Here is a 54,816-nt window from a genome sequence, read left to right on the forward strand (position 1 = left end):
GGTGGGGGGGGCCCGCGGGGGGTGGCACGGGGGTTGGGCGTCCGGCCGGCGCGAGCCCGCGCCGGCCGGCTCCACGAGTCCCGGGCCCACGCGACGACGCGTCGCCGCACACCGAGCCGCGGACGCGGCAGTCGTCGCCGTGACCGGTGCTCCCGGCCGGCGCGCCGCACCGCCGCACGATCGCGGCCGGGGTGAACGGGCCGTCACCGCGGTGAAAGGCCCCCGTCACCGCCGAGGCGACCTGCCCGGTCGTGCGGTGGGCCGCGTCGCCCCTGCCGACGGCCGGCCGGCGCGGGCGGCTTGATCCCGTCGTGACGCGCCCGGGCCCCGCCCGCGAGGATGGCCGGGCGCACACCCGCCCCCTGCGCGAGCATGGCGGGGCGCACCCGCCCCCGGAATGGAGTACGCCCATGTCCTCGCCGGCCGCCGAAGAACTCGTCGTCTCGCGGGCCACCCTCGAGGACTGGCCCGTGATCAGCGGTTGGGCGGCGGACGAGGGCTGGAATCCCGGACTGTCCGACGGCCCGGCCTTCTTCGCCCAGGACCCCGAGGGCTTCTTCCTGGGCCGGATCGGTGGCGAGCCCGTCTCGGCGGTCTCCGTGGTCAACTACGGCCCGGCCTTCGCCTTCCTGGGCTGCTACCTGGTCCGCCCGGACATGCGCGGCCGCGGCCACGGACTCGCGACCTGGAAGACCGCCCTGGGCCACGCGGGACACCGCACCATCGGCCTCGACGGCGTCGTGGCCCAGCAGGGCAACTACCGCCGGTCCGGCTTCGAACTCGCCCACCGCACCGTACGGTTCACCGGCCCGGCGCCCGCCGCCGGAGCCGCGCCGGGCGTCCGTCCGGTCCGGCCTGAGGATCGGGACGCCGTCGCCGCCTACGACGCCGCCTGCTTCCCGGCCGACCGTCCCCGGTTCCTGGCCCACTGGCTGACCGCACCGGGACACCACGCCGTCGTACGCCGGGCCGGGCCGCGGATCGCGGGTTACGCCGTCATCCGCCCCGCCCGTGACGGCGCGCGGATCGGCCCGCTGTTCGCCGACACCGCCGAGGACGCCCGTGCCCTCTTCTCCGCGCTGACCGCCCGTGCCGGGGGACGCGACGTCGCCATCGACGTGCCCGAGACCAATGCGGAGGGCATCGCCCTGGCCGAGGAGGCCGGCCTCACACCGTCCTTCGAGACGGCCCGCATGTACACGGGACCGGTGCGGCGTCACGCACGGGAACGGGTCTTCGGGGTGACGACCCTCGAACTCGGTTAGCCGAGACGTACGCCCCGGGACCGGCGGGCGTGACGCACCGAAGCGTGGCTCGGCACGGAACCGTGTCCGCGGGGGCGGCCCCTGCGAACCCGGGCAGGGGCGCACCCCGTCCCGCGGGCGCCCGCCCCGTAATTGTGTTGCGCCCCGGCCGCGCCCTGCGCTGGAGTGACCGCATGGATCACGCCGCGGTGCTCGCCCTCCACGACCGGGACCTGCGCGAAGAAGCCAGGCCGGACGGCCCGGGCGTCCGGGTGGAGCGGGCGGGGCGCGTGGTGCGCCAGGTCGGCTCCGCCGACGACTGGAACGGCGTGCTCTGGTCGGACCTCGACGCCGCCGGGGCGAACGCCGCGATCGCCGAGCAGATCGCTTACTTCGGCGGGCTCGGCCTCTCCTTCGAGTGGAAGCTCTACGGCCACGACCGGCCCGTGGACCTCGGACGGCGGCTCGAGGACGCGGGATTCGTCCCCGCGCCCGAGGAGACGCTCATGATCGCCGAGGCGGGGCAGTTGGTCCTCGACGCCGAACCGCCCGGGGGCGTCCGGTTCCTCACCGTCACCGACAGGGCCGGCGTCGACCTCTGGGTCGACGTGCACGAGAAGGCGTTCGGCGTGGACGGCTCCCCTCTGCGGCACCGGCTGCTCACCCACCTCGCCTCCGATCCTGACACCCTCGTCGCCGTCGTCGCCCTCGCCGGCGACGTCCCGGTGAGCGCGGCCCGCATGGAAATGGTGCCCGGGACGGGCTTCGCCGGTCTGTGGGGCGGCGGTACCGTCGAGGGCTGGCGGGGCCGCGGCATCTACCGGGCCCTGGTCGCCCACCGTGCCCGCCTCGCCGCCGAGCGCGGCTACGGCTACCTCCAGGTCGACGCCTCCTCCCTCAGCCGCCCCGTCCTCGAACGCCTCGGCTTCACCCCACTCACCACGACGACGCCGTACCTGTACGAGATCTAGGGTGCGTATCGAGTCGTGATCGAACTGCCCTGCCGCAGAAGTCGGTGGCGGCCGCCTGCGGCGACTCGGGTGAGATCATCCGTCCATGAGCAGCGATCTGGAAGTCAGTGCTCTGGCGATCAATGTCGCGATCCCGCAGGCGCTCCGCTGGACGGACACTCGACGCGGTGAAGCGTTCACGCTGACCACACTCAACGTCCGGCTCCTGCCCGACGGTCACCTCGCCGTGAAGGCCTATGGCAGGCCAGTCGGTGGCGGCCGGGGCGCATACGTCTCGTTTCCTGTCCCCGATAGGCCCGAACTGGCGGCCCTGGTCTCCGACGCTGCCAGCCGTGCCGGGGCGTTGTGGGCCGCCCATCGCGGACTCGGCTGATCTTGGGGCCCCTATTGAGCCGTGATCAATCCGCGGGAAGCGCGGCGGCGGGGCCCTGACCGTTAGATCTTCTTGCGTGACGCGAGCGCAACTGACGGACCAGAAACGGGAGTTCACCGATCCGTACCTGCCGGCCGGAGAGTACGGCCCGCACCCAGAGCGGCGGGACAGCAGTTCGAGGGCGTGATCCGGCGGTCAGGGTTCATGATCTTGCCAATGTCCGGGCGGACGCCGACGGGTCCTTGGTGGTTCCGCGAGGCGCATACGTGGTGCCGCGTCGGTGGTGAGGCGAACGGCCGGAGGGCCGACAGCGCCGTCCTCGCAGGCGGCTGACGATGCTGTCCCTCTCGGGCCGGTGGCCTCCGGCCGGGTGCTTCGGCGAATCCCGGGCGCGTACCGGGTGGCGTAACCCTCCGCCCAGGGGGCGACACCCGACTGGGGGCCGAACGCCTCCGTGCGGGCGGGGCCGCGGCTCGGATGGGTCAACTGCGGACGCGCCCGCTGATCCCCGAGGCCAGCATGGGCAGCATGACAGAACCTGGCGAGCGGCGGCGCCGTACGGCCGCCACCCCCACGCGCAGGCGTCCGGTGCGCGGTGCGCAGGACGCCGCCCAGTGCGCCGCGGACGGCCTGGCCCAACTCGTCCGGCACCGCCAAGAAGGCGTTTCCGCGGTGTCCAGGAGCGAGGACGACGGCTGGATCGTCAACGTCGACGTGCTGGAACTCGCGCGCATCCCCGACACCACCAGCCTGCTCGCCACCTACGAGGTCGAGGTCGACTCGGCGGGTGAGCTGCTGCAGTACCGCCGGATAGCCCGCTACCGGCGCGGTGCCCAGGATCAGTGACCCGCCCGCCGGTCCGCCTCCGGAAGGACACGCTGCATGATCACCTATGACGACGAGGTCATCTGCACCCCGCGCGCCGGGACCCTCTACGACGTCCTCGAGCTCATCCTCGATCGCGGCATGGTGATCGACGTCTTCGCGCGCGTCTCACTGGTCGGCATCGAGATCCTCAAGGTGGACGCGCGGATCGTGGTCGCCAGCGTCGACACCTACCTGCGCTTCGCCGAGGCCTGCAACCGCCTCGACCTGGAACGCGACGTGCGCTCCAAGACCGTGCCGGAACTCTTCGGCGGCTCGGCCACCCGGTCGGTGGCCAAGGCGGGCGCCAAGCGCACGGCCCGCTCGCTGACCGCGAAGGTGCGGGACTTCCTCAGCCCGGAGGAGGAGGCGGAGGAGGACACCGAGGAGGAGGACGGGGAGGAGGAGCCCGTCCGCAGCCGGCGCGAGCCGGAGCGGGAGCCGCCGCGCCGCCGCCCCGCGGAGGAACGCAGCCGTCCCGCCGGTGCCCGCCCCGGTGAACACGGCCCACACGGCGCACACGGCGCACCAGCAGAACACGGCGAGCACGGAGAAGAGGACCGCCCGCGTCCACGCAAACGCCGCTCCGCCGGAGAGGAATGACCGTGACGGCCACCGCCACCACCCCACCCCAGACCCTGTACGTCTACGGCATCGCTCCCGCCGGCGTCCGGCCCCCGCGCACCCCCGGGGTGGGCGGCGCCCCCGTCCGGCTGCTGACCGAGTCGGGGCTGTCCGCCGCGGTCTCCGACGCGCCCGAGCGGCTCCGCGCACGGCGCCGCGACCTTACGGCTCACCAGGCGGTGCTCGACGAACTCGCGGCGCAGGGTCCCGTCCTCCCCATGCGGTTCGCGGTCGTGAGCCCGGACCCGGCCGGACTGCGGGAACAGCTGCGCGCCGACGGCCGCCGTCTGGCGGCGCAACTCGACACGGTCCGGGGCTGCGTGGAGATGAACGTGAAGGGCACGACCGTGCCCGGCTGCTTCGCCGACCTCGTGCGCCGCGACGACAAGCTGCTCGTCCTGGCCCGCCGGACCCGTCGCCGGCCCGACTACGAGGCCAACGTGCGGCTGGGCGAGGCACTCGCCCGGGGCGTCCGGCGCGAGGCGCAGCGCGCGGCACAGGCGGTCCTGGCCCGCCTGACCCCGCTGGCCGTGCGCGTCGTGCAGGGACCGCTCGACGACGAGCGGGTGCTGAGCGCGTCGTTCCTGGTGCGTGCCCCCGACGAGGACCGGTTCCGGCAGGCGGTCGCCGACCAGGCCCGCGCCCTGGGGGACCGGCTGGCGCTCAGCCTGACCGGGCCGCTGCCCTGCTACAGCTTTGTCGAGACGCGTCCCGTCGCCCGGGCCGGGCGGTGACGGGCCGTGGGTCTCGTGAGCGGACTCCTGCTGCTGCCCCTCGCCCCGCTGCGCGGCACGCTCTGGGTCGCCGACCATCTGGTCCAGGAGGCCGAGCGCCAGACGTGCGACCCGGCGGTGGTGCAGGCCCGCCTGACCGCGCTGAACCGGGCCCTGGACGAGGGCGCCATCGACGAAGTGACCTTCGAGCGGGAGGAGGAGCGGCTGCTCGACCTCCTCGACGACCCCGTCCGCCGGCTGGGCCGCCCGTCGGCGGCCGCGGGCACACCGAAGGGGAGGTACGTATGAGCGACCGCAGGACGGCCCCGGCGGCATTCGCGGCCGTCGGCTGCCTCCGGCGCCTGCGCGGGGCACCGAAGGCGGAGCCGGCTCTTCCCGGCGGCTTCCGTCCCGCCGGACGGCGTCCCGGTGCCCCGCCGCGACGGCCCCCGGCCGGGAGGCCCGGCGGACCGCGGACCTTCCGGCTGCCCGAGCCGCCCAAGCTGCCCGAGCTATCCGAGTCGTCCGAGCTGCCCAAGCTGTCCGGGCTGCCCAAGCTGTTCGAGCTGTCCCAGCCGTCCGGGGGTGGCGGATGACGGACGTCGCCCCCTGGGACGAGACGGCGGTCCCCCCGTCCTACGGACCGGCCGACGGCAGTCTCGCCGACCTCCTCGAACGAGTCCTCGACAAGGGCATCGTGATCGCGGGGGACATCAAGATCGACCTGCTCGACATCGAGCTGCTCACCATCCGTCTGCGTCTGTTCATCGCCTCGGTGGACACCGCCCGGAAGGCGGGCATCGACTGGTGGGAGACGGACCCCGCCCTGTCCTCGCGGGCCGCCAGGGAAGCCCTGGCGGAGGAGAACGCCCAGCTGCGCGCGCAGCTCGACAGTCTGCGGCACGCCGTCACCGACGCCCTGGACGAGACGGAGGACGCCGGCCGCGGAAGCGAGGCCGGGGACGCGGCGCCGGAGCGGGTCCGGTGAACGCGACCCCGGCGGTGCGGCCCCCTCGCGGCGGCCCGGACACGGCGCTGCCCCCCACGCTCACCTACGCGTTCGCGGTGACCCGCACTCCGCCGCCCGCCGGCGTGCTCGCCGCGACCGCCGGCCACGACGGCGGCGGACCGCTGCGTGTCCTGCGCGCGGGAGCCGTGTGGGTGGTCGTCCAGGACGTGCCCGCGCCCGCCTTCGACGAGACCGCGCTCGCGGCCCGGCTCAACCGGCCGGACGAGCTGGAACGCTGTGTCCGCGCGCACCACCGCGGCGTCGGGACGGCCGCGCGGCGGGGAGCCGTCGTCCCGCTGCCGATGGCGACCCTGTATCGCGGCGACGCCAACGCGGTCGAGGCCGTCACCGCCCGGGAAACGGCGCTGTGCGCCCTGCTCGACCGGCTCCGGGACCGCACCGAGTGGGCGGTGAAGGTGCACGCCGCCGAACCCGGCACGGCCTCGCCGGACGCGCCCGGCACCGGGCACGGCGGCGAAGGGGGCGGACGGGCCTACCTCAGCCGGGTCAGCGCCCGCCGCCGCACCCGCCAGGAGGCACAGGAGCGGGCACGGGCCGAGGCGGCCGCCGCCGACCGGGAACTGCGCCGGTACGCCGTCGCCGCGACGAGGCACCGGCCGCAGAGCGAGCAGCTGACGGGCCGGGGCACTCCGCAGCTGCTCAACGCCGCCTATCTGGTCGACGAGGGGGAGCGGGCCGGCTTCATCGGGGCGCTGGACCGGCTCACCGCGGGCCGCGGCCTCGCCCACGTGCGGATCGTCGCCTCGGGACCCTGGATCCCGTACTCCTTCGCCCGGCCGGACGAGGAGTGGAACGACGTCGGAGGGGAGGTCCGCGCATGACCGCACCGGTCCTTCGCGAGCCCGATGGCACGGGGGTGCCGTGGGACGGGCCGCAGCCCTACGCGCCGGCCGGGGTGCCCCTGGTCGACCTGCTCGACCGGGTGCTGGCGACCGGGGTCGTGATCAGCGGCGATCTGGTCCTGGCCGTCGCCGACGTGCCGTTGGTGCGGATCTCCCTGCACGCCCTGCTGGCGTCGGTCAGCGACCGGGTCCCGGCGCCCTGGGCGGACAGTGGGCCGCTGTGACCGGACCGCGCCCCCACACCCTGGACCTGGACCCGGAAGAGGTCGTCGACGACCTGGCCGCGCTGGTGCTGACCGTCGTGGAGCTGCTGCGCCAGCTGATGGAGCGGCAGGCGGTGCGCCGTTTCGACGAGGGGACGCTCACCGCCGAGCAGGAGGACCGTCTCGGCACCGCCCTCATGCTGCTCGACCGGCGGATGGACGAGCTGTGTGCGCAGCACGGGTTGCGCCGCAGCGACCTGAACCTCGACCTCGGTCCGCTCGGCCCCCTCCTGGCCGACCCGGGGCCCTGAGGGCCTGTCCGGTACGGCGGGCACGGTTTCGGCGGCTCGGCGCGGCCGGTCGCCGGCCTGCCTGCTCGCCGCCCGGGCCTGAGTGGTCTTTGGGGCGTCTGGTCTGCCGCGCGGCGCGCTTCTGCGGCGGCCGCGCAGGACGACGCATCGGTGCTGCATCGAATATGAGTGCGGGATGAGCTCGTCCGTGCGACGGCGCGTGCGGTGACGCCGGGACGCCGGCCCGGTTCAGGCCGCGGCACCCGTCGCCGGGTCTGCCCGAAGGCGGCGGCGGAGCTGGTGCAGGCCCCGGCGCGCGTGGCTCTTGACCGTGCCCAGCGGCCAGCCCGTGCGCTCCGCGATCTGCGTCTGGGTCAGGTCCTCATAGAAGGCCAGGCGCAGCACCCGCTGCTGGGCGGCGGGGAGCTGCTCGAGCTCGTGCCGGACGAGCACCCGGTCCAGGGCGGCCTCGGGGCGCCCGGCGGAGGGATCGCGCAGTCCGAGGGCCGATCCGGCGGCCGCGACCAGTTCGCCCCGCCGGGTCCGCGCGGACAGCGCGTCGGCGATCTTGCGCCGGGTGATCCCGACGATCCATCCGGCGAGCGGCCCGCGTTCGGGGCGATAGCCGTGGCGGCCGCGCCACACCCCCAGGAACACCTGCTGGGTGACGTCCTCCGCCTCCCTGGCGTCGCCCAGCGAGCGCCAGGCCAGCGTGTGCACCAGGGCGGACCAGCGGTGGTAGGCGGCGGCGAGGCATGCGTCGTCGCCCGCGACCAGGCCCCGCGCGAGTTCTTCGTCGCCCGGCGGCTCCTCGGCCGGCACCCATCGGGGGGCTTGGTCGTCGCGGACCGGCCGCAGGGATTCGGCGGTGTGTGACCGGCCACCGGACTGGGACGGGACGCCGGCTGTGGACGGAAGGCCGGTGGTGCACGGGAGGTCCGTGGTGGGGGGTAGGTCGGTGGTGGATGCGAGGTCCGTGGTGGGGGGCAGGCCGGTGGTGCACGGGAGCTCCGTGGTCGAGTGCAGGCCGGTGGTGAATGGGAGGTCGGTGGCGGGCGGGAGGTCGGTGGTTGTCGTGGACGGAAGGTCGGTCGCGGTGGCGGTCGGACATGGGGTCATGACGGCGGCTCCTCGCGTCGGGGCGGATCCGCCCCGGCCGCCGGGGGTCCGGCGAACCCCGCCGGTCAGGCGGTGGAGAGCGGTCTCCGGGGCGCGCCCCAGTGACTTCATGCTCCGAGCCGCCGAACCGGTGCGCCAAGTCGCATCGCTTGTGCGTCGTATAGTCGGCGTATGACGGAAACCGATGCGGCGGTGGACGCGCCGGAGGGCCGGCCCGCGCCGGTCCCACCGCCGGCCGGGACCGGTCTGACGACCGGCGCTCTGGCCCGCAGGCTCGGCGTGTCGCCGACCACGCTGCGTTCCTGGGACCGCCGCTACGGCATAGGGCCCGCGGTGCGCGGTGACGGGCGCCACCGCCGCTGGTCGCCGCGGGACGTGGCGATGCTGGAGACGATGTGCCGCCTGACGTCCGCCGGTGTGCCGCCCGCCGAAGCGGCCCGCGCCGCGCAGCGGGGCGCCGTCGGTGAGAGCGCGGCTTCCGAACGCGTCGCCGATCGGCGCGTGGTGCGGGAGGACACGGGGGGCGGGCCCGTTGTCCCGCCGACGGCCTCCGCGCCGTCCGCGGGCGGCAGCGGCTCCGCCCGGCCCGCGTCGAAGCCGCCGGCGCGTGAGCCTGAGGCCGGGCTGGAGCCGTCCGCCCGTCGGCCGTCGCGTGCGGCCGGCACGCTGCCGCTGGGCGACGTACGGCAGGAGTGCCGGGGTCTGGCCCGCGCGGCGGTGCGACTGGACGCTCCCGCCGTCGAGGAGCGACTCACCGCGGCCGTGGAGGAGTACGGCCTCACCGTCGCCTGGCAGGAGGTGATGGTGCCGACCCTGCACGCCGTGGGACGCAAGTGGGCCTCGTCCGGGGACCGTTACGTCGAGGTGGAGCACCTGCTGTCCTGGCACGTCTCCACCGCACTGCGCCGGTTCACCCGGCCCGTCGTCGCTCCCGGCGACCCGTCCGCCCCGGGGCCCGTGCTGCTGGCCTGCGTCCCCGGGGAACAGCACACCCTCCCGCTGGAGGCCCTGAACGCCGGGCTCGGCGAGGCGCGGGTGCCCACGCGCATGTTCGGCGCGGCCGTGCCCGCTGAGGCGCTGGCGGCCGCGGTGCAGCGCATGGGGCCGTCGGCCGTGGTCCTGTGGGCGCAGGCACGCTCCACCGCCAGCCTGCCGCTGGCCCGGCACGTCGCCGCCACGCAGTGGGGGGTCAAGGGCGCACGACGGCAGCCGCTGGTCCTGCTCGGCGGACCCGGGTGGGCCGGGCGGCCGGCTCGGGGCATGCCCCGGCCCAGCGGCCTGCGCGAGGCGCTCGACACGCTCTGCGGTCTGTACCGGGCAGGAGTGACCGGCGAACGGCGGTGAGGCGTACGGCGCCCCGTCGTGGGTGGGTCGGGGCCGCGCCGGGGGGTGTCCGTCCTCGGACCGGCGCGGGCGCTGTCGGTCACCGGCGCACCGGGGGCGACGCGCCGGCCGCTGCGGGCGGACACCCCCCGACACGGCCCCTTCCGCGCGTGGGCGGCCGCGGATGCGGTCGGAGCGGATGCCCTGCGTGGCCGTCTGCCGTCCGGGGCGATTGCCCGCGCGCTTCTGGGGCGGCAGGCGAACGGCGCTCGGACCCGCCAACGCTGCTGGGGCACGTGACGGCGCAGAGGCACGCCGACGCTGGGGGCATGGGGGCATGGGGGCATGGGGGCATGGGGGCATGGGGGCATGTGGGCGTGTGGACGGCGCTGGAGCGCGCCAACGCTGGCGGGGCACGTGGACGCGCCCGCGACGGTCCGACGGTCGGCAGGTACGCCCGCCGGAGTCCTCCGGTGGGCAGCGTAGTCCGGCGTCCCACTCCGTCGGCGCATCCGGGCAGCCGTCGGGAGGGGAAGGAATGAGCGGGGCGTGCGGCACCGCAGCCCGCCCGTGAGAGCAGTCCGAGGGGCGCGCCGGACGGCGCGGCCGCTTCCGCTGACCGGCGCACGGCCCGCACCGAACCGGGGTCCGGACGTGCGTGCCGCGCCGGCCCGACCCGCGAAAGGGTGGTCACGTGCCCGCGACCCCGTCCCCCACGGACGTCCTGGTGATCGGCGCGGGTGTCGCCGGACTCGCCTGTGCCCGGGATCTGCTCGGGGCCGGACTGGACGTACGCGTCCTGGAGGCCTCCGACGGGGTCGGTGGCCGAATGCGCTCCGACCGCGTCGACGGGTTCGTCGTCGACCGGGGCTTCCAGGTCTTCAACACCTCGTACCCGCAGGTCCGGCGGCGTCTGGCGCTGCGGGACCTGCGCCTGCGGCCGTTCACTCCGGGCGCACTGATCCACACCGGCCGCGGTTGGCTTCTCTTCACCGATCCGACCCGCTCCGCGCGCACCCTGCCCGACCTCCTGTCCGGCCGCCTCGCCGGGCCGGGTGACCTGGCGGCCCTGGCGCTGATGTCGGGCCGGGACGTGCTGGCCCCGGCGGCGTGGGTGAAGCGGTCGGAGGACCGCACCACACGGACCGCGCTCGCGGCGGCCGGCTTCTCCGACGCCTTCGTCGAGCGCTTCTTCCGGCCGTTCCTGTCGGGCATCTTCCTGGAGGACCGGCTGGAGACCTCCAGCCGGTTCTTCCACCTCGTGTGGCGCAGCATGCTCCGCGGCACCCTCTGCCTGCCCGCGGACGGCATGGGGGCGGTGCCGCGCGCGCTGGCCGCCGCCCTGCCCGCCGACGCGGTGCGTCTTGAGACGCCGGTCGAACGGCTCACCGACGACGGCGTGGAGACGGCCGCCGGTGACGCTTTGCCCGCCCGGGCCGTGGTGGTGGCCACCGGATCCGGCGCCGCCACCGCTCTGCTGCCCGGCCTGGACGTCCCGCCGAGCCGGGTGGTGACGACGTACTACCACGTCGCCCCCCGGTCGCCACTGCCCGAGCCGACCCTGCTGATCGACGAGCGGCGGCGGGTGCTGAACACCTGCGTCCTCAGCGAGGTCGTGCCCGGCTACGCACCGGCCGGTTCCGCCCTCGTCGCCACCTCGGTGCTCGGCGCGGACGCCGGAGGCCGCGAGGACGCGGTGCGCCGGGCACTGTCGGAGCTGTACGGCGCGGACACCGGCGACTGGGACCTGCTGACGGTCCGTACGATCACCGAGGCGCTGCCCGCGATGCCGCCGCCGCAGTCGCTGCTGCGCACCTCCCGCGTGGCACCCGGCCGCTACGTGTGCGGGGACCACCGGGCCACCGGCTCGGTGCAGGGGGCCATGGCCTCCGGCGCGCGGGCGGCCCGGGAGGTGCTGCGCGACCTCGCGCGGTGATCGGTCTCAGTCGCGGGCGCGGGCCCGCCTGAAGCGGGCCAGCCCGTCGGAGAGGGTCACGATCGGATCCGGGTAGTCGAGCGCGGCCCGCTCCGCGCCCTGGATCTTCCACGGCTCGTGCACCAGGGGGCCGTCGATCCCGGCGAGTTCGGGCACCCAGCGCCGTACGTAGCCGCCGTCCGGGTCGTACCGCTTGGCCTGCGCCAGCGGGTTGAGCACCCGGTTGGGCCGGCTGTCGGTGCCCGTGCCCGCCACCCACTGCCAGTTGAGCTGGTTGTTGGCGAGGTCGCCGTCCACCAGGAGGTCCAGGAAGTGGCGGGCGCCGACGCGCCAGTCGACGTAGAGGGTCTTGGTGAGGAAGCTCGCCGTCAGCAGGCGGCCGCGGTTGTGCATCCAGCCCTCGTGGCGCAGCTGGCGCATCGCCGCGTCCACCACCGGATAGCCGGTACGGCCCTCGCGCCACGCCTCGACGTCCGCCCGGGCGACGCGCGCGGACCGCCAGCGGTCGTGCTTCGTGCGGTAGTCGGCGGAGGCGGCCTGCGGGCGGGCGGCCAGGAGCTGCCGGTGGAAGTCCCGCCACGCCAGCTGCCGGACGAAGGCGTCCGCGCCCGGGCCGCCCGTCCTGCGTGCCCGGTGGACCAGTTCGACGGGGGAGAGGGTGCCGAAGTGCAGGTGCGCGGAGAGGCGGGAGGTGCCGTCCTGGGCCAGGTCGTCGTGGCGGTCCTCGTACGCGGCCACGCCGCCGCGCAGCCAGGCCGCGGCCCGCCTGCGGCCCTCCGCCTCGCCGCCCGCGGCCAGGTCCTCGGACACTCCCGCCGGACCGGAGCGCGAGGGCAGGCTCTCGGAACCGATCCCGTCGGGGACCCGCACCCTGCGGGGCGCGCCGACGGCGTCGCGCAGCCGCGCCGCCGACCACTGCCGGAAGTACGGCGTGAAGACGGCGAAGTGGTCCGAGGAGGCCGGCGCCACCGCCCCGGGCGCCAGGGCCGTGGTCACCGTGTCGTGGACGTGCAGGCGCCGCCCGTCCGCCTCCAGGGCGCGCCGCAGCCGCTCCTCGCGGCGGTGGGCGTAGCCGCTGACGTCGGCCGCCATGTGCACCTCGTCGGCGTCCGCCTCGGCGACCACCCTGCACACCTCCTCGACGACGTCACCGGAGCGCAGGATGAGCCGCCCGCCGCGTTCGCGCAGGCCCGCGTCCAGGTCCCGCAGGCAGTCGGCGAGGAACGCCAGCCGGTTGGGCACGGCGAACCCGGCCCGGTCCACTCCCCGGTCGCGCACGAACAGGGGCACCACCTCGCGTCCGCCCTCCATCGCGGCCCACAGCGGCGGATGGTCGTGCAGACGCAGGTCGGAGGTGAACAGGACGACCGAGACGTTCATGACGCGGCTCCGGGGACAAGACGGTTGGACGGTCAGCTGTTTCCGGCCCGGCTCGCACGGCGGATGCGCGGTGTCAGCGGGCGGGCTCCCGTTCCCTCGTGCGGGTGAGCGGCGCCCTGGCGGCCGCCCGCGCGATGTTGCGGGCCATGCCGCCGAACACGACGGCGTGGAACGGCGACACGGCCCACCAGTAGGTGTGGCCGAGGAGGCCGTGCGGGTGGAACAGGGCGCGCTGGCGGTAGCGCGTACGGCCGCCGTCGTGCGGCGTCGCGCTGCCGGTCCCGTCGTGCTCCACGCACAGCTCCAGCCAGGCCAGGCCCGGCAGGCGCATCTCGGCGCGCAGCCGCAGCAGACGGCCCGGCTCGATCTCCTCGACCCGCCAGAAGTCCAGCGAGTCGCCGACCAGCAGCCGCTGCGCGTCGCGCCGTCCCCGGCGCAGACCCACTCCGCCCACCAGCCGGTCCAGCAGGCCGCGCAGCGACCAGGCGAGTGGGAAGGAGTACCAGCCGTTCTCGCCGCCGATGCCCTCGATGACCTGCCACAGGGCCTCGGGCGGGGCGTCGACCGCCTTTTCGCGCTCGTCCGTGTAGAGGCTGCCGCCCGCCCAGTCGGGGTCGGTGGGCAGGGGATCGCTGGGGGCCCCGGGCACCGAGGCGGACGACCAGCGGGTCGTGACCCGGGCGTCACGGACGCGTTGCAGGGCCAGCCGCACCGACTCGTCAAAGCCCAGCGGGTGCCCCGGGGGGTGGGGCACGTACCGGGCGATGTCGTGCTCGCGGCACACCACCTCGTGCCGCAGCGACTCGGTGAGCGGGCGGGCGATGGACGCGGGCACCGGCGTGACGAGGCCCACCCAGTGACTGGACAGCCCCGGCGTGAGCACGGGGACGGGGAGGATGACCCGGCGCGGCAGGCCCGCCACCGCCGCGTAGCGGACCATCATGTCCCGGTACGTCAGCACCTCCGGCCCGCCGATGTCGAACGTCCGGTTCACCTCGGACGGCATACGGGCGCTGCCGACCAGCAGGCGCAGCACGTCGCGCACGGCGATCGGCTGGATGCGGGTGCGCACCCAGCTCGGGGTGACCATCACGGGCAGGCGCTCGGTGAGGTAGCGCAGCATCTCGAAGGAGGCGGAGCCGGACCCGATGATGACCGCCGCGCGCAGGACGGTGGCCGGCACTCCGCAGCCCAGCAGGATGCGGCCGACCTCGGCCCGGGACCGCAGGTGCGGCGACAGGTCCCGCTCCGGCACGCCCTCGGGGGTCAGTCCGCCGAGGTAGACGATGCGCCGCACCCCCGCCGCCCGGGCCTGCTCGCCGAAGATCCGGGCGGCCCTGCGGTCGGTCTCCTCGAAGTCCTTGCCGGTGCCGAGGGCGTGCACCAGGTAGTACGCGACGTCGACGTCCCGCATCGCCCCGGCGACCGACACGGCGTCGGTGACGTCGCCGCGCACCACCTCCACGTCGCGCTGCCAGGTCTGGTCGCGCAGTCTGCCCGGCGAGCGGGCCAGGCAGCGCACCCGGTGGCCCGCGTCGAGCAGCTCCGGGACCAGCCGGCCGCCGATGTACCCCGTGGCGCCCGTGACCAGGCAGCGCAGTCCGTCCCGCGCCTCCGGCCGCGCGGCGTCCTCCCGTGCGTTCACCGTCCGTCGCCCTCGATCCCTGGGGTTGCCGTCGTCTCCTGTGCTCCTTCCATGCTCGCGCCGTCCGCGGATGCGGCCAGCCGGGCGAGCCGCGCGGGGGCCTTCGGACGTCCAGGCGCCGGCCGCCATCCTCGACGCCGGCGAGCCGATGACTCCGGCCGGCTGCGCGTCCACCTGATGGTGCCCGCCCTGGTGCGCGACATCGGCGCCGTGTCCTGTGGCCGGGGCGCCTGAGCAGGCACCGCGAAGCGGAACGCGCCGGGCGCTGAGGCACCCGGTCCGCCGTGCCGTCGACGCGGCACGGCGGACCGGACCCGCACGGGTTTTCGCGCCCGGTGACATGTTCGGCCCGGCAGGGGGCAGGCGAATTGCACGCAACGCGTGGTCCGCTCACGTCGATGGTCGATTACGGAGGTGTCTGCCGGTATGGACGCGAAGGTGTTGGAGAGTTTTCCCGCGGGGGCGCCGCGCGGATCGTGGCCGGCCGAGGAGTACGCGGCGCAGCGCAGGGCCGAGGGTCAGCAGGCCACCGTGGTCATGGACATCAAGGACGACGCCTTCCTCGTCGTGGTGCCCACGGCCGACAGCGACTGACCGGACCCGCCCGGCGGCGCCCCGTCCCCGGCCCCCGCGTGCGACGCGGGGGCCTTGCCGTCGCGGCGGTGAGGCGCCGGGTGACGGACCGGCGCGCCGCGGACTCCGTGGGGTGCGCGAGCGCCCGCCACCACGCTCGCGGGCCGAATTTCCCGCCGCGTAGGGCGAGGCGTCCCTCCGCGGGCACGTCCTTCGTGTAGGAGGCGAGGGAACCCCCCGCTTCGCCCAGGAGGACGTGATGAAGTACTACCTGCTCAGCGTGATCCAGCCGAGTGAGGGCGAGCCGCCCTCGACCGAGGCCCTCGCCTCCATCAGCCGCAACCTCGACCTCTTCCACAAGGCGCTGCGGGAGGCCGGTGCCTGGGTGTTCGCCGGCGGACTGGACGGCCCCGAGACGGCCACCGTGCTGCGGCCGCGGGACGGGGACGTGGTGACGTCCGACGGCCCGTACGCGGAGGGCAAGGAGTATCTGGGCGGGCTGTGCCTGATCAGGGCTTCCGACGACGAGGCGGCGCTCGACTGGGGGCGCAAGGCCGCCTGGGCCACCACACTGCCCATCGAGGTCCGCCCGTTCGTGCACCCCGCCGAGCACTGACCCCTCGCCCCCGTCAAGAACGTCACGGCGGAGATGGACTGGTCATACCGCTGGATGGAGAAGCGCGAGGTGCGCTACTCGCGGGACGGGGCCTGACCACCGCGCGAAGAGCCCCGACCGCACGGGCGGTCGGGGCTCTTCTCTCCGTCTTCGCGGGACGGGGAGCCTCTACGGCTGTGTTCGATTGTGTGCTCGCCTAGTTCGATGTGCATGATCGGCCGAATAGAACCTCGGGCCTGTGCAGGTCCTGGTTCGGGATGCTTGTCGCCAGGTCGGGGTTTGGCCGCCGAACGATGTTCGTGCAGACATCTGGGGGCATCGCTGCTCTGCCCAGACGTGCAGGGGTGCTCGCCAAAGAGGGAGAACGGTATGGAGTCGTCACAACTCCGCCGCGCAGTCGAGGCAGGACGGGCGGCCGCTTCGAAGCTGGGCCTTCAGGCCGACGATGCGATCGTCATCCACAACTCGGACCGCGTCGCGCTGCGCCTGCTCCCTTGCGATGTTCTGGCTCGGGTCGCACCTTCGGGGCATCTGGCTGATTCCAGGTTCGAAGTAGAGGTTGCTCGCCGTCTGGCCGACGTCGACGCTCCGGTGGCTGAGCTCGAGCCTCGCGTCGAGCCCCGGGTTCATGTGCGTGATGCCTTCGCCATCTCGCTCTGGACCTACTACGAACAGGTGGGATCAGAGGTCGCCCCGGCCGACTACGCAGACGTGCTCATGCGGCACCATGCCGCCCTGCGCCTGATCGATCTGGACGCACCGCATGTCACCGATCGAGTCGCCGTGGCGCTGAGAGTGGTGAACGACCGGGACCAGTCCCCCGAACTGCCCGATTCCGACCGGGAACTCCTCAGCGACACACTCAGCGGACTGAGCACCGCGATCGGCATCGGCGAAGTCGGCGACCAGCTGCTGCATGGCGAGCCACATCCGGGCAACCTCCTGAACACGAGGAGAGGTCCGCTCTTCGTGGACCTCGCCACGTGCTGCCGTGGGCCGGTCGAGTTCGACCTCGCCCATGGGCCCGAAGACGTGGCGAAGCACTACGCGGGTGCTGACCAAGACCTGATTCACCGGTGTCGCGCCCTGAACTGGGCGATGTTCTCTTCCTGGCGCTGGCGCCGGGACGACCACATGCCTGACCGGGGCCACTGGAGAGTGGCCGGCCTCAACCAGGTTCGTACCGCGCTCGATCGCTGCGGAATGGGCTGAACCCGAGCCGGAGGGGCTGCTAAGCGGCTTCGACCCGCTGCGCCGTGTGCGGCATCCACTCACGGTGCAGCGGTCGAACCCGGACGGCTTGAGAGGACATCTCATCCCCTCGCCCCGGCGCCCACGTCAACGACCCCCCAAACACACGGTGACGCGAGGCCCTCCTGCCGGAAGACCGTTTGAAACGGCAGGCCGCAACCGGCCGTTGACCGATACGCGCCCTCTCCCGCTGATGCCCCCTCGTGGGCCATGGTGTCATGCACCTGACTATCGGACCACGAAGGGCACACCGCATGCGCACCCCCCACGCCCTCCTCGCCACGGCCGCCGCGCTGGCCGCCTCCGTCGTGGCACCCTCTTCGGCCGGCGCCGCGACGGCCGTTCCGGCGGCCGGAGCCTACTACCTGCAGAGCGCGACGACCGGCCTCAACGCGGCCGCCGTCCAGGGCACCGTGGAACAGCACCGCCCCAAGGGTGACGAGGACCACCAGCGCTGGACCCTCCGGGCGAGCGGTTCGTCATACGTCCTGGAGAGCGCCGACACGGCGGGGAGTTGCCTCGGCCACGCGGGCGACCAGGCCCGCACCGTCGCCTGCGGCGCCCCCGACGCGGCCTGGGAGATCCGCCCGTCCGGATCCGACGGCTACACGCTCGCCGTCCCGGGAACCGACCGCCACCTGACCGTCGCCGCCAAGCCCTCCGGCGGCAACTACCCCGCACAACTGGCCGTCGGCGCCGGGGGCGCGCTCGCCACCTGGTACCTGACCCCGGTGACGCCGGCGACGTCCCCCATGCCGCCGGCGGACCAGCGCACCCTCGACCAGGTCACGTTCCTCACCACCCACAACTCCTACGCCAACGGCGTCGACGGCGGCTTCGCCCCGCCGTTCGTCAACCTCGCCCCGAACCAGGCGCGCGGCATCGACGAGCAACTCGCCGAGGGGGTACGGGGCTTCATGCTGGACCTGCACCAGACCCCGGACGGCGCGATCCTCTGCCACAACAGCTGCACCCTGGTCAGCCGTCCGGTCGCGCTGTGGGTCGACCTCCAGCGGATCGTGGCCTTCCTGAAGGCGCACCCGGACCAGTTCGTCACCGTCTTCCTGGAGGACTACGTCGACCCGGGCGTCCTGCGGGCCGAACTCTCGCGAGTCGACGGCCTGTCGGACGTGCTCTACCGCCCCGACCTCACCGGGGTGCGGCAGAACGGCTGGCCGAGGCTCGCCGACCTCACCGCCGGCGGCCGGCGCCTGCTGGTCTTCACCGACCACAGCCGCTCCGCCGACGAGGCGGCCGGTCTCACCCGGGACAGCTTCGGCGTCATGTACCAGCGGGAGTGGACGGTGGAGAACCACTGGTCGATGGGCTCGGGTCTCGGCTCCTCCGACTGGTCGTGCTACAGCCGCTGGTACGACGCGGGCACGAACATCCCGCTGACGCGCACCGAGCCCGGCTTCCGCCCGCTGTTCGTGATGAACCACTTCCGCGACGTCACGGTCTCCGCCACCGCGCGGACCGACAACGGCAAACTCGCCGACCGGGCCGAGCGGTTCTGCCGCCCCGCGGCCCGCAAGAAGCCGAACTTCCTCGCCGTGGACCGGTACGACCTCGGTGACCCGGCGTCCGCCGTCGCCGAGCTGAACACCTACACCTATCCCTGAGGCACCCGAGCGCGCCGTGCGGAGCGGCACGGGGGCTCATTGCACGAGGCCGGCCGTACCCAGGTCGCCCCTCGGGCCGGCGGTGCGCCGGTGCCCTCCTGGTCTGCCTCCGAGCCGGCCGGCCCGCACCGCTTCCGGCACCCGTCCCCTCATGACCGTCCGTGCCCGCCGGCCGGTCACCCGCCGGCCCTCCCGCCTCCGATTGGCGTACGGAAGGTTTTACGTATAACCTCACCCGGCGATCATCCGACAATCACCCGACGACCGCCCGTCCCGAAAGGTCCCGATGAGACGCATCGCCCTGGTCACCCTCGTCGTCGACGACTACGACGAGGCGATCCGCTTCTACACCGAGGCGCTCGGCTTCCGGCTCGTCGAGGACGCCCCGCGCCCCGACGGCTCCCGCTGGGTCGTCGTCGAGCCGGGCCCGCACGGCAAGGACGCCGGAGCCGGCCCCGGGCTGCTGCTCGCCCGCGCCAAGGACGACGCCCAGCACGCCCGCGTCGGCGACCAGACCGGTGGACGCGTCGGCTTCTTCCTGCACACCGACGACTTCGCCCGTGACCACGCCCGGATGCGCGCCGCGGGCGTGACCTTCCTGGAGGAGCCGCGCGAGGAGCCGTACGGGACGGTCGCCGTCTTCCAGGACCTGTACGGCAACCGGTGGGACCTGCTCCAGCCCGCCGGCTGACCGAGGCCGGTCCCCCCGCTGCCCCCGCAACCGCGCCGGCCGCACGCAGGGCCGCCCGCCCCGCCGACCACCCGCACCGAGACCCGTCTGCCGAGGAACACCCGCTCATGACCGCGCCCCGCACCGACACCGACGCCCTCCGCCGGCTCCCCAAGGCCGTGCTGCACGACCACCTCGACGGCGGCCTGCGCCCCGCCACGGTCGTCGAACTCGCGGAGGCGGTCGGCCACCGGCTGCCCACCACCGACCCGGACGAGCTCGCCGCCTGGTACTACGACGCCGCCAACTCCGGCGACCTCGTGCGCTACATCGCCACCTTCGAGCACACCCTCGCCGTGATGCAGAGCCGCGAGGGCCTGCTGCGCACCGCCGAGGAGTACGTCCTCGACCTCGCCGCGGACGGCGTCGTCTACGGCGAGGTGCGCTACGCCCCGGAGCTGATGCTGCAGGGCGGCCTGAGCCTGGACGAGGTCGTCGAGACCGTCCAGGAGGGCCTGGCCGCCGGAATGGCGAAGGCGGCCGCCGCCGGCACCCCGGTCCGGGTCGGCACGCTGCTGTGCGGCATGCGGATGTTCGACCGCAGCCGCGAGATCGCCGACCTCGTGGTGGCCCACCGCGACTCCGGCGTCGTCGGCTTCGACATCGCCGGCGCCGAGGACGGCTTCCCGCCCGCCGACCACCTGGCCGCCTTCGAGCACCTGCGCCGCGAGAACGTCCCGTTCACCATCCACGCCGGCGAGGCGCACGGCCTGCCCAGCATCCACCAGGCCCTCCAGGTGTGCGGGGCCCAGCGCATCGGGCACGGCGTGCGCATCGCCGACGACATCGTGGACGGCAAGCTGGGCCGGCTGGCCGGCTGGGTGCGCGACCGCCGCGTCGCCCTGGAGATGTGCCCCACCTCCAACCTGCAGACCGGCGCCGCCACCTCCATCGCCGAGCACCCCATCACGGCCCTGAAGGACCTCGGCTTCCGGGTCACCCTCAACACCGACAACCGGCTGGTGTCCGGCACGACGATGACCCGCGAGATGTCCCTGCTGGTGGAGCAGGCCGGCTGGACGGTGGCGGACCTGCGCACGGTCACGGTGAACGCCGTCAAGAGCGCCTTCATCCCGTTCGACGAGCGCAACGCCCTGCTGCGCGACGTCGTCCTGCCGGGCTACGAGGCCGCGCTCTGAAGGAGCCCCCTGACGTAGGCGGCCTGTCCGGCGTGCTGAAGATCGTCGGACAGGACGCTGACCAGCCGCACCCCGAGGGTGACCGGCGGGTCCCACCGCTCGTCGACGACGCGTTCCAGGTCCTTGGCGGTCAGGCCGCGCAGGGCACTGAGGGTCTGCTCGTGCACCGCGTCGTAGTAGCCGGTGAGCAGATCGGCGGAGTCGACCCGCACCTTCGCGACCTTGGCGGCGGTGTGCCCGTAGCCGGTGTCGTGGCGGTTCAGGCCCAGCCCGAAGCGCTTCTCCCAGCCCTGGGCCAGCCACACCTGGTCGAGGCCGAAGGCGTCGGCGACGTGGTCGTCCTGGACCCGGGTGAGGTGCCAGACCAGCCAGCAGACGGAGTTGGCGTCGTCGGCCGGGCGCTCGTTGAGCTCCTCGGGTGACAGGTCGTCGACCGCGGCGTGGACTTCTTCCCGGATGCGGCCGTAGCCGTCGATGAGGATGTCCTTCGCGTGCATGCGTCCACCATGGCGCATCGCCGGCCGTCCCGCGACGGTGACGCACGCGTGCACCACCGGTGCTGCCGGCCCCGGTGCCGGCCTCGTACGGCGAAGTCCCGCCGGGCCGGGCCGCACCGGCCGGTCAGCCGAGGGGCGCCCCGTCGCCGGACGGCGCCGGGTGCCCCTGTCCGAGCAGGGCGACCAGAGCCCGGGCCGCCGGGCTGGTGGCCTGCTCCGGCGGCAGCAGCGCGACCGTCTCGTACTCGGTGTCGCCGGCGCCCTTGAACGGCAGCGCGGTCAGCGAGGGCCGCTTGTGCCGGAAGTGCCGCGGGACGACGGCGACGCCGAGGTTCTCGTCGACCAGGTCCAGAAGGCTGTGCACGTCGTTGACCTCCAAGGCGACCGAGCGCAGGACACCGGCGGCCGAGAAGGCGGCGTCCGTGGTGCGCCGCGGGCCCCAGTCCGGGTGGAAGTCCACGAAGACCTCGCCGCTCAGGTCCTCCGGGGCGAGGACCGCGCCGGACGCGGCCAGCCGGTGGTCCGGGTGGCACAGCACCGTCATCGGCTCGCTGGTCAGCGACACCGAGCGCAGCTGGTCGGTGTCCGCCTGCGTCCGGTAGGCGAACGCCAGGTCCAGCCGCCCGGCCGTGACCTCCTCCGCCAGCGCGCCGGAGCCCGCCTGCCGCAGCCGTATCTCCACGTCCGGGTGGCGCCGCCGGAACGCGGCGAGCAGTCCCGCCACGTGCACCCCGGCGATGCACTGCTCGGTGCCGAGGGAGAGGGTGCCGCGCAGCACGCCCTGCACCGCGGCCACCGCCTCGTGCGCCGCCCGCACCTGAGCGAGGATGCGCTCCGCCTCGCGCAGCAGCGCCCGCCCCGCCTCCGTGAGGGTCACGCGGCGGGTGGTGCGCACGAACAGGGGCGTCTGCAACTCCCGCTCCAGCGCCCGGATCGACGCCGACAGGCCCGACTGGGACACCATGAGGCGTTCCGCCGCCCGGGTGAAGTGCTGGTCCTCGGCGACCGCGACGAAGTGCTGGAGGTGGCGCAGTTCCATGATTGAGAAGCGTAGCCGCTGAATCGCATCGGATTCTTCTGTTGGACCGCTGCCCGCGGGCCGCGCGAGAGTGGTCACGGTTCCGTGATCCGCGCCGTCGTGGCCGGCGGGTCACGGGCGACCGGTCAGTTCCGTGCCAACCCGCAAGGAGTCGCGTTGTACACCGCCCACCCCGACCGTTACGCGGACATGCCCTACCGGCGCACCGGGTGCAGTGGCCTGAAGCTCCCCGCGCTGTCGCTCGGCCTGTGGCACAACTTCGGCCCGGACCGCCCGGCCGAGACCCAGCGGTCGATCCTGCGCCGCGCCTTCGACCTGGGCGTCACCCACTTCGACCTGGCCAACAACTACGGCCCGCCGCCCGGCGCCGCCGAGTCCGCCCTCGGTGAGGCGCTGCGGGCCGACTTCGCGCGCTACCGCGACGAGCTGGTGATCTCCACCAAGGCCGGCTATCTGATGTGGCCCGGCCCGTACGGCGAGTGGGGCTCCCGCAAGTACGTGCTGTCCTCGCTCGACCAGAGCCTGCGGCGGATGGGCGTGGACTACGTCGACATCTTCTACTCCCACCGCCCGGACCCGGAGACCCCCCTGGAGGAGACGATGGGCGCCCTGCACTCCGCGGTGCAGCAGGGCAAGGCGCTCTACGTCGGCGTCTCCAACTACTCCGCGGAGCAGACCCGCGAGGCCGCGCGCATCCTCGGTGAGCTCGGCACCCCGCTGCTCATCCACCAGCCGCGCTACTCGATGCTCGACCGCCGTCCCGAGGAGGAGGGCCTGCTCGACGCCCTGGACGAGCTGAACGTCGGCTCCATCGCCTACTCCCCGCTGGAGCAGGGCGTGCTGACCGCCCGCTACCTCGACGGCATCCCCGAGGACTCGCGGGCCGCCAGCGACAGCCCCTTCCTGAACTCCGACGCGGTGACCGGGGAACTCGTGGGCAGGCTGCGCGCGCTCAACGAGATCGCCGCGTCCCGCGGCCAGTCCCTGGCCCAGATGGCCCTGGCCTGGGTCCTGCGCGGCGGCCGCGTGACCTCCGCCCTCGTCGGCGCGAGCAGCCCGCGGCAGCTGGAGGACAGCGTGGCGGCCATCGGCAACCTGCACTTCGACGCGGACGAACTCGCCCGCATCGACGCGCTCGTCAAGGCGTAGACCGGCCCGGTCCGCGCAGGCCGCTCCGGCCCGCGCCGCCGGCTCCGGTCCGCGCCGCCCCGCGGGGGGAGGGGGCCGCCGGCCTTCACCCGCCCGGTGGTCCCGGCGGGCTGTCGCGCCTCGGACCGCCGTGGGCGCCGGGCCCCGACGAGCCCGGACGCCCACGGCGGTCCGTGGGCGCCGGGGGCCCGCGGCTCAGGCGCCGGCCGGCACCCGGTCCAGGAAGCCGAGCACCGTCCGGATCCGTCCCTCTCCGTCCAGGGCGATCACGTCGAACCCGGCCACCGGCGCGGCGCCGTCCGCCTCGCTCACCAGTTCCCAGGAGAACCGCGCCGTGTCGTGGTGGCCGTCCACGGCACCGGTGAGCCGGAAGGCGAAACCGGGGAACTGCTCGTGGGCCGCGGATATGACCGCCGCGATGTGCTCGTGGCCGCGGACGTCGGCGAGCGGGTCGGTGTAGGTGCCGTCCGGCGTGAAGGCGGCGGCCACCGCCTTGGTCAGCGCCTCCGGCTCGCGGGCGTTCCAGGCCTCGAGGTAGCGGGCGACGGCGCGGTCGTGACGGTCGGTGTGCGCGGACATGGCGAATCAGCCTCCATCGAGGTCGTACGTGCTGGTCGGGAACCGGATGCCGTCCCGGCGACCCGGTGCGACCACCATGCCCGGGACGTGCCGCCGGGGTCGATTACCACGGGAGTAATGCCAACGCGCCGAATACGCGCCTGATTTCGGCCATGAAGCGGTGTGAATATGCCGGCGAAGTGGCCGGAAATTCATGGTGACACTGTTTCAGGAGTCAACATACTCGAAGGTAGAGGGCCCTTTCACCGCCCAGCAGCCGCAAGGAAAGCGAGGCACGGCCGGCAACCGAGAACACGCAACGGGGGTAGGAGCAGTGCACGACGAATTCCTGTGCCATGTCACCGCGTACGGTGTGTGCGACGGCCGCCGTATCGGCGTACCGCTCGGCACCTACCGGGCGCCCACGCTGGCGCTGGCCCTGTGGTGGCTGCGCGACCGGGCCTGCTGGATCGCCGAGCGGCTCGATCCCAGTCCGGACACCCCGTACGTGCCGCCGGGCGCCCTCGCCCCGGTCCCCGACGACGTGACCGACGTCCCCGCCGTCCTGCGGGGCTGGTCCGCCGACCTCGTCCAGCAGGAGCTGGTGGCGGACGAGCTGGCGGACGGGCGGCTGGTCCGGATCGCCGTCAGCGACGAGACCACCGAGTACGAACTCCTCGCCGAGTCGGTGGACGCGCTGCGCATGCAGCGGACCCTTCCCGCGCTCGTCCTGCCGGTGGGCTGACCGGCCGCAGGACTCCGGCCGTCGTCGTTCCGCCGTCGCCCCGGCGGCGCGCACCGGGGCCGTGGCGACCCCGCCGTCGTACATCGGGACCGTGGCGGCCCCGCCGTCGCGGATGAGGTTCCCGGTCAAGGGGCCGTCGGCCACCCGGTGCGTCACCGACGGACCTCGCCGCCGGCGGCCGGTGCGCCGTCACCCGCTCGGCCCCGCACTTCGCCGCGGTTCCCGGCCCGGGCCCACCGCATTCGCCGACGTTCCGCCCCGGGCGGCGTCGGCCTCGCCCCGCCGGTGCACCCGCCGGGCCGGGAGCGCCCCGAGGATGCCGGTGACCAGCCCCCACAGGACGGCCAGGCCCAGCGCGCTCCAGACCTGGGGCCACAGCAGCAGTTCCCCGGACAGCCCGCCGCCGGGATCACCGATGCCGAGCAGGGACAGCCCGTAGTGGGCGGAGATCCTGCCGACGAGACAGACCGTGAGGACCGTGAGGGCGAGGGCGGCGGCCATGCGCAGCGCGTGCCGCCAGGCGCTCACCCCGGCCGGTGAGCGCACCGCCATCAGGAAGGCGGCGGCCGCCAGGAGCACCACGTCGGCGACCGCCAGCCACCACACCCTGGCGTCGTGCGCGGCGAGCGCCCGGAGGTCGATCGTGGCGGCGTCCGGAGTGCGCAGCACCTCGTCCAGCAGGTGCGGCATGGGCAGTCCGAACGGGCCGTCCACCCTGCCGTGCCAGGTGGCGCCCAGGCCGACGGTGAGGGCGGGCCAGGCGAGGTTCGGCAGGCCGAGCAGGATCACCGCGAACGTCTGCGCGGGATGCCCGCGGGTGGCCGCCGTGACGAGCGCGACGACGAGGCCCAGGGCCACGTACGCGAGCAGCAGGACGACCATGGCGTACGCCGCCGGGCGCACCGCGGTCCGCAGCCACGGCAGCCGGGCCGGCAGCGGCGCCCCGCGGGCCACCAGCAGGGCCAGGATCATGACCCCCGCCAGCCACAGCGTCCCGAACACCACGGTCGGCGCCACGTTCGTGGCGAAGCCGACCCGCGGCGCGAAGCCGAGAACGTCGCCGATGTCGCCGAGCAGTCCGTTGCCGAGGTCGACGGCGAAGGTCTGGCGGGCCCCGAGCGCCAGGCCGGCGAGCGCGAGGAGCCAGAGCACGGCGATCCGGGCCGCCCATCGGGCCGGCTCCCGCACCCCGGCGACCGCCCGGTGACGCAGGGGACGCAGGAAGCCCCGGGCGATCACGAGCGCCCCGGCCAGCGTGACGGACAGGGGCATCACCGTGATGCCGGCGTGCGTCTCGGCGAGGGAACCCGCGTTCCCCGACAACTCGACGCTGCCGCCGACCGCCGTCACCACGGTCGCGGCGACCACCCGGGGGAAGGCCCGGTCCGGAAGGTCCGCGGCACCGGCCGCCCACAGTCCGAGCGCGGCGACGACGCCCATGGCGACCAGCCCGGCCAGGACCGTCGCCAGGGCCTGCACCCAGCCATGCCGGGCGTCCGACGGGACGGACGGGCTTCGCCGGCTCACGCTGCCACGCTAGGCAGTCCCGCCCCGGCGCGCCCGCCGGAACGTCCGTCCGCGTCCGGCCGCAGCCGGTCCCCGTTCGCCGGAGGGTGCCGTCGGCGGCCCGCGACCTCGCCGGTGTCCTGAAAAAGAGGGCGAAGGTCACACCGGTCGGCCGGGAGTGCGCGCAGCGGCTCGGGGTACGAGCACGGGGGCAGGAGCGTCCGGCACACCGGCTTCCGAGAGAGAAACGCATGATCGAGCACCTGGACGGGGCAGTGATACCGACTGGTTTCGACGTTCCCGTGGAACCGCTGCGGCGGACGGCGCACTACACGGGGGCGCCTGGATGCATCGCTGAGGCGCGCTCGTTCACGACGTTCTTCCTCGAGCAGCTCCGAACCGAGTGGTGCGCGGACGTCGACCGCATGGCCGGCGAGGAAGTGCTCCTGGTGGTGAGCGAGCTGGTCACCAACGCGGACCGGCACAGCAACGGGCCCTACATCCTGGAGCTGGAGGGTACGGACGGCGCGGTGACCGTGTCCGTCTACGACAGCAGCCCCGCCGTGCCCCGGCGCTTCCCCCGGGACCCGCAGCGCGTGGGCCGGCACGGCCTGGAGATAGTGCACGCGCTGGCGTCCTCCGTGACGGTCGAGCGCGTTCCGGTGGGCAAGCGGGTGCGCGCCGTGGTGGCCGTGAGGCGGGCCTGAGCCCCTGCCTCCTCCGTCCCCTGCCGCGTCCCGTTCGGAATGGGACGCGGCATTGTGCTGCCCGCCTGCCCGGGCCGCGTTCCGCATCCTTGTCACCCACGCCCCGCGCCTGGCGGAACGGCTGGTGCCGGGCTTCTGCGGTGTCTGGCGGGCCGCGGTGCCTGTCGGAGGGTGCTGTGCCATGTCGGCCGTGCGCGCGTCCGCGGTGCCGGGCAGCCGGCCGCCCTGTCTCCGCCCGGAACGCCGATGCCGCTCCACGGCCAGGCGTGGTGCGGCATCTTTCGATCCTCACGGGCGCGTCGGGCGGACGCGGGCCGGCGAGAGTGTCAGGCGCAGCCGAGCTCGCCCAGCATGCCGTTGCGCAGCTGGGTGATGATGCGCTTGATCAGGCGGGAGACGTGCATCTGCGAGCAGCCGAGCCGTTCGCCGATCTCCGCCTGGGTGGCCTCCTCGACGAAGCGGAGGTGGATGATCTGGCGGTCCCGGTCGCTGAGCTGGGCGAGCAGCGGGGCGAGGGCGTGGAAGTCCTCGACGAGCTCGATGCCCTCCTCCTCCACGCCGATGAAGTCGGCGAGCACGGCCTCGCCGTCCTCGGCGCCCTCACCGGTCAGGGCGGCGTCCAGCGACGCGGAGTTGTAACCGTTGGACGCGATCTGCGCCTCGACCACCTGGTCCTCGGACAGGTTCATGAGGGTGGCCAGCTCGGCGACCGTCGGGTCGCGGTCGAGACGGCTGGAGAGCTCCTCGCGCGCCCGGGCCAGCTCCACGCGCAGCTCCTGCAGCCGGCGCGGCACGTGCACCGCCCACGTCGTGTCACGGAAGAACCGCTTGATCTCGCCGACGATGTACGGCAGCGCGAACGAGGTGAACTCCACCTCGCGCGAAAGCTCGAACCGGTCGATCGCCTTGATCAGGCCGATCATCCCGGTCTGGACGATGTCCTCCATGTCGTCGCCGCGGTTGCGGAACCGGCCGGCCGCGAACCGCACGAGCGACATGTTCATCTCGATCAGCGTGTTGCGGGCGTACTGGTACTCGTGCGTGCCCTCTTCGAGTTCCGTCAGGCGCTGGAAGAAGTGGCGGGACAGTTCCCGCGCGTCCCGCGGGGCGACGGCCCGCGGGTCGGCGACCTCCAGCGAGGGTCCATGACCCGTCCGGGTCCCCTGGGTCTCCTCGACCTCGGCCTCAGACCCGATCACGGTGTCCATTCCCTCTCCCACGTACGTCACGGTCCGGCGTCGCCGGTGCTGTGTTCCTGACGGGTCCGGCCGTGCCTCGTGGCGGCGGCCCGGCCCGCGACGGCGCGTCTACCCGGTTCACCGCAGGGTATGCCTGCCGACTCGCGGACTTTTCCGCCTCCTCCCGACGGGCGTGCGCGAAGCCGGCGCGAGCGGCTGCCGAAGCCGACGGCCGGCGGCACCGGGCGGGCCGGGCCGGATCCGGGCGGCACCGGGTTCGGCACCTTCCGCCCGACGCGCAGAGCACCCGATGCGGAACACACCCGTGCGGCGTGGACCGTGGCAGGCCGCGTGAGGACCGCATCCGACCTTCCGCGGACGCCCCGTCCCGAATTCACCGAGAGCGGAACGCCAACCCCTTCCGCCGCCGTCCCCGGCTCCTAGTCTGAAGCGGGTGACCGACCAAGCGCCGAACCAAGCCCGCGTCATCCCCCTGCGCCCGCCGGCCGCGCACCCGGGGACCGCCCGCCCAGCGTCCGACCGACCCGCCTCCGGCCCGCCGGGCGCCGCGCCCGCCACCCGTCGGTCCGCCTCGGCGCCCGCAGGGTCCGGGCGGCCCGCCGCCGCGCGGGAACCCCTGTGGCGCGACCTCGTCGGCGACGTCCTGCGGCGCCGGCGCCTGGCCCAGGAGCGCACGCTGCAGGACGTCGCCGACGCGGCCAGGATCTCCATGCCGTACCTCTCGGAGATCGAGCGGGGCCGCAAGGAGGCCTCCTCCGAGGTCCTCGCGGCCGCCGCCCGCGCCCTCGGGCTCGGCCTCGGCGACCTGCTGGCCCTGGCACAGGGAGAACTCGTCCGGCTCACGAGCCGTACGGCCCCGCGGGGCCGCGGCACCATCGACCCGCGCCGCGACGGCCTCTGCCTCGCCGCCTGACGACCCGGCGCCGCGCGTGCGGGCCGGGCACCAGGTCCCGGCCCGCCGCCTGACGACCCGGCGCCGCGCGTGTGAGCCGGGCACCAGGTCCCGGCCCGCCGCCGGCCGGCGGCGGCCGTAGCCTTCGGCCCGCCACCGGCCCGATCCGCTCGGAGCCCCCCGTCCGGCCCAGCGCCCCCGCCCGGCCCGCCGCCTCAGACGGTGGCGAGGCGTCGGCTCAGCACCTCGTCGGCCAGCCCGTACGCCACCGCCTCGGACGCGGTGAACACCTTGTCGCGGTCCATGGCGGCGCGCAGGGTCGCCGCGTCGTGGTGGGTGTGGCGGGCGAGGACCTCCTCCACCTGGGCGCGGATCCGGACCATCTCCTTGGCCTGGAGCGCCAGGTCCGACACCGTGCCCTGCCGGCCACCGCTCGCCGGCTGCCCGAGCAGCACGCGCGCGTGCTCCAGGACGAACCGCCGCCCGGGATCCCCGCCGGCCAGCAGCACCGCCGCCGTCGAGGCCGCCTGCCCGACGCAGAAGGTGGAGATCGGCGCCTGCACGAACGTCATCGTGTCGTAGATCGCCATCAGCGAGGTGAACGAGCCGCCGGGGGAGTTGATGTAGAGCGCGATCTCCTGCTCCGGGGCCGCCGACTCCAGGTGGAGGAGCTGCGCGATGATCACGTTGGCGACGCCGTTGTCGATCTCGGTGCCGAGGAAGATGATCCGCTCCGACAGCAGGCGGCTGAACACGTCGTACGACCGCTCGCCCTGCGGTGTGCGCTCGACGACGTTCGGAATCGTGTACGTCCCCATGTCTACAGCCCCATCCGTCGCCGGGTGGCGGCCGGGCGGACGTCGGCGAACGACGCCACCACCCGGTCCACGATCCCGTACTCCCGGGCCTCCTCGGCGGTGAACCACCGGTCGCGGTCGCCGTCCCGGGCGATGGTCTCCGGGCTCTGGCCGGTGTGTTCGGCGGTGATCCGCTCGATGGTGCGCTTGGTGAACTCCAGGTTCTCCGCCTGGATCTCGACGTCCGCGGTGGTGCCGCCGATCCCGGCCGACGGCTGGTGCATCATGATCCGCGCGTTGGGCAGCGCGAACCGCTTGCCGGGTGCGCCGACACCGAGCAGGAACTGGCCCATGCTGGCGGCGAACCCCATCGCGAGGGTCGAGACGTCGTTCGGGACGAGGCGCATCGTGTCGTAGATCGCGAGGCCGGCGTGCACCGAGCCGCCTGGGCTGTTGATGAACAGGCTGATGTCGGTCCGGGGGTCCTCCGCCGACAGGATCAGCAGCTGGGCGCAGACCCGGTTCGCGGAGACCTCGTCGACCTGGGTGCCCAGCAGCACGATCCGCTGGTCGAGCAGCTGGGCGGCCAGGTGGTCGTCGAAGCGGGTCGGAGGGGTCTCGCCCTCCTCGGCCCGCGGCGTCAGGACCGGTGGGCGGCGGGTGGTGAGTGGGTGCATCGGCGCTCCTCGTCGAGTGGTCGAGTCGGGTCGGACGCGGCGTGCTCGCCGCTGCGCCCACTCTCGGCGGGGGAGCCGGGGGCGCGGGGATTTCTCTGCCCGCGGCAGATTCGCCACGGGCGGAGCGCGGCCGGGGCGGGGAAGCGGCGGCCGGAAGCGCCCCGGTGCCGGCAGGCGGCGCATGTCCGGCGCGACCGATGAGTTCCGGGCCGCGCGGCGGTCATCACCGACGACCGCGTTCCACGCTCCAGGAGGTTGCCATGCCGGCTGACGGATTCACGACGTGTCTCTGGTTCGACGGCCAGGCCGAGGAGGCCGCCCACTTCTACGTCTCCGTCTTCAAGAACTCCCGCATCGGACGGATCACCCGCTCCACCGCGGCCGGTCCGGGACCCGAGGGCTCGGTGGTCGTCGTCGAGTTCACGGCCAACGGCCACCGGTTCGTCGCGCTGAACGGCGGACCGCAGTTCAGGTTCGACGAGGCGATCTCCTTCCAGATCCACTGCGCGGACCAGGAGGAGGTCGACCACTACTGGAGCAAACTCACCGAGGGCGGCGGCCGGCCGGGGCCCTGCGGCTGGCTCAAGGACAGGTACGGCGTCTCCTGGCAGGTGATCCCGGACGGCCTCGTCGACATGATCGGCGACCCGGACCCCGAGAAGGCGGCCCGCACCACACGCGCGATGCTCGCGATGGGCAAGCTGGACATCGCCGCCCTGAAGAAGGCGTACGCGGGGGAGTGACGGGGGACCGCCCGGCCCGCTCTCCCACCGCGGGGGAGCACGCCGGGCGGACTCCGGCCGGCGGCGGCCCCGGCCCGTGCGTGTCCGCGGAGGGCGGCGGAGCCGGGCAGCCGTGACCGGTCAGGAGAGGTCGTTGACCAGGACCGCGGCCCCGTCGAAGCGGCCCGCCTTCAGGTCCTTAAGCGCCTGCCGCGCCTGCGAGAGCGGATACGGGTGGGTGGTGGCGCGTACGCCGTGCCGCGCGGCCAGCGCCAGGAACTCCCGGCCGTCCTCGCGGGTGTTCGCGGTGACGCTGCGCAGCTCCTTCTCGTAGAACAGCTCGCGCTCGTAGCGCAGGGGCGGGACGTCGCTCAGGTGGATCCCGGCGACCGCCAGGACGCCGCCGCGGTCCAGGGCCCGCAGCGCCACCGGGACCAGGTCGCCCACCGGGGCGAACAGGATCGCGCTGTCCAGCGGCTCCGGCGGCCGCGCGTAGGCGTCCCCGGCCGAGGCCGCCCCCAGCTCCAGTGCCAGGCGCTGCGCGGCCGGACCCCGGGTCAGCACGTGGACCGTGGCACCCTGGGCGAGCGCCAGCTGTGCGCACAGGTGGGCGCTGCCGCCGAACCCGTACAGGCCGAGCCGCCCGCCCGGGGGCAGCGACGCCCGCTTCAGGGCGCGGTAGCCGATGATGCCCGCGCACAGGAGCGGGGCCGCCGCCACGTCGTCGACGCCGCCGGGCAGGCGGTATGCGAAGGCGGCCGGGACGGTGGTGTACTCGGCGTATCCGCCGTCGGCGTCCCAGCCGGTGTACCGCGACGACGGGCACAGGTTCTCCGCGCCACGGACGCAGTACGTGCAGGTGCCGTCGGTGCGCCTCAGCCAGGCCACCCCCACCCTGTCGCCGGGCTGGAAACCGGTGACCGCCGCGCCGAGGCCCGCCACGACCCCGACGACCTCGTGTCCGGGCGTGACACCCGTCCGGCGCACTGGCAGATCGCCCTCGGCGACGTGCAGGTCGGTGCGGCACACCCCGCACGCCCGTACGTGCACGAGCAGCTCGTCGTCCCCGGGCACCGGAACCGGCCTCCCGAGAAGCTCCAGGGGATCCCGTTCCACCGGCCCGGGGGTGGTCACCGCCCATGCCCGCATCGTCGTGCCGTCCGCCATACCGTGCCCCGTCTCCCGCGGCCCGCCCGTGTCGCCCTCCAGTGTGGGTGCAGGTGCGCGTCCGCGTCGGCCCGGCGCACGGTGTTCGCCCCGGGCCCGCCCGCAATGGCATGATCGGGCACATGGGTGAACGTGTGGTGGCCGCGTGCGACGGGGCGTCGAAGGGGAATCCGGGGCCGGCGGGCTGGGCGTGGGTGGTCTCCGACGACCTGCGGACTGCGGCCCGGTGGGAGGCGGGGCCGCTGGGCAGGGCCACCAACAACGTCGCCGAGCTCACCGCCCTGGAGCGCCTGCTGACGGCCACGGACCCCGGCGTGCCGCTGGAGGTCCGCATGGACTCGCAGTACGCGATGAAGGCCGTGACCACCTGGCTGCCCGGCTGGAAGCGCAACGGCTGGCGGACGGCCGCCGGGAAGCCGGTGGCCAACCAGGAGCTGGTCGTGCGGATCGACGAACTGCTCGACGGCCGCACGGTCGACTTCCGTTACGTGCCCGCCCACCAGGTCGACGGCGACCCGCTCAACGACTTCGCCGACCGGGCCGCCAGCCAGGCGGCGACCGCCCAGGAGCCCGCGGGCAGCGCCCTCGGCTCGCCGGAGCCGCCGCCCTCGCCCACCGCCCCCGCCTCCGCCGCGCCGCGCCGGGGGACGGCCGGCGCCAAGGGCGGCCGGGCGCGCGGCGGCGGGTCGTCGGCGCGCACGATCAAGGCGAAGTTCCCGGGCCGCTGCACGTGCGGGCGCTCCTACCAGGCCGGCGAGCCCATCGCCAAGAACCCGCAGGGCTGGGGCCATCCGGAATGCCGCACGGCGGCCGCCGGATAGCGGCCCCTGGGCAGCGCCCGGGCTACCCCCGGACGGACTACGGCTCGCCGGCCCCGTCCTGCGGATCGTCCTCGCGCTCCCGCAGGGCGAGCACTCGCGGACCGGGCGGCGCCGTGCCGGGCCGGGCCGCGCGGGGCGCGGGGACGTGCGACGGCCGGGAGCGCTGGGGCGCTCCCGGCCGTTCGTCTGCGGCGGTGGTTCAGGGTTCCAGGTGCAGCTGCCGCTCCTGCTCCTGGTCGCCCGCGGCCGCTCCCTCGTCCCGTGAGGTGAACGCCTGGGTCAGTGCGTCGCTCGCCTTCCGCACGGCCTCCGGGGAGCCCTGGACGGTCACCGCGACCGGCGCGGACAGCCGGCCGCCGGCACCCGCCTCGCCGGGCGCCCCCTCCGCCGTGGCGTCGGAGAAGGTGGCCGTACGGATGGTGGCGTTTTCGTCGGCGGGGAGCTCGTCCGCCGCCCCGAAGACGCCTTCCAGCGTCTTGACGACCGCTCGGGCGTCGGCGATCTCGCCGCCGTCGATCGTCACCGTGAGCTGTGTGCCGGACATCGGCCAGGACCTCCTCGACTGCGCTGCGTGCGTCCCGGACCGGGTAACCGTTGGATGATCGCTCAAACAACCCGCTGACCGGGCACGTTTGCCGTCCGCCGGGGAACGTGCGACGACAGATGAGTCGGACAGTCGGACAAAGGGGAGGCAGTGTGTCGGTCGTGGGAGAGGGTGCGGACAAGCGCCGGGGACGCAACGAGACCGAGGAGGAGAGGGCCGACCGGAAGTGGGGCGAACTCATACAGGAGGTGCGCGTCGCCCAGACCGGTGTGCAGATCCTGTTCGGTTTCCTGCTGACCGTGGTGTTCCAGCCGAAGTACGCCACCCTGGAGCACTCCAACCAGATGATCTACATCCTCACGGTCGTCCTGGGCGCCTGCGCCACCGGCGCGCTCATCGGCCCGGTGTCCCTGCACCGCCTCGTGGCCGGGCGGCGCGTCAAGCCGCAGGCCGTGCGCTGGGCCTCCCGCATGACGTTCATCGGCCTCGTGCTGCTGCTGGCGACGATGACCTCGTCACTGCTGCTGATCCTCAGGGTGGCCACCCATGACGGCTGGGTGCCGTACCTGGTCACGGGCGTGGTCCTCTGGTACGTGCTGTTCTGGTTCGCCGTGCCGCTGTGGACCCGGCGCCGCTACACGGCCCGCTGACGCGGTGAGGGCGGCGAGCTGCCGGTCGTGCGCCCGGGCGAGGACCGAGACCGAGAGGGTCGCGCCCGCCAGGGCGCAGAACATGTCCCACCGGGTGTCCCGGACATCGCCCTGGGTGGCGAGGAACGCGTCCGCGCCGTGGCCGCCGATCAGCGCCGCCGTCCACTCCAGCAGTTCGAAGCAGGCGCTGAAGGCCAGGCAGGCGCACACCGTCAGGGGCGCCAGCCAGCGGCTGCCGCGCAATGGAGAGGTGCGGACGAGCAGTTCGCGCACCAGCACGGCCGGGACCAAGCCCTGGACGAGGTGGCCGAACCGGTCGTAGGGGTTGCGGTCCAGGCCGAAGGCGTCCCGCACCCAGTCGCCCGCGGGCACCCGGGCGTAGGTGCAGTGACCGCCCACGAGCAGCACCAGCGCGTGCGCGGCCGGCAGGCAGCACAGCAGGTTCGTGAGCGGGAAGCGCCGGCGCAGAACAACGGCCGGGGCCAGCCCGGCCGGCACCCAGAAGGTTTCCAGCAGCCAGGTCGTGCGGTCGCGCGGCTGCCAAGGCCGAAACGGCCGTCGCCGCGGCCACCGCGGCCATCAGGGCGGCGGGCAGGACGCGGCGTGGACCGGTGTGCGCAGGGAACATGACGGGGCTCCTCGGCGTGGTGAGCCCCATCGTGGCGGAGCCGCGCGGCGGCGGCGTGAGTACCGCTACTCGGGTCGCGGTGCGCGGCTTTCCGCGAGGACCTCCGCCAGGAAGTCGTCCACCCGGATCTCCTCACGGCCGGGCGGGACGAGCTCGTGCGTCTCGCGCAGGAAGGCCGCGATGCCCGGCGCCCAGGCGAACACCGCCGCGTGGTGCCGTTCGCCGTCCGGGTGGGTGTCGCCGTAGAAGTCCATGCGCAGCTCCTCCCACAGACCGCTCGACACGGGGCGGAAGCGGACATCCCCGACGCCCACCGGCCGGCGCAGTCCCTCGCCGAGCATCTCCCGGTCCAGCTTCCACCGGGCGAGCACCCGTCCATCGTGGCTGAATACCGCCGTCACGGCGAACGGGTCGTCGGAGTCGTAACTCAGGTGCGCCAGCACGGGGAAGCGGTCCGCCGTACCGGCCTGCAGCTGCATGACCAGGGACTTGTGCACGTGTGAGCTCACGAGTGGCCTTCCGAGAACGCGGGGACGTAGAGCCCTCTAGTACCCCCTGCACGCGCACAATGCTCAGGCTCAGGGGTGATTCTCGCCGGATGGCCGCGTGTCGCGATGGACACTCCCGGCAATCCGGTCGAATGGCCGCAAGGGTTCAGTCCAGCGCGTCGTGCAGCGCGGGCAGCAGGGTCTTCGCCGACCAGTCCAGGAACGCCCCCTGCGACTCGCCACCGATCTGCACCAGCGCGACCTCGGTGAACCCGGCCTCGGCGTACGGGCGCACGGCCTCCACGAAGACCTCCGGGTCGTCACCGCACGGGATCGACTCCGCCACGTCCTCCGGCCTGACGAACTGTGTCGCCGACTCGAACGAGTCCGGGTGGGGGAGTTCGGCGTTGACCTTCCAGCCGCTGCCGAACCAGCGGAACTGCTCGTGCGCGCGCCGGACGGCCGCGTCGCGGTCGGGGTCGTAGCAGACGGGCAGCTGACCCACGCGCGGCTTGCCCTCGCCGCCGTGACGGTCGAAGGCCTCCAGCAGACCCGGCTTGGGCTCCGTGGCGATGACGAGGTCGGCGAGCCGGCCCGCGAGGCGGCAGGACTGCTCGCCGGAGACCGCGATGCCGATGGGCGGCGCCTGGTCCGGCAGGTCCCACAGGCGGGCGGAGTCCACGTCGAAGTGCGTGCCGTGGTGGGTCACGTGCCCGCCCTCGAACAGCGCGCGGATGATCTCGACGGCCTCCTCGAACATCTCGTGGCGCAGGTCGACGGCCGGCCAGCCGGCGCCCACGACGTGCTCGTTGAGGTTCTCGCCCGAACCGAGCCCGAGCCGGAACCTGCCCTCGGACAGCAGCTGCATCGTGGCCGCCTTCTGCGCCACGACCGCCGGGTGGTAGCGGAACGTCGGACAGGTCACGTACGTCATCAGGGGGATGCGCGAGGTCGCCTGGGCCGCCGCGCCGAGGACGCTCCACGCGTACGGCGCGTGTCCCTGCGCGCGCAGCCACGGGAAGTAGTGGTCGGAGGTCACGGAGAAGTCGAACCCGACCTCCTCGGCCCGCACCACGTGGCCGACCAGCTCACGGGGCCCGGCCTGCTCGGTCATCATCGTGTATCCGATTTGCACCATCACCTGTGAGTTCCCCCCACGGACAGCCGAAAACGGCGGATCAGTCCGGCCCCGGCCGGAACGTCGCGAGGAACACCTTCAGCGCCTGCCGGTTCACCGCCGTGCCGAAGTCGGCGGCCGGGGTCGTCCAGCGCAGCGAGAAGCTGCGCCGGCCACCGAGGAGGAAGCCGCGGCCGAACGTGCGCACCCGGTCCTCGCCGGTCCCGGACAGCCAGTCCATGTCCGCGGCGCTGCGTCCCTGGTACGTCGTCGCCCGGATCTCGCCGACCCGCCGGTACCCGCCCGTCCGCTTCATGCCGGGCTCGACCTCGTCCCGCCACACGGCGACCGGATCGGGGCCGGCGCCTTCGCTGTAGGTGACCGCGAGGGTGCGCGCGTCACCGTTCGCGCCGAACGTCACGCGGTAGGCCGGGCCGGGCACCCGCGTGGTGCGCAGCCGCGTCCAGTCCGCGGGAAGGGCGACGGAGAAGCCCTCCGGGGCGCGGTACAGGCGGTAGCCGGACGGCACGGCCGGCGGCGTGGCGGTCGGGGACGGCCGCGGCGGGCGGCCCCCGGCGCTCCCGCCCGGCGAGGAGGCGGTGGCGGAGGCGGGGGGACGGTCCGCCGGGCCGCCGGCGGAGGGGGTGCCGCCTGTACCGGTGCCGGGCAGCCGGTGGGTCGCGGCCAGGACGGCGAGACCGATGGTGACGACGGCCAGGGCCGTGCCCGCGGCCAGGGTGCGCCGGCTCCAGGACCGGCCCGCGTGGCGGGCCGCGGCGCAGACACCGCGCAGCCGGGGCCGGGGCGGCGCCGCCGCGCCGGCCGTGCCCGGGTCCTCCCTGAGGGCGCGGGCCAGCGCGTCACGGACGACGGGAGCGGTCAGCCGCTCCCGGGCGTCCTTGCGGAGCAGGCCCTGCACCGCCCGTGCGAGCGGCCCGGCGCGCTGCGGGTTGCGCAGCGGCAGCCGGTCCACGCTCCTCAGCGTGGCCTCGAAGGGGCCACGGTCGCGGAACGGCGGGCGGCCCTCGACCATCGTGTAGAGGACCGCGCCGAGCGCCCACAGATCGGCCGCCGGGCCGATGCGTTCGTCCCGCGCCTGCTCCGGAGAGGCGAACGACGGCGCGGTGACCCGCGGTGCCAGGGTCGCGCCCACCAGCCCGAAGCCGGCCACCACGACCCCGCCCTGCGCCCGCACGAACACCTGGCCCGGGCTGAGTTCGCCGTGGGTGATGCCCTCGGCGTGCGCGGCCTCCAGCACGTCGAGCAGCTCCAGTCCGATGCGGGCGGTGCGCACGTACGAGAACGTGCCCTTCTGGGCGAGAAGTTCGCCCAGCGGCGTGCCGTCGATCCACTCGGTGACGGTCCACAGCATGCCCGCCTCGGTGACGGCGTCGACGACCGTGGCGACCCGGTCGGGCCGCAGCAGGCCCATCGCCTCGGACGTCCGCAGAACGCGCGCGGTGATCCGGCGGGCGGTGCCCTCGTCGGCGCCTTCCGGGAGGCCCACCTGCGTCAGCAGGCGGGGGCGCGCCGCGTCGACGTCCTCGCCGTACCAGCAGACGCGGTTCGTCTCGCGGTGGACGACCTCAAGGAGCCGGTAGCGTCCGGCGATCAACTCGTGTGCGCAGACGTGCTCCTGGCCCATGGTCATCCCTCGCTGAAGCGCCGGCTCTCACCTTTCCCTGTGGTACGGGGGTCGCGGGGGGAGGTGTTCAAAGATTCCTCGACCGGACGGTCGTTCCTGCCTTTTATTCAACCGCGTTGAGCAAGTGTACGAAGAATTTCGGACGCACGGTGCCGGCAAGGGCTTCCCATCGCACCTCGGGCAGGAGGACCCGGGGCCCGGACGGCGGCCGTCCGCGCGGGGAGGACCACGGAAAACGCCGTGTGCCGTCCGGGCACGGACGACCCCTACCAACGCGCCGCGAATTTCCACGACTCGAATACCGGCATCCGACCTGGTGGTAACCCGCGGTACGCGGGATCGGCGGCCGAATTCCGGCCCACGGCGGGCGCGAGCGTTTTCCCGGCGTCCTCAGCGCAGCCCGAATCGCTCTGCCCAGGCGCCGATGTCCGCGGTCGTCACGTTGCCCCCGCACACCACCAGTCCGAGCCGCGCGCCCGGCCCCACCCGCTCCCGTACCCGCCGGGCGGCCGGCAGGAGGCAGCCGGCGGCGGGCTCGGCCCACACCTTGGCGTGCTCGGCCAGGTCGAGACACCCCCGCACCGCCTCCCGGTCCGGGACCACGAGGACGTCCGTGACCAGGGCGGCCACATGGTCGTAGGTCAGCTGCGACACGGACGGGGCGCTCAGGGTCGACACGACCGACGACAGCGCCACCGGCACCGGTCCGCCCGCCGCCAGCGCCTCGGACATCGCCTGCGCGCCCTCTGTCTCCACGCCCCAGACCCTGACGCCGGGGCGGAGCGCCCGCAGTGCCGCCGCCACACCGGAGATGAGACCGCCGCCGCCGACGCTGACCAGGACGTCGGTGAGGTCGCCGGCGTCCGCTGCCAGCTCCCGCCCGACCGTGCCCTGTCCGGCGACGACGACCGGGTCGTCGAAGGGGTGGACGAGGGTGAGCCCCTCGTCCGCCAGCCGCGCCGACAGCGCGAAGGCCTCGCCCATGCCGTCGGCCGGCCGCACCGACGCCCCGGCCGCCTCCGCGATCTCCACCGACCGGGCGGGGGCCGTCCGCGGCATGACCACGGTGGCCTTCACGTCGAGGGCCGCCGCCATCACCGCGAGCGCGATCCCGTGGTTGCCGCCGCTCACCGCGACCACGCCCGCCGCCCGTTCGGCTGCGCCGAGCGACAGCAGCTTCGCCGTCGCGCCGCGCGCCTTGAACGAGCCGGTGCGCTGCAGCAGTTCCAGCTTCGCGGTCACCGGGACGCCGAGCAGCGCGGACAGGCCGGGGCTGGGCACGGTGGGAGTGCGGACGACGTGTCCGGCGATCCGTTCGGCCGCGGCGTCGATCTCCGAGATGCCGATCAAGGCGGTCACCCTTCCGGCGCGGGGGAGAGGGAAGCCGCGCCGTCCGCACCCTCACCCGGCGGGGCGGCCGCGGTCAACGGTTCACAGGTCGCGGCCGACGAGGTAGTCCAGCACCGCCTCCAGTTCGGCGGCGGCCGGGGCCGCCATCGGGACCGCGGCCAGAGCCGCCCGCACGGCGGCGACCTGCCGGCGGGCCTCGGCCAGCGCCGCCGTGCGGCCGCCGGCCGCTTCGATCAGCGCCGCCGCCTCGGCGGGGTCACCGGCCGATTCCAGCAGGGCGGCCAGCCGCCGGGCGGCCGGACCGGGCGAGTCCAGCGCCGCCAGCACGGGGAACGTCTTCTTGCGCTCGCGCAGATCCGCGTGGACCGGCTTGCCGGTGACCGCGGGATCGCCCCACAGGCCGAGCACGTCGTCCACGATCTGGAAGGCGACGCCGAGGTGGCGCCCGGCCCGGTCCAGCGCGTCGGCGGTCGCCGCGGGCGCCCCGCCGAGCACCGCGCCCAGGGCGGCGGCGCAGCCCAGCAGCGAGCCCGTCTTGTGCACGGCCAGGGCCCGGTACGCCTCGGGCCGCACGCGGTCCGGCCCGAGGTACGGGCGCGCGGCGAACAGCAGGTCGTCGGCCTGACCGCGCACCAGGTCGGCGAGCGCCGCGGACAGCAGGCGCACGCCCGCGGCACCGCCGGGGGCGGCGGCGAGCGTCTCGACGGCCAGCGCGAACAGGGCGTCGCCCGCGAGGACGGCCGGGCCCGTGCCGTAGGCCTTCCAGACGGCCGGGCGGCGCCGCCGGGTGGCGTCGCCGTCCATGATGTCGTCGTGCAGCAGGGAGAAGGTGTGCACCAGCTCCACCGCGACGGCGGCGGCGACACCCGCCCGGCCGGGCGCCCCGGCCGCCTCGGCGCCCAGCACCGCCAGTGCCTGCCGCACGCCCTTGCCGCCGGGCGCGGCCACCGGGGCACCGCCGACCTCGCACCAGCCCAGGGCGTACGACGCCATCTCGCCCACCCACGGATGCAGCCGCCCGACGGCCTCCGCCAGCGCGGGCCGGACCAGCGACCGGCAGCGGTCCAGGACGTCGGCCGCCGCGGGTGCCGCCGGCACGGCCGGCGACGGCGCGGTCATCGCCCGGCTCCCGTGCCGACGGGGGACGTGCCCGGGCCGGCGTGGCCGCGGGCCCCGGCCGGACCGCCGGGGGCGGTGGCGGGGGAGACGGCGTCCGCCGCGGTGCGGGCGACGGCCGGAGACCCGGCCCCGGGGGACGTCCCGGCGCCGGCCGTGGAGCCCGGAGCCGGCCGGGGCTCCGGTATGCGGGAGCGGGCGGAGCCCGGCCCGGTGGGGCGGGCGTCGGGCGCGGACGAGCCGGCGCGGGGTCGCGGAACATCCGGTTCCGCCGGGTCGGCCCGCACACCGAACTCCTCCTGCGCCCGCGCCACCATCTCCCGCACGTGCCGCAGCCCGATGCGGTCCACCGTGCGGGCCAGGTCGGCCAGTTCGGCCGCCGTCCGGGCGCGGTCGCGGCCCAGGCGGGCGAGGGACTTGGCGAGGCCGAGCCGGCTGAGCGCCTCGCCGCGCGGTTCGCCGATGGCACGGAACTCCGCGAGGGCCTCCTCGTACAGGCTCCGCGCCTCGGCGTACCGGCCGGCGCGGTAGAGGACGTTGCCGCGCATCTTGTGGTTGTAGGCCAGCGCACTCGTCAGCTTCATCGCGCGGCAGGTCTCCTCCGCCTCCGACAGCAGCGCCAGTGCCCGCTCGGTGTCCTGGTCGCGGACGGAGACGATGTCGGCCAGCCCGCGCAGCGCCCAGGCGTGGCCGCGCCGGTCGTCCGCGCGCGCCGCGATGCCGGCCGCCTCCTCGAACATCTCGTAGGCGGTGTCGTACGACCCGGTGTTGCGGTGCATCTGCGCGATGCCCTCCAGCGCCCACACCGTGTGCCGCGCCTCGCCGCGCCGGCGGGCCTCGGCGAGCAGCTGCTCGTGCAGCCGGCCGACGGCCTCGTAGTCGCCCTGGATCCGGCCGGTCTCGGCGAGGCCGGCCAGCGAGTAGCCGCGCACGACGACGTCCCCGCCGCGTTCGCCGAGCTCGGCCGCGAGCCCGAGCAGTCGCCAGGCCAGCGCGAACGCCCCCCGCTGGCGGGCCAGCGTGCCGCCGCTCCACAGCGCCCAGGCCATCGCGGCCACGTCGCCGGCCTCCCGGGCTGCCCGGTAGCTGGCCTTCCAGGCCAGGTCCGCCTCCCGCACCTGGCCGAGCCTGCGGTGCGCCTCGGCCACCGCGAGCCCGGACCGCGCCGCCTCGCCCCGCCGCCCGGCCCGCTCGGCGGCCTCCAGCTGCTCTCTTCCGGCGGCCAGGACCTCGGTCAGCGAGGAGTTCACGGAGAGGGAGGTGAGCGCGCCCTGGTACTCGGGGGCGAAAGCCTTGCCGTACATGAATGCCTTTCGGTCCGCTGCCTGATGTCGCGTGACAGGGACGCGCGGGCCGGTGCGGCGGGCCATGCACCCACACGTACGGACACCGGGTCCGCACGGTGCGTATACACGCCATGTATACGCAGGGTGTATAGCAGGCCGGGAGCCGGCCCCGGCCGCGGGCGGCCGGGGCGTCGCCTGTTGCCGATCAAGACGTCGGAAGCGGCGGCGGGGTTGCCTGTGCGGCGCAGATCGCCCGCCGGGGCGCCCTCCGCCCAGGCTCTCAGTGCTGCTGGGCCTTCTGCGGGGTCGCCTCGCTGGGGCGCACGACGACGTACCCCTGACCCTGCAGCATCAGCTGCACGGCCTCGCCGGAGCCGCCGCGCAGCATCGAGCCGAGCGACTGCGACCGGTGCAGCGAGGTCTCCAGGCCGGCGGTCCAGCCGACGACGGCGTCGGTGTCGACGTACACGGGCTGCTGCGGGGTCACCGGTATGACCAGCGGGTTGCCCTCGCAGATCAGCCCCAGCCGGCCCTGCCCGGTGAACACGCTGTTGAACAGTCCGCCGCCGGCGATGCCCGACCCCTTGACCGTTCTGATGCGGTACGACAACGAGGCGTCGAAACACAGGACGTTGCGGCCGTTGACCGTGAACTCGTCGCCGGGGCCGACCTCGACGACGAAGCAGTTCTGCGCCTCGTGCGCGAACCACGCCTCGCCCTCCCCGCGCACCGCCATCAGCGGCAGGCCCTCCCCGGTGACGGCGCGCTTCAGCATGCCGCCCACGCCCTGGCCCTTGCGCTCGAACTGCAGACTGCCGCGGAAGGCCACCATCGAGCCCTGCCGGGCGAACATCTCGCCGTTCACCGCGTACTTGATGCACTTCGCGTTCTCGGCGGTCATGCCGGGCGCCGTCGCCTGCCGGACCACGTGCTCGCTGGAAAAGAGGTCACCCTTCATGGGCGCATCCTGGCCCGGAGCGGTACGTTCCGCCAAGATCAGCGGGGAAGTTCGGCGTCCTCCCGCGCCTCGGTGGCGAAGGTGGTGCGACGGGCCGCCTGTTTGCCGCAGAAGACCGACTCCAGGGTCCGGAGCATCGTGGCGTGCACGTCGCCGTTGTTGGAGGTGTTGGCGAGCGCGGTCAGGCTGCGCCGGCCGTCCTTCGTCGTGAACGCGTAGGTGTAGAAGCCCTGGACAGCGCCCGTGTGCCCGTACACCGACGTCCCGCAGGACAGGTCGCGGCGGCGCAGGCCGAGCCCGTACGCCTGGCCGGTGCCCGCCGGCACCCACCGCTCCATCTCCGCGAGTTGCGCCGCGGGCAGCAGCCGGCCGCCGAGGAGCGCCGACAGGAAGGTGTTCAGGTCGCGCGCGCTGGAGACGAGCGCGCCCGCGCTCTGCGCCCAGGACACCGTCTGCTCGGTCGCGTCGACCAGCGGCGCGCCCGGCTCGTCCGGGGTCAGGTAGCCGCGCGCGTGTGGTCCGGGGATCTTCGTCCCGGGATGCACGTAGAAGGTGTCGGTCAGGCCCAGAGGCTTGATGACGCGCTGCTCGTACGCGGTGCGCACCGGCCGGCCCGTCAGCTTCTCGACGAGCATCCCGGCGACCACGAAGTTGGTGTTGGAGTAGGCGTAGACGCCGCCGGGCGCGTGGGTGGGCGCGTGCGCCAGTGCCCGGTCCACCAGCTGACGGTAGGTGAACACCTTGGAGCGGACGGCCTCGAAGCCGGGGACGGTCGAGGCGAACATGTCGTTGGTGTAGTCGTAGAGGCCGCTGCGGTGGCTCAGGAGGTGCCGGACGGTGATCCGGTCGTCGCGCAGCAGCCCCGGCAGGTAGGCGTCGACCGGGGAGTCGAGCAGCACCTTGCCCTCGGCGGCCAGTTGCAGCAGGACCACGGCGGTGAAGGTCTTGGTGACGCTGCCGATCCGGAAGCGGTCCGCGGTGTCGGTGACCCGCCCGGTGCCGCGGTCGGCGACCCCTTCGGTGGCCTTGTGGACCGTACCGTGCACCAGGTTGCGTTCGTCGATCCGCGCCATTGCGCCCGGTGCGCCCTGGGCCAGGGCGATCCGCAGGAGGCGGCTGAGCCCGGCGGTGTCGGGGGCCGGAAGCGCGGCGCGGGCCGAGGGGCCGGGGTGCCCGCCCGCCGCGTGCGCCGGGCCTGCGAGGAGGCCCAGCACCATGGATCCGAGCAGCGCACGCGTGCACACCGTTCCTGCGGCCATACGATGCCTCTCCCGTCTCCACCGCGCACCATGGGTGCGGGTTCGATCACCATCGGTGAGGCAACCTTCCCTCATGCGGTCGGATCTCCGGGGACGACACACAGTTGGGTCACCCGTCGGTCACCGGGTGGGGTGGATCGGGGAGAGGGTCAGGAGACGTGCGGGAGGACGGTCACCGTCGTGCGGGGCCCGGCCCGGTCGGCGGGGAGCGGTCCGCGTCCGGCCGGCCCGCCGGCGCGCGACGCCGACCTGCCCGGGAGCGGTGCGCGGTCGTACATCGCGTCGGCCCGGGGAAGGGGCAGGACGTGCACGTTCGTGCGGGGTGTGCCGGCCGTCGGACGGGCCGTCCCCACCGCGGACAGGACGGCGACCCCGTGACGGCCCCGCCCCGCCCGTCGCGGGACGGGGCGGGGACAGGTGTCTCCCGGTGGTTCAGTGAGCCGGGCCCGCCGTGCGCGGGCCGCGCGCCGCCGCCGGAGTGCGCCCGCGGCGGCCGGCGGGCGGGCCGGGTGCGGAAGGGCTCAGCGCAGCGTGTCCGCCCAGTCCGCGGGGGCCCGGCCGGCGGGCCCGGGCGCCGGCTGGTCGGCCGGATGGCTGACCGGCGGGGCCAGGTCGGGTCCGGACTCGTACAGCTCACCCGTGGTGTAGTTCCGGAACCAGCCCTCGCCCGGCTCGAAGCTGCGGATCACCGGATGCCCGGGGGCCTCGTAGTGCGCCGTGGCGTGCCGGGCGGGGGAGTCGTCGCAGCAGCCGACGTGGCCGCACGCCGCGCAGCGCCGCAGAGGGAACCACCAGCCGCCGGCCGCGTCGCACTCGACGCAGACGCAGCCGCTGCCGCACGGCGGGACGCCGGGACGGATTCCGGTGTCGCTGGTCATACCGGCTCCTCGGGCGTGGGCGGGGTGTCGCCGGGGGCGGCGGTCAGCGGCAGCAGGACCTGGAAACGGGTGTCGCCCGGCACCGACTCCACGCGCAGGGCGCCGTGGTGCTTGTTGACGACGATCCGCCAGGAGATGTCCAGGCCCAGGCCGGTGCCCTGGCCCACCGGCTTGGTGGTGAAGAACGGGTCGAAGATGCGGTCGCGGATCTCCGGCGGGACACCGGGCCCGGTGTCCCGGAACTCGACCAGCACCCGGTCGTCGTGACGGGCCGTCCGCACGGTCAGTGTCCCGTGCTCGCCGCCCTCGCGGATGGCGGCCACCGCGTTGTCGACGAGGTTGGTCCACACCTGGTTGAGTTCGGCGGGGTAGGCGGGGATGAGCGGCAGCGTGCGGTCGTACTCCTTGACCACCTCGATGCGCGGACCGATCTTGGCCGACAGCATCAGCAGCGTGCTGTCGAGGAGTTCGTGCACGTCCGCGATGCGGTGGGGAGCGCGGTCGAGCTGCGAGTACTGCTTGGCGGCGTCGACGAGGTGGGAGATGCGGGTGGTGGAGTCCGCGATCTCGTCCATCAGGAGCTCGGTCTCCACCGTGTAGTTGAGCCAGCCGACGGCCCCCGGCAGGATGTCCTCGCCCACGGTCGCGGCGACCTGCTCCAGCCAGTCCACGTCGAGCCCGGCCTGCACGAACGTGGGTGCCAGCCGCCAGGCCCCCTCGATGCCGTGGTCCTCCAGCCAGTCGGTGAGGGCGTCCTCCCGGTCGGCGGACTCGATCGGACTGAGCACCGGCGCCTTGGCGACCCGTTCGGCGGTGCGCTCCTGTATCTCGATCAGCTGCGCCAGGGCCTCCCGCGAGAACGGTCCCTCGGCGATGACGGCCAGCTTGCGCCGCATCTTCGCCACCCGCTCCCGCAGCGTCGCGGTGGCCCGCACGGCCGCCGCGGCCGGGTTGTTCAGCTCGTGGGTGAGCCCGGCGGACAACGAGCCCAGCGCCAGCAGCCGTTCGCGCTGCCCGACGGCCGCCTGGGTGCTCTTCGACCCGAAGAACAGCCCCTCCAGCAGATGCACCGCCATCGGGAACCACTCCCGCATGATGCCCGCGAAGGTGTCCGCGGGCAGCACGAAGAAGCGGGCGGGCTCGGTGACGCGCAGCGAGTTGGTGTAGACCTGCCGTACCCGGTCGCCGAGGTAGGCCTGCATGGCGCCCGCGTACACGCCGCGCTGGGAGGTCCGGCTGACCTCCACGTCGTCGCCGCCGACCCGGCGGGAGAGCACCACCGAGCCCTCCACGAGCACGTACAAGCAGGTGGCCGGCTCGCCCTCGGTGTACACCGGCCCGGGGTCGAACCGCTCCATCCGGCCCTCGCCGCACAGCCGGGCGAGCTGCTCGGGGGACAGCTCCTCGAAGAGGAACAGCGAGCCGACCTCCTCCGGGGTGCACGGCGCCGGGCGGCCGCTCACGACTGCTCCAGGTACCGGTGGACGAGCATGACGGCCATGGCGCCCTCGCCGACGGCGGACGCGACCCGTTTGGCGGACTCGGCACGCGCGTCGCCCGCCACGAACACTCCGGGCACATTGGTCTCCAGGTGGTACGGCGGCCGGTCCAGCTCCCAGTCGGCGGGCGGCCGTCCGTCGGGGGTGAGGTCGGGCCCGGCCAGGATGAATCCGCGCTCGTCGCGCAGCACGGTGCCGTCGAGCCAGTCGGTCAGCGGCGCGGCGCCGATGAACACGAACAGCCACTGCGCGTCGACGAGTTCGCTCTGCCCGGTGGCGCTGTCGCGCAGCGTGAGCTGCTCCAGCCGCCCGGAGCCGTGCGCCGCCTCCACGACGGTGCCGGTGCGCACCGAGACGTTGGGTGCCTCCTCGATCTGCTGGACCAGGTAGTACGACATGGACGCCGTCAGCGACGGGCCCCGCACCAGCAGCGTGACCGACTTGGCGCCCCTGCGCAGGTACATCGCCGCCTGTCCGGCGGAGTTGGCGCCCCCGACGATGTACACGTCGTGGCCCTGGCAGGCGGGCGCCTCGGTCAGCGCCGAGCCGTAGAACACGCCGCACCCGGTCAGCTCCTCGGTGCCGGGCGCCGGCAGCGTCCGGTAGGACACGCCGGTCGCCAGGATCACGCTGTGCGCCGCGATCGCCGATCCGTCGGAGAACCGCACGGTGCGCGCCGCGCCGTTGACCTCCAGGCCCGTCACCTCGCACGTGGTGAGGACCTCCGCGCCGAACTTCGCGGCCTGCCGCCGGGCCCGGTCCGTGAGCTGGGCGCCGGAGACGCCGTCCGGGAAGCCGAGGTAGTTCTCGATCCGCGAGCTCTGGCCCGCCTGCCCGCCGGTCGCCGAACGCTCCACGAGCACCGTCCGCAGCCCCTCGGAGGCCCCGTACACGGCCGCGCCGAGACCGGCCGGGCCGCCGCCGACGACGACCAGGTCGTAGAAGTCGGCGGCCGGCGTCGTCGCCAGGCCGACGTGCGCCGCGATCTCCGGCGCCTCCGGCTCGACCAGCGGCGTGCCGTCGGGCGTGACCACCAGCGGCAGCCGCTGCCCGTCCTGCCCCGCCGCGGCCAGCAGCCGCCGGCCCTCCGGCTCGTCGCTCGAGTACCAGCGGTAGGGCACCTGGTTGCGGGCGAGGAACTCCCGCACCTCGGACGACCGGGCGGACCAGCGGTGCCCCACCACCTTGGTGAAGGGCACCGGCCGGTGGTCGCGGTCGCTGCTGCGCCAGGCCTCCAGCAGGTCGTCCATGACCGGGTAGAGCTTCTCCTCGGGCGGGTCCCAGGGCTTGAGGAGGTAGTGGTCCAGGTCCACGACGTTGATCGCGTCGATGGCCGCGTTGGTGTCCGCGTAGGCGGTGAGCAGCACCCGCCGCGCGCCCGGGTGCACGTCCATGGCCCGTTCCAGGAACTCGATGCCGTTCAGGCCCGGCATCCGGAAGTCGGCCAGGATGACGGCCACCGCGTCCCCGCGCAGCTTCAGCTCGCGCAGCGCCTCCAGGGCGGACTCGCCGGACTCCGCGCGCACGATGCGGTAGGACGCGCCGTAGCGCCGTCTCAGGTCGCGGGCGACGGCGCGGGAGACCCCCGGATCGTCGTCCACGGTCATGATGACGGTCCGTGCGGTGTCCGAGGCCGGTGCCATACGTCTCCCACACCAGGAAGCGGTCGGGCCGGCGTCCCCGGCGTCCCCCTCGTCGCCGCGCCGACCCGCCCATCGTATGTTCGACGGCCCGCCTTCGCGCGGGTTGTGCGGATCGGGTGCCGGACCGGCTGCCCGGCGGGACCGCCGGCACCCCGGAACGCGGAACAGCGGTGGCTCACCGGCGTCCGGGGGCTGCCGGGGCGGCCGCGTCGACGATCACTTGTTCCCGTTCGCGGGCCGCCGGGCAGCGTAGTGCGACGATCCCGCGGGCATCGTGAGGAAGACTGACCACGGGCGGAACACACGGCCGCCCGCAGGACCGGGACGGGGCCGCACCGGCGGCGCCGCGACAACAGGGAGGCACACGGCATGAGGCGCCCGATCACGGCGGGGTTCGACGGGTCCGAGGAGAGCCGCGCCGCGCTGGCGTGGGCGGCCCGGGAGGCCGTGCGCCGGGACCTGGCCCTGCGGGTGGTGCACGTCTGGCGCTTCGAGCCGTACGAGGCGGCCGGCGCCGCGGACCGGGACGCGCAGGAGCGGTGGGTGCGCGACGCGGTCGGCGAGGCCGTCCGGAGCGTCGCAGGGCGCCATCCGAACCTGAGCGTCGCCACGGACGTGGTCGAGGGCGACACGGTGGAGACCCTGGTGGCCGCGGCGGCCGACGCCGAGATCCTGGTGCTCGGTTCGAGCGGCCACGGAGCCGTCGTCGGCTTCCTCGTCGGCTCGGTGGGGCAGCAGGTGATCGCCGCGGCGGCGCGGCCGGTCGTCCTGGTGCGCGCCGACGACAAGCCCGCCGCCGAGGTCGCGGGCCGGGAGGTCGTCGTGGGCCAGCACGGCGACCCCGAGGACAGCGCGGCGGCACTGCGGTTCGCCTTCGAGATCGCTGCGGCCCGGGGCGCGACCGTCCGGGTCGTCCGGGCGTGGGCGCTGCCGCCGGTGTTCGCCTACAGCCCCGGCTCCCTCAAGCTCCTCGACGAGGCCGGGGGTCTGGAGCCGTTCGAGAAGAAGGCGCTGGCGGCCGCGGTGGAGCCGTTGCGGAAGCTCTTCCCGGACGTCCACGTCGTCGAGCACGTCGAGATGGGCAGCGCGGGACAGGTGCTGCTGTCGGTGTCGGGGCGGGCCCAATTGCTGGTCGTGGGGCGCCGGGCGCACCGTACGGCGGTGGGCGCGCGGATCGGCTCGGTGGCGCACGCCATGCTCCACCACGCGGGCTGCCCGGTCGCCGTCGTCCCGCACGTCCGGGAACGGCACGTCCGAGAACCGGGCGTCTGAGAAGCGCGCGTCCGGGAAGCGCGCGTCCGGGAAGCGCGCGTCCGGAGAAGGGGCGCCGTCGCGCACGGCGCGGGGCGGAGTGACGGCGCCCTCCCACATGTCGCTCACCGAGGGCGTCGTCCGCTGCGGCGCCCCCGGGTCCTCGGGCCCGGACTCGGGCGCCGGACGGAATGGTGCGGGGACACCGCAGGGGCCTAACGGCCGTGCGGAGCGCGGTCCCGGGCGCGTTCCGCGGCTGCCTTCACGGATCCGCGGTGCAGCGGACCGTGCCCGGGCAGCAGGACGTCGCCCTCCAGGTCCGCGAGTACGGCGAGCGAGGCCAGTGCCCCGGCGCGGTCGTGGTGGAACATGTCCGGCAGCAGCTGCGGGCCCGCGACGCGCGAGGTGGCGTGGCCGCTGACCAGGGCGTCGCCGGAGATCACCACGCCCGCGTGCGGCAGGTGCAGGACGGCGTGGCCCCGGGTGTGGCCCGGCGTGTGCACGGGCACCGGCCGCCCGGGCAGGTCGAGCGGCCCCGCCGACGGGAACGGCTCGGGCGCGGTGACGGGGACGTGGGCGGTGCCGCCGGAGCGGAGCGCGTGCACCGCCCAGGGAAGCACCCCCGGGCGCCAGCCGTTGCGCAGCACCCGCCCGACGGACACCTGGTGCAGGAACTCCCGGCGGGCGTGCGGCACCTCCGCCTCGTGCAGGTACACCGGCGTGCCGTACACGCGGTGCAGGTACTCGGCCGAGCCCAGGTGGTCGTTGTGGGCGTGGGTGACCAGCACGGCCGCCACCGCCTCCGGCGCGCTGCCCACCGCGGCCAGCGAGTCGAGCAGCCGCTCCCGGTCGCCGGGGTAGCCGGTGTCGACCAGGGTGACCGCGTCCCCGTCGGTCAGGAGCACCCAGTTGGTGTTGCTGCCGTGCACCAGATAGGCGCCCTCGGCGACCTGCCGTACGTCCGCGCGCATCGACTCTCCCCGCAATCAGGTGACTGCCCGACGGGGGACAGCCAACCAGACGTGCCCCCTGCACGGCAGGGGGCGGCGGCACGGACCCCGGGCGCGGGTGGCGCCTTCGGGGAGGCCGGGACGCACGGCGCGCGGTGCTCAGCGCACGCCGGCCGGGCGGAACTGGATGCTGATGCGCGGGCCGGTGCCCCGGGTGGTCTTCGGCACGCAGTGCTCCCAGGTCCGCTGGCAGGAGCCGCCCATGACGATCAGGTCGCCGTGCCCGAGCGGACGGCGGACCGTGGAGCCGCCCCCCACGGGACGCAGCAGCAGGTCCCTGGGCGTGCCCACCGAGAGGATGGCGACCATCGTGTCCTGACGCGCTCCCCGCCCGATCCGGTCGCCGTGCCAGGCGACGCTGTCGCGGCCGTCGCGGTAGTGGCACAGCCCGGCCGTGGTGAACGGCTCGCCCAGTTCGCCGGCGTAGTGCGCGGACAGCGCGTCCCGCGCCTCGTCGAGTACCGGATGCGGCAGCGGGTCGCCGGCGCCGTAGAAGGCGAGCAGCCGCGGCACGTCCACGACATGCTCGTACATCGTGCGGCGCTCCGCCCGCCACGGCACCTCGGCGGCCAGCTGTTCGAACAGGGCGTCCGCGCCGGACAGCCACCCCGGCAGGACGTCGATCCACGCCCCGGAGCCCAGCTCGGTGCGGCGCAGCCCGGCCAGGGAAGCGAGCCGCAGCTCGTCGCTCTGGTCGAAGAGGGAGCCCTGCAGATGGTGCGCGGTCATGCTGCCAGCGTACCGCTGAATCGAAAATGTGTTCCCGTCGATGATCTCTGTCGATTCCCGCCACCGTCTGCCCGCCGCCCCTTCGCATACATCGATGTATCGGATACATTCCTGTATCCGGATCGGGAGGCGGACATGGCGGCGGAGGGAACGGCCCGGCGCGTCACCAAGCGGCGGCTGCGCACCCGGGCGGACCTGCTCGACGCCGCGTTCACGGTGTTCGCGGCCAAGGGCTTCGGTCGGGTGTCCATCGAGGAGGTCTGCGAGGCCGCCGGCTACAGCCGGGGCGCCTTCTACTCGAACTTCGCCACGCTGGACGAGCTGTTCTTCGCCCTGTACCGGGAGCGCGCCGAGCTGATCGCCGAGCAGGTCGCCGGGGCGCTCGCCCTGGACGGGCCGGTCCTCGACGTGCCGGCCGCCGTCGACCGGGTCACCGAGGTGCTCCTGCTCGACCTGGACTGGCTGCTGGTCAAGACGGACTTCCTGGCGCACGCCGCCCGCGACCCCGCCGTGGCGCGGACCCTGCTGGAACACCGGGCACGGCTGCGGCGGGCGATCGCGGACCGGCTCGCACGGGCCCGGTGGCGCAGCGGACCGCCCGCCGCGCTCGGCGGGGTGGACGGCGCGGCCCACGCGGTGGTCGCCGCCTACGACGGGGTCACCGTCCAACTGCTGCTGGACCAGGACGTCGAGCGTGCTCGCACCTGGCTCAAGCAGCTGCTCACCGCGCTGCTGACGGACGGCGGCGCCACTGCCGTACGAGCCGAATGAGGAAGGAAACGGTCGCCATGGAAGCGGACGTCATCGTGGTGGGAGCGGGTCTCGCGGGCCTGGTCGCGGCGCACGAGCTGACCAGCCGGGGCCGCAGGGTCGCCCTCGTGGACCAGGAGAACGCCGCCAACCTCGGCGGACAGGCCTACTGGTCCTTCGGCGGGCTGTTCCTCGTCGACTCGCCCGAGCAGCGGCGCCTGCGCATCAAGGACTCCGTCGAGCTGGCCTGGAACGACTGGCAGGGCAGCGCGCGGTTCGACCGGCTGGACGACGAGGACTCCTGGGCCGTGCGCTGGGCGCGCGCCTACGTGGAGTTCGCGGCGGGGGAGAAGCGCTCCTGGCTGGCCGGGCACGGGATCACGCTGCTGCCCACGGTGGGCTGGGCCGAACGCGGCGACCTGCGGGCGGACGGGCACGGCAACTCCGTACCGCGCTTCCACATCGCCTGGGGCACCGGCACCGGCGTCGTCGAGCCGTTCGCCGACCACGCCCGGCAGGCCGCGCGTGACGGGCTGCTCACCTTCCACCACCGCCACCGGGTCGACGAGCTCGTGATCGAGGGCGGCGCGGCCCGCGGGGTGCGCGGGACCGTGCTGGCCGGCGACGGCGCGCCCCGTGGTGTCGCCTCCAACCGCGATCCGGTGGGGGAGTTCGAGCTCACCGCGCAGGCGGTGATCGTCACCACCGGCGGCATAGGCGCCAACCACGACATGGTGCGCCGGTACTGGCCCGAACGCCTCGGCACTCCGCCGAGGACCATGGTCACCGGTGTCCCGGCGTACGTCGACGGCCGGATGCTCGACATCAGTGCCGCCGCCGGTGTGCGCCTGGTCAACCGCGACCGGATGTGGCACTACACCGAGGGCCTGCAGAACTGGAACCCGATCTGGCCCGGCCACGGCATCCGCATCCTGCCCGGACCGTCGTCCGTGTGGCTCGACGCCCTCGGCCGCCGGCTGCCCGAGCCGTGCCTGCCGGGCTACGACACGCTCAGCACCCTCGAGCACCTGCGCGGCACCGACGACATCGCCGGGCACGACCACTCGTGGTTCGTCCTGACCCGGAAGATCGTCGAGAAGGAGTTCGCGCTGTCGGGTTCCGAGCAGAACCCCGACATCACCGCCAAGGACCGCAAGGCCGTGCTGCGCGACCGGCTGCTGGGCCGGGGCGCGCCAGGGCCGGTGCGCGACTTCCTGCGGCACGGCGCCGACTTCGTCGTAGCCGGCACCCTCGAACAGCTCGTCGAGAAGATGAACAAGCTGACCGACGAGCCACTGCTCGACGCGGCCGCGGTGCGGCGCGGGATCGAGGCCCGCGACCGGCAGATGACCAACCCGTACAGCAAGGACGCCCAGGTCCAGGGCATCCACAACGCCCGCCGCTACCTCAGCGACCGCCTCAGCCGGGTGGCGGCCCCGCACCGCCTCCTCGACCCGGCGGCCGGGCCGCTGATCGGTGTGAAGCTGCACATCCTCACCCGCAAGACCCTCGGCGGCATCCAGACCGACCTCGACTCGCGCGCCCTCGGCACGGACGGTCGGCCCGTCGAGGGGCTGTACGCCGCGGGGGAGGTCGCCGGCTTCGGCGGGGGCGGGGTCCACGGGTACAACGCGCTCGAGGGCACCTTCCTCGGCGGCTGCCTGTTCTCGGGCCGCGCGGCGGGACGGGCCGCGGCACGGCAGACGGCCTGACCGGGGAGACGGGCGGGCAGGGAGCCGGTGCCGCGCGTGACCGCAGCACCTCGCCTGCCCGGCCCGGCGCCGCGACGCGCCGTCCGGATGTGCCCGCAGGCGACCGGTGCCGCCTGCCGGGTCCGGGACCGTGGCGGGCCGGACCGGGGCGCCTCGCCTACCCGGCGCGGGACCGCAGCAGGTCGGCGAGCACCGTGGCGTGGCTCTTCTCCGGCACCTTCGACGCGGTCACCAGCGTCACCGGGCCCTCGCGCACCAGGTTCCCGACGCGATCGAGGACCTCGGCGGCCTCCGGTGAGCCGAGTTCCGTCTCGTACCGGTGCCGGAACTCCTCGTGCGACCCCTCGCCCGCGTGGTACCAGCGGCGCAGCTCGGTGGACGGAGTGATCACCTTGGGCCACTCGTCGATGTGCGCGTCCTCCTTGGACAGACCACGCGGCCACAGCCGGTCCACCAGGACGCGCACACCGTCGTCGGGCTCGGGCGGTTCGTAGACGCGGCGGACACGGACGCTCACGGGGCCTCCCTGGAAGGCGGGCGGGTCGTGGCGGAGCCTACTGCGGTCCGCCCGCGCGGGGGCCGAACCGGGCGGTCGCCGGGCCCCGACTCGACCTGTTGGAGGGCACGCGCCCGGGATGCGCCGGCCCGGCCCGCCCCGGCGCGTCGGCGGTACGGCGCGTCCGGGGTACGGCGGCGGGCGACCCGCACCGCTCGCCGCGGTGGTGTCCTCGATCCCCTTTCCACCCGCCCCGCCGTGCGCGTGCGGCCGCCGGCGGGCGGCTGCCTGGAACGGAATATTCCGGATGCGGTTCCGCTTGCGCCGTCCGGGTACCCCGAGCGCCTGAACAGGCGAACAAGGGGAAGCGCGGGAGTCACGAGATGAGCGCATCGGACGACCTGCCGGTCGTGCATTCGCTGGGCGACCTGGCCGCCCTGGTCGAGGGGCGCCGAGGTCTGTACGTCCGCTGGTCGCGCGGTCCGGAAATCGACGTCGGCGCCACCTCCAGCACGGACGAACTCACCGGCGTCCCCATGCCCGGACTGTCGGCCAACCCCCTCGACGTGGAGGAGTGGTGGGAGGGCCGGTCGGTGGAACTGTGGGTGGCGCGACGTCTGTACGACTACGCGCACCTGCCGCACGACAAGGGCCCCGGCGTCCGCCCCTGGGTGCTGAGAGGCAGGGAGCGGGGCCGGGGCCCGGACAACGAACCGCTGGTGGTCGACGTGGAGCCGGTGTGCTGGATCGACGCCGGCGTCATCGCCGAGGCGCGGGCGGAGGTCGACCGGCAGGAGGCGCAGTGGGGGACGATGCGCCGTTCGGAACGCTAGGTCCGGTCTG

The 54,816-nt window shown here is 74.4% G+C and carries 56 protein-coding genes and 2 pseudogenes; 31 read left to right on the plus strand and 27 right to left on the minus strand.

Annotated elements, in window-relative coordinates:
* Window positions 1–410 precede the first annotated feature (410 nt).
* From ABZ920_RS26730 to ABZ920_RS26785, 12 genes are all read left to right on the plus strand, one after another.
* On the plus strand, window positions 411–1,265 hold the full coding sequence (locus tag ABZ920_RS26730) for a GNAT family N-acetyltransferase (RefSeq protein ID WP_361510012.1): 855 nt from the start codon (window positions 411–413) through the stop codon (window positions 1,263–1,265).
* Between the two features lie 173 nt (window positions 1,266–1,438).
* Window positions 1,439–2,215, plus strand: coding sequence for a GNAT family N-acetyltransferase (locus ABZ920_RS26735; protein ID WP_361510015.1), 777 nt, complete (start codon window positions 1,439–1,441; stop codon window positions 2,213–2,215).
* An 85-nt stretch (window positions 2,216–2,300) separates the two neighbouring features.
* Complete coding sequence (locus ABZ920_RS26740) at window positions 2,301–2,588, plus strand: hypothetical protein (RefSeq protein ID WP_361510018.1); 288 nt, start codon at window positions 2,301–2,303, stop codon at window positions 2,586–2,588.
* A 528-nt stretch (window positions 2,589–3,116) separates the two neighbouring features.
* Complete coding sequence (locus tag ABZ920_RS26745) at window positions 3,117–3,434, plus strand: gas vesicle protein (RefSeq protein WP_361510021.1); 318 nt, start codon at window positions 3,117–3,119, stop codon at window positions 3,432–3,434.
* 36 nt (window positions 3,435–3,470) lie between these two features.
* A complete protein-coding gene (gvpJ, locus tag ABZ920_RS26750; RefSeq protein WP_361510024.1) occupies window positions 3,471–4,055 on the plus strand; it encodes a gas vesicle protein GvpJ in 585 nt (194 codons plus the stop codon).
* On the plus strand, window positions 4,052–4,810 hold the full coding sequence (locus ABZ920_RS26755) for a GvpL/GvpF family gas vesicle protein (protein ID WP_361510027.1): 759 nt from the start codon (window positions 4,052–4,054) through the stop codon (window positions 4,808–4,810). The genes gvpJ and ABZ920_RS26755 overlap by 4 nt, the downstream gene beginning before the upstream one ends.
* A gap of 6 nt (window positions 4,811–4,816) precedes the next feature.
* Window positions 4,817–5,098 (plus strand): gas vesicle protein GvpG, encoded by a 282-nt coding sequence (locus ABZ920_RS26760; RefSeq protein WP_361510031.1) that lies wholly within the window; start codon window positions 4,817–4,819, stop codon window positions 5,096–5,098.
* The gene (locus ABZ920_RS26765) at window positions 5,095–5,385 is read left to right on the plus strand and encodes a hypothetical protein (protein WP_361510034.1); all 291 of its coding nucleotides are present in this window, start codon (window positions 5,095–5,097) and stop codon (window positions 5,383–5,385) included. Before ABZ920_RS26760 ends, ABZ920_RS26765 begins: the two co-directional genes overlap by 4 nt.
* Window positions 5,382–5,777 carry a gas vesicle protein gene (locus ABZ920_RS26770; RefSeq protein WP_361510036.1) on the plus strand — a complete coding sequence of 132 codons (396 nt, stop codon included), beginning with the start codon at window positions 5,382–5,384 and terminating at the stop codon, window positions 5,775–5,777. The genes ABZ920_RS26765 and ABZ920_RS26770 overlap by 4 nt, the downstream gene beginning before the upstream one ends.
* Complete coding sequence (locus ABZ920_RS26775; RefSeq protein WP_361510038.1) at window positions 5,774–6,640, plus strand: GvpL/GvpF family gas vesicle protein; 867 nt, start codon at window positions 5,774–5,776, stop codon at window positions 6,638–6,640. The genes ABZ920_RS26770 and ABZ920_RS26775 overlap by 4 nt, the downstream gene beginning before the upstream one ends.
* Complete coding sequence (locus ABZ920_RS26780) at window positions 6,637–6,885, plus strand: gas vesicle protein (protein ID WP_361510041.1); 249 nt, start codon at window positions 6,637–6,639, stop codon at window positions 6,883–6,885. The genes ABZ920_RS26775 and ABZ920_RS26780 overlap by 4 nt, the downstream gene beginning before the upstream one ends.
* Entirely contained in the window at window positions 6,882–7,175 is a 294-nt protein-coding gene (locus ABZ920_RS26785; RefSeq protein ID WP_361510044.1) for a gas vesicle protein K, read from the plus strand. The genes ABZ920_RS26780 and ABZ920_RS26785 overlap by 4 nt, the downstream gene beginning before the upstream one ends.
* A gap of 228 nt (window positions 7,176–7,403) precedes the next feature.
* Here ABZ920_RS26785 and ABZ920_RS26790 read toward each other — a convergent pair whose 3' ends face one another.
* A complete protein-coding gene (locus tag ABZ920_RS26790) occupies window positions 7,404–7,976 on the minus strand; it encodes a sigma-70 family RNA polymerase sigma factor (RefSeq protein ID WP_361510171.1) in 573 nt (190 codons plus the stop codon).
* Between the two features lie 468 nt (window positions 7,977–8,444).
* On the opposite strand from ABZ920_RS26790, the gene ABZ920_RS26795 reads away from it, so the two are divergent.
* Together ABZ920_RS26795 and ABZ920_RS26800 are read left to right on the plus strand one after the other, a co-directional pair.
* On the plus strand, window positions 8,445–9,617 hold the full coding sequence (locus tag ABZ920_RS26795; protein WP_361510047.1) for a MerR family transcriptional regulator: 1,173 nt from the start codon (window positions 8,445–8,447) through the stop codon (window positions 9,615–9,617).
* A gap of 673 nt (window positions 9,618–10,290) precedes the next feature.
* Window positions 10,291–11,532: an NAD(P)/FAD-dependent oxidoreductase gene (locus tag ABZ920_RS26800; RefSeq protein ID WP_361510050.1), complete on the plus strand. Its 1,242-nt coding sequence runs from the start codon at window positions 10,291–10,293 to the stop codon at window positions 11,530–11,532.
* 6 nt (window positions 11,533–11,538) lie between these two features.
* Here ABZ920_RS26800 and ABZ920_RS26805 read toward each other — a convergent pair whose 3' ends face one another.
* Window positions 11,539–12,912 (minus strand): deoxyribodipyrimidine photo-lyase, encoded by a 1,374-nt coding sequence (locus ABZ920_RS26805; protein ID WP_361510053.1) that lies wholly within the window; start codon window positions 12,910–12,912, stop codon window positions 11,539–11,541.
* A 73-nt stretch (window positions 12,913–12,985) separates the two neighbouring features.
* Window positions 12,986–14,557 (minus strand): SDR family oxidoreductase, encoded by a 1,572-nt coding sequence (locus ABZ920_RS26810; protein WP_361510056.1) that lies wholly within the window; start codon window positions 14,555–14,557, stop codon window positions 12,986–12,988.
* Between the two features lie 426 nt (window positions 14,558–14,983).
* On the opposite strand from ABZ920_RS26810, the gene ABZ920_RS26815 reads away from it, so the two are divergent.
* The 6 genes from ABZ920_RS26815 (at window position 14,984) to ABZ920_RS26840 (ending at window position 20,488) form a co-directional block, all read left to right on the plus strand.
* Entirely contained in the window at window positions 14,984–15,151 is a 168-nt protein-coding gene (locus ABZ920_RS26815; RefSeq protein WP_361510059.1) for a hypothetical protein, read from the plus strand.
* Between the two features lie 238 nt (window positions 15,152–15,389).
* Window positions 15,390–15,746: a YciI family protein gene (locus ABZ920_RS26820; protein WP_361510061.1), complete on the plus strand. Its 357-nt coding sequence runs from the start codon at window positions 15,390–15,392 to the stop codon at window positions 15,744–15,746.
* Window positions 15,747–16,115: 369 nt separating this feature from the next.
* A complete protein-coding gene (locus tag ABZ920_RS26825) occupies window positions 16,116–16,958 on the plus strand; it encodes a phosphotransferase (RefSeq protein ID WP_361510064.1) in 843 nt (280 codons plus the stop codon).
* A gap of 293 nt (window positions 16,959–17,251) precedes the next feature.
* Window positions 17,252–18,619: a phospholipase gene (locus ABZ920_RS26830; RefSeq protein ID WP_361510067.1), complete on the plus strand. Its 1,368-nt coding sequence runs from the start codon at window positions 17,252–17,254 to the stop codon at window positions 18,617–18,619.
* A gap of 286 nt (window positions 18,620–18,905) precedes the next feature.
* Window positions 18,906–19,310: a VOC family protein gene (locus ABZ920_RS26835; RefSeq protein WP_361510070.1), complete on the plus strand. Its 405-nt coding sequence runs from the start codon at window positions 18,906–18,908 to the stop codon at window positions 19,308–19,310.
* A 107-nt stretch (window positions 19,311–19,417) separates the two neighbouring features.
* On the plus strand, window positions 19,418–20,488 hold the full coding sequence (locus ABZ920_RS26840) for an adenosine deaminase (RefSeq protein WP_361510073.1): 1,071 nt from the start codon (window positions 19,418–19,420) through the stop codon (window positions 20,486–20,488).
* Here ABZ920_RS26840 and ABZ920_RS26845 read toward each other — a convergent pair.
* Window positions 20,470–20,985 (minus strand): DinB family protein, encoded by a 516-nt coding sequence (locus ABZ920_RS26845; RefSeq protein WP_361510076.1) that lies wholly within the window; start codon window positions 20,983–20,985, stop codon window positions 20,470–20,472. The two genes, ABZ920_RS26840 and ABZ920_RS26845, sit on opposite strands and share 19 nt — an antisense overlap.
* Window positions 20,986–21,109: 124 nt before the next feature.
* On the minus strand, window positions 21,110–22,024 hold the full coding sequence (locus tag ABZ920_RS26850) for a LysR substrate-binding domain-containing protein (protein WP_361510079.1): 915 nt from the start codon (window positions 22,022–22,024) through the stop codon (window positions 21,110–21,112).
* A gap of 156 nt (window positions 22,025–22,180) precedes the next feature.
* On the opposite strand from ABZ920_RS26850, the gene mgrA reads away from it, so the two are divergent.
* The gene (mgrA, locus tag ABZ920_RS26855) at window positions 22,181–23,173 is read left to right on the plus strand and encodes an L-glyceraldehyde 3-phosphate reductase (RefSeq protein ID WP_361510082.1); all 993 of its coding nucleotides are present in this window, start codon (window positions 22,181–22,183) and stop codon (window positions 23,171–23,173) included.
* Window positions 23,174–23,368: 195 nt separating this feature from the next.
* Here the strand turns inward: mgrA and ABZ920_RS26860 are convergent, their stop codons facing one another.
* Window positions 23,369–23,752 (minus strand): nuclear transport factor 2 family protein, encoded by a 384-nt coding sequence (locus ABZ920_RS26860; RefSeq protein WP_361510085.1) that lies wholly within the window; start codon window positions 23,750–23,752, stop codon window positions 23,369–23,371.
* Between the two features lie 313 nt (window positions 23,753–24,065).
* Between ABZ920_RS26860 and ABZ920_RS26865 the strand changes: the two genes are divergently transcribed.
* Entirely contained in the window at window positions 24,066–24,476 is a 411-nt protein-coding gene (locus ABZ920_RS26865; RefSeq protein ID WP_361510088.1) for a hypothetical protein, read from the plus strand.
* 189 nt (window positions 24,477–24,665) lie between these two features.
* Here the strand turns inward: ABZ920_RS26865 and ABZ920_RS26870 are convergent, their stop codons facing one another.
* Window positions 24,666–26,003 carry a streptophobe family protein gene (locus tag ABZ920_RS26870; RefSeq protein WP_361510091.1) on the minus strand — a complete coding sequence of 446 codons (1,338 nt, stop codon included), beginning with the start codon at window positions 26,001–26,003 and terminating at the stop codon, window positions 24,666–24,668.
* A gap of 230 nt (window positions 26,004–26,233) precedes the next feature.
* On the opposite strand from ABZ920_RS26870, the gene ABZ920_RS26875 reads away from it, so the two are divergent.
* On the plus strand, window positions 26,234–26,689 hold the full coding sequence (locus tag ABZ920_RS26875) for an ATP-binding protein (RefSeq protein ID WP_361510094.1): 456 nt from the start codon (window positions 26,234–26,236) through the stop codon (window positions 26,687–26,689).
* A 326-nt stretch (window positions 26,690–27,015) separates the two neighbouring features.
* Here the strand turns inward: ABZ920_RS26875 and ABZ920_RS26880 are convergent, their stop codons facing one another.
* Window positions 27,016–27,897: an RNA polymerase sigma factor SigF gene (locus ABZ920_RS26880; RefSeq protein ID WP_361510097.1), complete on the minus strand. Its 882-nt coding sequence runs from the start codon at window positions 27,895–27,897 to the stop codon at window positions 27,016–27,018.
* A 424-nt stretch (window positions 27,898–28,321) separates the two neighbouring features.
* On the opposite strand from ABZ920_RS26880, the gene ABZ920_RS26885 reads away from it, so the two are divergent.
* Window positions 28,322–28,801 (plus strand): helix-turn-helix domain-containing protein, encoded by a 480-nt coding sequence (locus tag ABZ920_RS26885; protein WP_361510100.1) that lies wholly within the window; start codon window positions 28,322–28,324, stop codon window positions 28,799–28,801.
* A 194-nt stretch (window positions 28,802–28,995) separates the two neighbouring features.
* Here ABZ920_RS26885 and ABZ920_RS26890 read toward each other — a convergent pair whose 3' ends face one another.
* Together ABZ920_RS26890 and ABZ920_RS26895 are read right to left on the minus strand one after the other, a co-directional pair.
* A complete protein-coding gene (locus ABZ920_RS26890; RefSeq protein ID WP_361510103.1) occupies window positions 28,996–29,598 on the minus strand; it encodes an ATP-dependent Clp protease proteolytic subunit in 603 nt (200 codons plus the stop codon).
* Window positions 29,599–29,600: 2 nt separating this feature from the next.
* Complete coding sequence (locus ABZ920_RS26895; protein WP_361510106.1) at window positions 29,601–30,254, minus strand: ATP-dependent Clp protease proteolytic subunit; 654 nt, start codon at window positions 30,252–30,254, stop codon at window positions 29,601–29,603.
* 260 nt (window positions 30,255–30,514) lie between these two features.
* Here ABZ920_RS26895 and ABZ920_RS26900 point away from each other — a divergent pair, with 260 nt between their 5' ends.
* Entirely contained in the window at window positions 30,515–30,997 is a 483-nt protein-coding gene (locus tag ABZ920_RS26900; protein ID WP_361510109.1) for a VOC family protein, read from the plus strand.
* 120 nt (window positions 30,998–31,117) lie between these two features.
* Here the strand turns inward: ABZ920_RS26900 and ABZ920_RS26905 are convergent, their stop codons facing one another.
* A complete protein-coding gene (locus ABZ920_RS26905) occupies window positions 31,118–32,125 on the minus strand; it encodes a zinc-binding alcohol dehydrogenase family protein (RefSeq protein WP_361510174.1) in 1,008 nt (335 codons plus the stop codon).
* Window positions 32,126–32,253: 128 nt separating this feature from the next.
* Here ABZ920_RS26905 and ABZ920_RS26910 point away from each other — a divergent pair, with 128 nt between their 5' ends.
* A complete protein-coding gene (locus ABZ920_RS26910; RefSeq protein WP_361510112.1) occupies window positions 32,254–32,964 on the plus strand; it encodes a ribonuclease H in 711 nt (236 codons plus the stop codon).
* 199 nt (window positions 32,965–33,163) lie between these two features.
* Here the strand turns inward: ABZ920_RS26910 and ABZ920_RS26915 are convergent, their stop codons facing one another.
* Window positions 33,164–33,508 carry a hypothetical protein gene (locus ABZ920_RS26915; RefSeq protein WP_361510115.1) on the minus strand — a complete coding sequence of 115 codons (345 nt, stop codon included), beginning with the start codon at window positions 33,506–33,508 and terminating at the stop codon, window positions 33,164–33,166.
* A 119-nt stretch (window positions 33,509–33,627) separates the two neighbouring features.
* Here ABZ920_RS26915 and ABZ920_RS26920 point away from each other — a divergent pair, with 119 nt between their 5' ends.
* Window positions 33,628–34,158, plus strand: a complete 531-nt coding sequence (locus tag ABZ920_RS26920) for a DUF6328 family protein (RefSeq protein ID WP_361510118.1) — start codon at window positions 33,628–33,630, stop codon at window positions 34,156–34,158.
* A gap of 132 nt (window positions 34,159–34,290) precedes the next feature.
* Here the strand turns inward: ABZ920_RS26920 and ABZ920_RS26925 are convergent.
* The 12 genes and pseudogenes from ABZ920_RS26925 to ABZ920_RS26980 all read right to left on the minus strand — a co-directional run.
* Window positions 34,291–34,656, minus strand: a pseudogene (locus tag ABZ920_RS26925) (DUF2238 domain-containing protein); the annotation flags it as partial.
* 195 nt (window positions 34,657–34,851) lie between these two features.
* On the minus strand, window positions 34,852–35,295 hold the full coding sequence (locus ABZ920_RS26930; protein WP_361510121.1) for an SsgA family sporulation/cell division regulator: 444 nt from the start codon (window positions 35,293–35,295) through the stop codon (window positions 34,852–34,854).
* Between the two features lie 145 nt (window positions 35,296–35,440).
* A complete protein-coding gene (locus ABZ920_RS26935) occupies window positions 35,441–36,412 on the minus strand; it encodes an LLM class F420-dependent oxidoreductase (protein WP_361510124.1) in 972 nt (323 codons plus the stop codon).
* A 40-nt stretch (window positions 36,413–36,452) separates the two neighbouring features.
* The gene (locus tag ABZ920_RS26940; protein WP_361510127.1) at window positions 36,453–38,042 is read right to left on the minus strand and encodes a protein kinase; all 1,590 of its coding nucleotides are present in this window, start codon (window positions 38,040–38,042) and stop codon (window positions 36,453–36,455) included.
* Between the two features lie 384 nt (window positions 38,043–38,426).
* Complete coding sequence (locus ABZ920_RS26945; protein ID WP_361510130.1) at window positions 38,427–39,386, minus strand: threonine/serine dehydratase; 960 nt, start codon at window positions 39,384–39,386, stop codon at window positions 38,427–38,429.
* 81 nt (window positions 39,387–39,467) lie between these two features.
* A complete protein-coding gene (locus ABZ920_RS26950; RefSeq protein WP_361510133.1) occupies window positions 39,468–40,505 on the minus strand; it encodes a polyprenyl synthetase family protein in 1,038 nt (345 codons plus the stop codon).
* A 281-nt stretch (window positions 40,506–40,786) separates the two neighbouring features.
* A pseudogene (locus ABZ920_RS26955) lies at window positions 40,787–41,806 on the minus strand (tetratricopeptide repeat protein); the annotation flags it as partial.
* A gap of 262 nt (window positions 41,807–42,068) precedes the next feature.
* The gene (locus ABZ920_RS26960) at window positions 42,069–42,746 is read right to left on the minus strand and encodes an AIM24 family protein (protein WP_361510136.1); all 678 of its coding nucleotides are present in this window, start codon (window positions 42,744–42,746) and stop codon (window positions 42,069–42,071) included.
* Between the two features lie 38 nt (window positions 42,747–42,784).
* Window positions 42,785–44,005, minus strand: a complete 1,221-nt coding sequence (locus ABZ920_RS26965) for a serine hydrolase domain-containing protein (RefSeq protein ID WP_361510139.1) — start codon at window positions 44,003–44,005, stop codon at window positions 42,785–42,787.
* Between the two features lie 521 nt (window positions 44,006–44,526).
* Window positions 44,527–44,883 carry a UBP-type zinc finger domain-containing protein gene (locus tag ABZ920_RS26970; protein WP_361510142.1) on the minus strand — a complete coding sequence of 119 codons (357 nt, stop codon included), beginning with the start codon at window positions 44,881–44,883 and terminating at the stop codon, window positions 44,527–44,529.
* Window positions 44,880–46,346: an ATP-binding protein gene (locus tag ABZ920_RS26975; protein ID WP_361510145.1), complete on the minus strand. Its 1,467-nt coding sequence runs from the start codon at window positions 46,344–46,346 to the stop codon at window positions 44,880–44,882. The genes ABZ920_RS26970 and ABZ920_RS26975 overlap by 4 nt, the downstream gene beginning before the upstream one ends.
* Window positions 46,343–48,025 (minus strand): FAD-dependent oxidoreductase, encoded by a 1,683-nt coding sequence (locus tag ABZ920_RS26980; protein ID WP_361510148.1) that lies wholly within the window; start codon window positions 48,023–48,025, stop codon window positions 46,343–46,345. The genes ABZ920_RS26975 and ABZ920_RS26980 overlap by 4 nt, the downstream gene beginning before the upstream one ends.
* 369 nt (window positions 48,026–48,394) lie before the next feature.
* Between ABZ920_RS26980 and ABZ920_RS26985 the strand changes: the two genes are divergently transcribed.
* Window positions 48,395–49,297, plus strand: coding sequence for a universal stress protein (locus ABZ920_RS26985; RefSeq protein WP_361510151.1), 903 nt, complete (start codon window positions 48,395–48,397; stop codon window positions 49,295–49,297).
* Between the two features lie 194 nt (window positions 49,298–49,491).
* Here ABZ920_RS26985 and ABZ920_RS26990 read toward each other — a convergent pair whose 3' ends face one another.
* Complete coding sequence (locus ABZ920_RS26990; protein ID WP_361510154.1) at window positions 49,492–50,247, minus strand: MBL fold metallo-hydrolase; 756 nt, start codon at window positions 50,245–50,247, stop codon at window positions 49,492–49,494.
* Between the two features lie 138 nt (window positions 50,248–50,385).
* The gene (locus tag ABZ920_RS26995) at window positions 50,386–51,015 is read right to left on the minus strand and encodes an alpha-ketoglutarate-dependent dioxygenase AlkB (RefSeq protein ID WP_361510156.1); all 630 of its coding nucleotides are present in this window, start codon (window positions 51,013–51,015) and stop codon (window positions 50,386–50,388) included.
* Window positions 51,016–51,150: 135 nt separating this feature from the next.
* On the opposite strand from ABZ920_RS26995, the gene ABZ920_RS27000 reads away from it, so the two are divergent.
* Both ABZ920_RS27000 and ABZ920_RS27005 read left to right on the plus strand, forming a co-directional pair.
* A complete protein-coding gene (locus ABZ920_RS27000) occupies window positions 51,151–51,786 on the plus strand; it encodes a TetR family transcriptional regulator (protein WP_361510159.1) in 636 nt (211 codons plus the stop codon).
* Between the two features lie 17 nt (window positions 51,787–51,803).
* Complete coding sequence (locus ABZ920_RS27005) at window positions 51,804–53,477, plus strand: FAD-binding dehydrogenase (protein WP_361510162.1); 1,674 nt, start codon at window positions 51,804–51,806, stop codon at window positions 53,475–53,477.
* 157 nt (window positions 53,478–53,634) lie between these two features.
* Here the strand turns inward: ABZ920_RS27005 and ABZ920_RS27010 are convergent, their stop codons facing one another.
* A complete protein-coding gene (locus ABZ920_RS27010; RefSeq protein ID WP_361510165.1) occupies window positions 53,635–53,994 on the minus strand; it encodes a DUF488 family protein in 360 nt (119 codons plus the stop codon).
* Between the two features lie 362 nt (window positions 53,995–54,356).
* Here ABZ920_RS27010 and ABZ920_RS27015 point away from each other — a divergent pair, with 362 nt between their 5' ends.
* A complete protein-coding gene (locus ABZ920_RS27015; protein WP_361510168.1) occupies window positions 54,357–54,806 on the plus strand; it encodes a DUF6098 family protein in 450 nt (149 codons plus the stop codon).
* Window positions 54,807–54,816: the final 10 nt, after the last annotated feature.

The organism is Streptomyces sp. NPDC046831, from assembly GCF_040645305.1.
GTDB lineage: Bacteria > Actinomycetota > Actinomycetes > Streptomycetales > Streptomycetaceae > Streptomyces.

Excerpts from the sequence above, each read along its gene's own strand:
- ABZ920_RS26795 (WP_361510047.1), top strand. The coding sequence starts at position 8,445 with ATGACGGAAACCGATGCGGCGGTGGACGCGCCGGAGGGCCGGCCCGCG.
- ABZ920_RS26850 (WP_361510079.1), bottom strand. The coding sequence starts at position 22,024 with ATGGAACTGCGCCACCTCCAGCACTTCGTCGCGGTCGCCGAGGACCAG.
- ABZ920_RS26980 (WP_361510148.1), bottom strand. The coding sequence starts at position 48,025 with ATGGCACCGGCCTCGGACACCGCACGGACCGTCATCATGACCGTGGAC.
- ABZ920_RS27015 (WP_361510168.1), top strand. The coding sequence starts at position 54,357 with ATGAGCGCATCGGACGACCTGCCGGTCGTGCATTCGCTGGGCGACCTG.
- ABZ920_RS26940 (WP_361510127.1), bottom strand. The coding sequence starts at position 38,042 with ATGACCATGGGCCAGGAGCACGTCTGCGCACACGAGTTGATCGCCGGA.
- ABZ920_RS26845 (WP_361510076.1), bottom strand. The coding sequence starts at position 20,985 with ATGCACGCGAAGGACATCCTCATCGACGGCTACGGCCGCATCCGGGAA.
- ABZ920_RS26735 (WP_361510015.1), top strand. The coding sequence starts at position 1,439 with ATGGATCACGCCGCGGTGCTCGCCCTCCACGACCGGGACCTGCGCGAA.
- ABZ920_RS26990 (WP_361510154.1), bottom strand. The coding sequence starts at position 50,247 with ATGCGCGCGGACGTACGGCAGGTCGCCGAGGGCGCCTATCTGGTGCAC.
- ABZ920_RS26935 (WP_361510124.1), bottom strand. The coding sequence starts at position 36,412 with ATGGTGCAAATCGGATACACGATGATGACCGAGCAGGCCGGGCCCCGT.
- ABZ920_RS26765 (WP_361510034.1), top strand. The coding sequence starts at position 5,095 with ATGAGCGACCGCAGGACGGCCCCGGCGGCATTCGCGGCCGTCGGCTGC.
- ABZ920_RS26895 (WP_361510106.1), bottom strand. The coding sequence starts at position 30,254 with ATGCACCCACTCACCACCCGCCGCCCACCGGTCCTGACGCCGCGGGCC.
- ABZ920_RS26920 (WP_361510118.1), top strand. The coding sequence starts at position 33,628 with ATGAGTCGGACAGTCGGACAAAGGGGAGGCAGTGTGTCGGTCGTGGGA.
- ABZ920_RS26830 (WP_361510067.1), top strand. The coding sequence starts at position 17,252 with ATGCGCACCCCCCACGCCCTCCTCGCCACGGCCGCCGCGCTGGCCGCC.
- ABZ920_RS26995 (WP_361510156.1), bottom strand. The coding sequence starts at position 51,015 with ATGACCGCGCACCATCTGCAGGGCTCCCTCTTCGACCAGAGCGACGAG.
- ABZ920_RS26755 (WP_361510027.1), top strand. The coding sequence starts at position 4,052 with ATGACCGTGACGGCCACCGCCACCACCCCACCCCAGACCCTGTACGTC.
- ABZ920_RS26960 (WP_361510136.1), bottom strand. The coding sequence starts at position 42,746 with ATGAAGGGTGACCTCTTTTCCAGCGAGCACGTGGTCCGGCAGGCGACG.
- ABZ920_RS26915 (WP_361510115.1), bottom strand. The coding sequence starts at position 33,508 with ATGTCCGGCACACAGCTCACGGTGACGATCGACGGCGGCGAGATCGCC.
- ABZ920_RS26770 (WP_361510036.1), top strand. The coding sequence starts at position 5,382 with ATGACGGACGTCGCCCCCTGGGACGAGACGGCGGTCCCCCCGTCCTAC.
- ABZ920_RS26970 (WP_361510142.1), bottom strand. The coding sequence starts at position 44,883 with ATGACCAGCGACACCGGAATCCGTCCCGGCGTCCCGCCGTGCGGCAGC.
- ABZ920_RS26730 (WP_361510012.1), top strand. The coding sequence starts at position 411 with ATGTCCTCGCCGGCCGCCGAAGAACTCGTCGTCTCGCGGGCCACCCTC.
- ABZ920_RS26805 (WP_361510053.1), bottom strand. The coding sequence starts at position 12,912 with ATGAACGTCTCGGTCGTCCTGTTCACCTCCGACCTGCGTCTGCACGAC.
- ABZ920_RS26740 (WP_361510018.1), top strand. The coding sequence starts at position 2,301 with ATGAGCAGCGATCTGGAAGTCAGTGCTCTGGCGATCAATGTCGCGATC.
- gvpJ (WP_361510024.1), top strand. The coding sequence starts at position 3,471 with ATGATCACCTATGACGACGAGGTCATCTGCACCCCGCGCGCCGGGACC.
- ABZ920_RS26950 (WP_361510133.1), bottom strand. The coding sequence starts at position 40,505 with ATGACCGCGCCGTCGCCGGCCGTGCCGGCGGCACCCGCGGCGGCCGAC.
- ABZ920_RS27005 (WP_361510162.1), top strand. The coding sequence starts at position 51,804 with ATGGAAGCGGACGTCATCGTGGTGGGAGCGGGTCTCGCGGGCCTGGTC.
- ABZ920_RS26900 (WP_361510109.1), top strand. The coding sequence starts at position 30,515 with ATGCCGGCTGACGGATTCACGACGTGTCTCTGGTTCGACGGCCAGGCC.
- ABZ920_RS26965 (WP_361510139.1), bottom strand. The coding sequence starts at position 44,005 with ATGGCCGCAGGAACGGTGTGCACGCGTGCGCTGCTCGGATCCATGGTG.
- ABZ920_RS26745 (WP_361510021.1), top strand. The coding sequence starts at position 3,117 with ATGACAGAACCTGGCGAGCGGCGGCGCCGTACGGCCGCCACCCCCACG.
- ABZ920_RS26825 (WP_361510064.1), top strand. The coding sequence starts at position 16,116 with ATGGAGTCGTCACAACTCCGCCGCGCAGTCGAGGCAGGACGGGCGGCC.
- ABZ920_RS26905 (WP_361510174.1), bottom strand. The coding sequence starts at position 32,125 with ATGCGGGCATGGGCGGTGACCACCCCCGGGCCGGTGGAACGGGATCCC.
- ABZ920_RS26875 (WP_361510094.1), top strand. The coding sequence starts at position 26,234 with ATGATCGAGCACCTGGACGGGGCAGTGATACCGACTGGTTTCGACGTT.
- ABZ920_RS26815 (WP_361510059.1), top strand. The coding sequence starts at position 14,984 with ATGGACGCGAAGGTGTTGGAGAGTTTTCCCGCGGGGGCGCCGCGCGGA.
- ABZ920_RS26860 (WP_361510085.1), bottom strand. The coding sequence starts at position 23,752 with ATGTCCGCGCACACCGACCGTCACGACCGCGCCGTCGCCCGCTACCTC.
- ABZ920_RS26910 (WP_361510112.1), top strand. The coding sequence starts at position 32,254 with ATGATCGGGCACATGGGTGAACGTGTGGTGGCCGCGTGCGACGGGGCG.
- ABZ920_RS27000 (WP_361510159.1), top strand. The coding sequence starts at position 51,151 with ATGGCGGCGGAGGGAACGGCCCGGCGCGTCACCAAGCGGCGGCTGCGC.
- ABZ920_RS26890 (WP_361510103.1), bottom strand. The coding sequence starts at position 29,598 with ATGGGGACGTACACGATTCCGAACGTCGTCGAGCGCACACCGCAGGGC.
- ABZ920_RS26820 (WP_361510061.1), top strand. The coding sequence starts at position 15,390 with ATGAAGTACTACCTGCTCAGCGTGATCCAGCCGAGTGAGGGCGAGCCG.
- ABZ920_RS26985 (WP_361510151.1), top strand. The coding sequence starts at position 48,395 with ATGAGGCGCCCGATCACGGCGGGGTTCGACGGGTCCGAGGAGAGCCGC.
- ABZ920_RS26880 (WP_361510097.1), bottom strand. The coding sequence starts at position 27,897 with ATGGACACCGTGATCGGGTCTGAGGCCGAGGTCGAGGAGACCCAGGGG.
- ABZ920_RS26835 (WP_361510070.1), top strand. The coding sequence starts at position 18,906 with ATGAGACGCATCGCCCTGGTCACCCTCGTCGTCGACGACTACGACGAG.
- ABZ920_RS26840 (WP_361510073.1), top strand. The coding sequence starts at position 19,418 with ATGACCGCGCCCCGCACCGACACCGACGCCCTCCGCCGGCTCCCCAAG.
- ABZ920_RS26780 (WP_361510041.1), top strand. The coding sequence starts at position 6,637 with ATGACCGCACCGGTCCTTCGCGAGCCCGATGGCACGGGGGTGCCGTGG.